The sequence below is a fragment of the Balnearium lithotrophicum genome (genome assembly GCF_900182585.1).
Taxonomy (GTDB): domain Bacteria; phylum Aquificota; class Aquificia; order Desulfurobacteriales; family Desulfurobacteriaceae; genus Balnearium; species Balnearium lithotrophicum.
Window position 1 is genome coordinate 1 of record NZ_FXTM01000013.1, and the last position, 51968, is coordinate 51968.

A 51968-nucleotide genomic window follows, 5' to 3' on the forward strand; every position below is an offset into this window, starting at 1 on the left:
ACAAAAGCTCTATACGTGCAAACAGGGACTGAGGTTATACTTCTCCAAAGAAACCATTTAGCACCAGAAGACTTAGGTTTTGTTTTAATGTGGAGGATGTTGAAGTCTGGGTAAGTCAAATAATTCCCATGGTTTCCAAAAGCCCAATCCAGAAATTCTTTTTCTACATCACTCCTGTCAGTATCGGGGTTTGATACGTGTTCTCTTACAGGAATTAATTCTGCTACATCTATTAAAGAAGCTTTGTAGCTGTAGCCATCTGGAATATATAGACCATTATCGTCTGCTCCAGATGAACAGATAAGTTGAGAGTTAAAATGAACATTAACAGACGGGAATTCTCCCCTTACACCAGCTACAAAGCCGTCAACTTTTGAGTGAGCATAGTTGACTGCATCGTTGACTTTCTGGTCCCACTTGTCAGCCTGTGTTGCGAACCGTTCTACAAGCTGAGAGGTGTCATTTTTTAGTTCAAGTATTGCCTGTGTTAAGTCCATCTTCTACCTCCTATACAAGTTTTGTTATTGTTAATTTCCCTGTAAGAGAAGTTGGGTTCCCTTTACTATCTTCTACTTTGAACGTGAGATTTGAAACAGTTGAACCATTTACTTTCCAGTGGTTCGAAAAGGACGCAAAGTTTGAGTTGTATTTTGCTGTATCTGATTCGTCATAACTGATTCCACCCTGAATGGAAATTCCCTCATCACAGCAGAACAACTTAAATGAGATTGCTGAATCGTCATCTAACTGGTCAACTGGAGAAAAGCTGTGTTGATTTCCGTTATTATCAGTTAGATAAATAACAGGTTTATCACTGTAGCTGTCATCTATGAATATTGCTACTTCGTAAATCCCTTTGGTAAGTGAAACATTTGCCTTTAGTTCCTTTTGACCTGATGCTTCAAATACTACGGTTTCTCCGATATCTAAGGATGAACCCTCTTTTGGACTGTAGGTTATCTTTTTTCTGCTTTTCAGGATGTAATTAGCCGTATCTAAACTCGTGTAGTTGTTATCTACGTAGTCCTTCGTTGCATAACCGTCCAAGTCGGAAGTTTTTGCGAACGTACTATCAACGTAACTCTTATCTGCTTTTGAGCTTTTGAGGTTCTCTATTTGGGTTTTGATGTCGTCTATTTCAGATTGAAAACCTGCTACAACGTCCGAATCTACTTTTTCCTTTACCTGAGCAAGGAGTTTCTCTATCTTGTCTATTTCCTCCTCTACCTCGTTTAGCTTGCTTGTGTTGACTACTCTTAGCTTTTCGGAGATGTCTGTTATTGCATTTCCTATCCTTGCTAAAACCGTTTGGTCTGTGAGCTCTTCAAGGAGAAGGTTTTGTTTTATTTCTTCTGCTCTTTCCTCTAAAATGGTGATTCTCGGAACCTGAACGTTTTGAAGCTCCTCTTTTACAGCATTGGCAGTTGCAATGGCTTCGTCTGCCTTATCCTTGATGGATATGATTGCTATTTCGTGGTTTGTCAGCATCTGAGCTATTTGCATAAACTCTTCTGTGTAAAGGAGTTTAAGGTCTGGATTGCTTTCAACTATCTCTATCTTGTCAAGTGGAACGTCTGTTACTCTGATTGAAATCCCTGCAAGGAGTTTCAGGTTTTTGTTCTTCCATGCAATCGGAACTTCAGGGTGAGACCAGACGAAGGCAAGTGTTCCGTCCTCAAGATACCAGCCTATCTCCCTTATCCAGAACTCAGGTGCGTTTTCTGGAATCAGGGCAGATAGGTCCATGTAACCGTCCGAGGGGAAAACTTTTCCGCTTGAAATCGGGATTCTGATTATTTCGTTCTTTAGACTTGTCTGGTCTTTGTCTGGAGTGTATCCTGCATCTCCAAAACCTATGTGGGTTAGTTTTAACTTTACCTCTGGAAGTCCTGAAGCCTGAAAGAACTTTTGAAGTCCTGCCGTTGTTGTTATCGGTATCAGCTTTATCTCTTCTGCCATTAGTTGATTCCTCCTGTGAGGTTAATCCTTAGAAAAGCAAGTGAGTTAAATGAGCCTGAAACTGCACAGGAAGAGGAAAAGCTCCACTGTGTTTCTGTTGATTCAAGGGAAGCCTTTGAAACTTCGGTAGCTTTAGCAGTTGAAAAGATTGAAACTCCGTTTTCAAGGGATAGTCTCTTTTCCGTTTCCTCTTCAAGGGTGGTTTTTGTAAACGAGACAGGTTCTATGCCAGTTCCGAATACTCTGTACTCTCCGTCCTGAGACATTAGGATTTTCTTTTCGGTGTCTTCCTCAAGGGATGCTTTTGTGAAGGTTGATAGCTTTGAGTTTGTAGCTATCTTCTGTTTGTTCTTAAAGAAGACGTGGAACTTTAGTTCGTCTAACCAGCTTCTTTCATTTTTGTATTCATTTATTAGACGTATGAGTTTTTCCTGTACTTCTGGAGAAAGAGTTATTCCTAATTTCAGGAGATTTTCAAAAAAGAGGTCTATTTTAAATTTGTAAGGTTCTCCACCATACTCAAACCATTCTTTGAAATTTCCTTTTATTCCTAAAGAATCTAAAGCTTTCTCAACGGCGAATCTTGTTCCTTTGAATTTATGCAAGTCTATTGCGTTTGCTAATTGCTTCCTATAAGATGCTGGAAGTATCTCAACAAAATCAAATCCAAGATTGCTTGCAAGGAGGGGCAATTTATCTTCAGAAATAGTGTCTATATCAATCAAATTCCAGAGGGCTTTTACTTCTTCTAAAGCTACATCAAACTCTGGAGATAGAATTTCCTTAATAAACTCATACCAAGGTTCATTATCCTTATAAAAATCAGGAAATATCTCATGAAACTTCAATAGTTACCTCTCCTAAAGTAAGGAGTTTGTAGGTTGTCTCTGGAATAACATCAGAAGATGGAGCGATTATGTGGCAGTAATCAACTCCGTCTATCTCGTCTATCAGTCTGTAAATGTCTGAAATTCTAAATGCCTGTCCTGGAGAAAGCGATTTGAAATAATTCCTAAGCAAATTAATTGCCTTCTGCCTAATGCTTTCAAGGTTATAACCAACAATACCTTTTATAGAAAGCTTAATGTCAATAGGAACAAACTGAACATCTTTTATATTAACTTTATCTGTTAAGGCTCTTCTTACTGCGAGAACTTCGTCAACCTTTCTCTTTAGTGCATCATCTGCTACGACTGGATTACCGTTTATGTCCTCAGTGGCTATATAAAGGTCAACAACTCCAGGTTCAGGGGAGAAAGCTACAGCGTATTTCACCCCTTCAACTAAGGTTTTAGCAAGATTTTCGTAATCCCAGCCTGTTACAGCTCTTTCGTTTGTTTTCAATCTCACTATTGCATTCCTTTTTATTTCCTCAATGCTTTCTTCGTCGGTTCCCCCTGTAAACGGAGTATCATTTCTAACCATTACAGGAACAACATTCCCGCTAATATCAGTGATAGTGTCTACTATATTCGTAAGTCTTCCTGAAAGAATATTTCCTTTTGAGCCCTCAGTTAATAATACTTCCATGAGAACTCTTGAATTCTTTGGAGGATTTACAATGGTAATCACATAACTTTCAGGAGTTTCCTCTATTTTAAAAGCGTTAGTTTCATTTAAAACAAGGTTATCTGTTTCAAAGTACTGCTTTCCATCAACGTAAACTTTAACATCATATAATCTTTTGTCTTTAATCTCAAAACTTTCATAGAATTCTCCACGGGCAGTAAAAATTAGGGTTTGAACTTCTCTCTGGATAGCTCTAACACTAACTTCTTTTTTACCTGCCTTAAGAGTGACTGTATCCTCTGTTTCGTAATAGATGCCGTTAACTTCAAGTCTTGTGCCTTTTGGAATAATAATATCTTTGTCCCAAGGAGAATCAAGGAAGAATGTAACTGTTCCTCCTGCTGGTTTCTTTCTCTTAGGAGAGTAACCAATAAGCCTTGCAAGGCTGACTACACTTCTTCTTTGCCTTGCTTTGTCAAAAAATAATTCATTCTCAAGTTGGTTTACATAAAAACCGAGCATATCTATCGCAAAGGCTACAGCTTCGATAAAAACTGTACCAATATTTGACTCTGTAAAGTCATTAACCTTGTTTGGATATTTCTCTTTTATTCTCTGAATTATTCTCTCTTTGACGGCATCAAAAGAAAGGTCATACTTGATACTCATAATCCTCCCTCAAAATAAAAAAGGCTAAGACAGCCGACTAACTGCCTTAGCCTTTCAAAGTATTTTAATGCAAATGAATTGCTAAGTCAATTATTGAAAAAGCAAATTTGATATACTTAAAAATCATTTCAAATTTTAGAAGAGCTAAGAAATGATGAAAGAACTAACGATAACTAAGTTGGCAAGATTTATCAGTGCCCATTTAACAAATAGTGAAATAGAAGAAATTCTTCTGGAAGCTGGTGATTCAGAATCTTGTAGGGATTGTAATGAACCTATTTCTGTTTACAGAAAAAACAATCCACAGTTTTCCTCTAAGGAGAAACGTCTTAAAAATGTTTTTTTGTATTATTCAAAACAAACCTGGTATGATGGAAGTTACTATTACTGTTTATTAGAAATTATAAATGCTTTTTATACTAAAATACATGATTTTAAAACTACTGATGAGGGAAAAGAAATTTTAAAAAGACTACATGATGACGGTATTGAAATAGAAAGACTTGGAATTAAAAAGGAACTTTATGATAGTTTTGATTTACCAGAAAAGATTAGTCTTATAAGAGAGAAACTCACAGACTATAATCTTGAAATTTCGCTTCATCACATTGATGAAGCTTTATCAAGTTATAAACTGGGAAACTATGCATCTGCCAATAGCCAAATTAGAACATTCTTTGGTGCTTTTTTTCAGGAAATAATGAAAAAGCTTCAAAGAGATTGTGAGGGCGAAGGAGATTGTAGAAAGAAGTTTTTAGAATTTTTTCTTAAACCGGTGTTGGATGAAAAAGAATTCAAAGCTATAGATAATATGCTAACTGGATTTTCCAAGTTTCTACATTCCAAAGGTTCTCATCCAGGTATTCCTGATAAAGCAACTACGGAATTCCGCCTTACAGTAGCTGTAGCATGGGTTTTATATACTCTGGAGTTACTTAAAAATAAGATTTAGTAAATTGGAAAGTTAATATCAACCTGTTTAGTTCCTGTAAGCCCTATTATCTCGTAATAAATCTTAAACTTTACATAGTTTTCCTTTCTCTCAATCAATTCTAAATCTCTAAAAACAACTCTTTTTTCCCATTTCTTTATAGCTTCCTCAACTACAACCCTCATTAACTCTACGAGGACATCATCATTAGGTTCAAAGATTACTTTCCTCCAATCGGAACCAAAATTCCTAAGCATTGCTCTTTCACCTTTAGCTGTGAGAACTATTTGTTTAATACTATCTGCAATAAGAGCCTCATCTTCTTTAATAGGTGGAGTGGAAATTGTTCCTTTATTAAAACCAAGTCCAAAGCCCTTATATACAGCCATCTTTCCCTCACAGAATTTTCTCATGTTCTTCTGAAGTTTCTGCATTTTGCTGAATCTCATCTACAACTGCATTGGCTATAGCAGTAGCAAATCGGTACATCCAGTTGATTTCGTCTCTTCCCAAATTTCCTATTCCAAATCCTTGGGATTCAAGCTCATTTATTATTCTATTTCGCAAACTCTCCTTTGATAGAGCCATCTCTACCCCTTGCTTGCCTTAACGTTTATTGAATAGTCTGAATGAGGTTTTCCTGTAAACGGACAAATGCAATCTTTTGTAACTACTCCAGATAAATCTCCAGTTCCACCATCTATTAAGACTTCTCTGTTTGCCTTGATTACTATTTTTCCATCCTCACGAAGAATTAAAATTTCATTGCCGTTGGGGTCTATGATTTTTATAAATCCTTCATCATCCGAGATATGAATCAGATTTCCAGATGGGGTTTTAATTAAAAACTGCTTGTTGTTTTTCATTTCAGTTGAAGGTTCACCTTTTCCAAACCAGGTCCCTATCCAGACGGGCTTTGTTGTATCAGGCTTAAGGTTGTAGTTCCCCTCAAACGTTACCCAAACTGTATCTCCTTTCTTAGGAATCATCCAAAAGCCATAATCAGAGCTCCCACCTATCGGTAAAACTGGATACGCCCAAGGTAAATCCTCTGTTCTATATCCGTCATAAAGCCCAATAACTCTCACTTTTAATCTTCCCATTCCAAGAGGGTCTTTGTCCTCTTCCACTATTCCTCTATAAAACATTTTTAGCTCCTATTGATAGTTCCTGAAACTGGTTGGTTTGCCGTAGAAATGGCGTTCCTTATAAGCCTTAGTTCTGTCCTAAAATCCCCTACGGAAATAGAGTGTTTTACTCCAACTACTTGGTAAATACCGCTTGTGTAATGGAGTTTTACCCTCTGCCCTTTCTTTATGTAGACGAGAACTTTAATGTTGGATAGTGGCTTTATATCTGGATTTCCGAAAATTTCAGCTGAAGCAGTTACTGGGATATCGGCACTTTTACCCCAAAGGTTCTTTAAAACAGTTAATTCCTTTCCCGTTTCACTGGAAAATGGTCTTAAACTCTCAGCTTTTACAGAAACCTTTTTAGTATCAAGTTTTACGTTCTTAACTGTTTTCTGATTTATTTCAAAAACCTGCTTTTGCTTTGTAATTGGGTCGTAGCGAACTGCTTTGACATTTTCTCCAGTTGAATTGATTCCTAAAAGCATGCTGCCTTTCACTTCTGGTTCAAAACTGATTAAGGGCTCATGCTGCAAATGAGTTGCATTGTAAGCAAAGGTTTTAATTGGTTTATTTTCCAGGGGAAGTCTTTTGAAGTGGAGCTTGTTGTCTTTCCAATTTACTGTAAATGGAGATTCATTTGCCCTTTGATTGGCAAAGGGTAGTAGTTTCTTTAGGATGAACTCGTAATCAGTTTCATTCTGCTGATAGAAAGTCCCCCTTTCTTTGACGTCGTCAACTTCACACTCTATTCCATTTTCCCTGCATATCTGTTTCACAATATTTGAAGGTGTATCGTGAAAACTTCTGTTTTTCTCCTTGCTCATTAAGGGAATTCCGCCCTGAGCAACTGTTTTTATTTCAACCTTTATTCCCACTGGCATAAAGTGAGGAGTGTAATCAAGAATTTCTCCCTTAAAGATATAAGACGATTGCCTCTTTCCGTAATCATCTATCCAGCCAAATTGAAATTCAATTTTTTCCCCTATGTGGGAAGCAAGAATTGATTCTACATAATCCCCAATCAAGTCGAAAAGTGAAATAGTAGCCGTAGCTATTTTATCCGCTGGAATATCTATTTCTGCAGAAACCTTTTGAACATCGGTTGGTAATTCTCTTCCGTTTAACTTTACTATTAAAAACGGTCTCTTGTTAACGGGAGCCATTTATCCAGTCCTCTATATCTTCAACGTAGGGAATTTTCAGTTTTTTACCAGGAATTACTTCCTCTAAGGGATTGAGAATGTCGTTAGCTACGGCAATAGCCCACCAGTAATCGTGGGTTCCATAATAGTTAAAGCTTATCAAGTCTAAAGCTCCTTCTTCTCCAGGTTGAACAATATGAATAGTCTGGAATCTCCTGAATTCAGGTCTTTCCCAAAGCCCGTAATGGTTTCCGTAAACAGGAGTTCTTGCAAAGCGTGTACTGGACATTATTTCCTCACATCGTATGCTGAAATCCTATCCTCGTGAACTGCGAATTCAATTGAAACTGTTGCATACCTTGGTAGCCCCCTCCTAATATCCCAAACATCACCGTATTGAACTTCAACATCTCTAACGTTGCCAGTGCAATTGAAGGTATTTCCCCATATTAGCTTTACATCTGGTGGAGTCGTTAAAACATTACCAGATTTAGCTGGATAGGTGAGGCTCTTTAAGAAATTTATTTTCTTTTCTACTTCATCCCCTCTTCCATAAAAAGTAAGAGAGAAGCTTATGGACCTTAGAGATGAGGCTGAAAAAACAGGAACCGGTGCTGAATTACCTATGACTTCAACGTCATTATAGTTTGCACTTTTTCTCTCTATTAGGTCAGAAGGCTGTAACATTCTACCTTCAATCTCAAAAGACAAGTATTCCTTAGTTGTAAGGTCTATAAGCATCCCTTTCATGTTCTTTAAATAGCAAAACCTCCACTAAATTTCATTTTTGCCTTCTCCTTTCCTTAAGTTCGCTAATAAACCTGTCGATAAACCACTTTCTTTCTGCAACTGTCATGCTCATGGCTTCTGAATAGCTTATAGAAAAGTGTCTTGTGAGGATGTAAACTTCCTCAAGCACAGCATTTAGAAACTTACTCTTCTCTGAATTCGGTAGGAAGAAAGAACTCTAACGTAATTGGAATATTTGCCGTAAAAGACTTGCCACACAAAGGACACTTTAAGTCCTGTCTAAAGTCAACTCCATGTTCAAGAAGTCTCTCTGCCTTTCTTAGTTTTGCGAGCTCTCTTCCTAAAAGCCCCTCAATGAAATCTATCCTTTCTGAAAGGGGAACTTCCTTGCCGTCCAGAGCTCTTATCATATATGCGTAACTCACAGAGTATAGGTCTTCTAAACTTCTGCCCTGAGCTGCCAGCTGGGATTTATAGTTGTTAACTTCTTCTACTTCCTGAGAAGTTAAAGGAGATAGAGCAACTTTTCTTCCGTTTATTTCAATTTCTAAGGGGAGCTTATCAACCTGAATTTCCTTAATAGGTAACTTCTTCAAATCTATGAACTTCTTGAAAACCTTTTTACAGGCAGGACAGTCTATTTCTACAGAGTAATCTGGAAAGTAAGAATTAACTCTTAACCATACCAGGAGGAAAGATTTATCCCCTTCTGATAGTTCTTCTGCCTTTGGACCTTCTTTTATACATCTATTAAGAACCCTATTAATAGCACTTTCAACCGTATCTCCATTAGCAGAGGCTATTATTTTTTCTTCCCTTCCTGTTATGGGTCTAATCAAAACTTTTCCACTATACCCTAAAAGACCCTTGCTTGGCAGTTTAACCTCTATAGCTTCGGGTTCAACAAAAGCCATACTATTCCTCCCCAGCTTAAATTTCTAATTCCATATAGCGGTAGATTCCTTGAACTTCATACTGCTGTTTTTCTGAGGCTGACCAGTCCCAGTTTTGATTGGCAGGTTTGAGCCACATGGAGCTAAATTTGTAGCTGAAGAGCTGATTACCTGTGGTATCAAGAACTATTAGCCTTCCATCAAAAGAGAGGTCCTTTACATCCTGTTGAACTCCTCCATTCTTGGGGTCGAAAAGCATTCTCGTACAGGCTTCAACAAACTTAACCCCTGTGAGATTCGTATCCTTTCTAATATCAATGTTGAACGTGATATCTCCAGCTCTTATTTGTCCTGGAAACCTGTCAACAAAATTGAGGTATGGAACCTCCACCTCTTGAACTTCGTTTCCCTGTATATCAACTACAGCTATCTCCATAGAAATTATTTTTGACTGACCATTTATCGCAGATAAAACAGCTGGAGGAGGGTATACCTCCATAACTGCCATATTCTTTCTTACAACATCTAAAAGGGGAGCCATAGGGCTTACTTTTCCTACAGATGGTGGAGTAAAGCTAAAACCCATTTTTACCTCCATGCAATTTAATTGCTCTACTGAACGTATTCGTTAAACTCTGCACCTGTTCTTAGAATTCCGAACTCACTAACAACAATCTCAGCTGCTTTCGTTGGTTTAATTAAAGCCTTTCCGTACATCAGATATTTATCTATTCTCTCAGGAGTGTTGGTTGTTTCATCACAAATAGTCTGAAAAGCGTATATGCCTCTTCTTCTCTTTATATCTTCCAAGAATGGGTCAACAAGTCCCTTCCACTGCCTCCATGTAAATGGGTCGTTAGGCTCAAAAACGAGGTATTTAGTAGAGGTAGCAATAACTTTTCTAATATAGAGAAGAAGCCTTCTGACATTTACTCTGTCGAGTGCTGATGGTTTTCTCTGTAAGGTTTTTTGCCCCCAAATTGCTATGCCGTCTTTCTTAAATCTGACAATTGGGTTTAAAGCATTTTGATTGCCGTACATTAACTCCATTTCACCTTCAGTGGGGTTATACTCGACATTAAGAGGAGTAACGAGTTTTCCTCTATTTAAACCTGCTGGTGCAAACCATGGGTCAGCTACCTTATCCGTGTATGCATAGACTCCTGCTACGAATCCTTCTGGAGGAACCCAAATTTCCCTATCTCTCCACCGGTCGTAAACCTTTAGCCATCCGTAGTACATAGCTCCGTAAGAACTGTTAAATGCCTGGAATGCTCCACCATTTCCGTTGTGCCACTCCACGGCTTCCTGTGGAGTCATTCCTTGTGGAGTGCAGTGAATGCTCATGCAATCGCCTCTGCTTTCACATACAGAAAGGCATTTATTGATTACTTCTGGTTCTGTCCATCCTGGAGCTGTTATGATGTTGATGTCTATTTCGTTAGGATTGGCAACTGTATCAATTGCTTTCATTACATTGCCAGCGGTTACTTTACCTCCGTCAGACCCGCCTGTGAGCTTAACTGTTGCAGGTGCTGGATTATTTGTGGATAGAACTTTGAATTTGACATACTTGCTGCGGGTGTTCTGGATAAATTCTTTGGCTTCTGGATATTTAGAGGTTTTCCAGTTAATTACCTCAACAACGTTATCAGATTTATCAAGAGAAATAAGGACTTTATAGTAATCCTCATTAATGGAGGATACAGTAACAACAATTCTGTTGTAGTAGGAACCTTCTCCAATAGCCTCTACTTTTAGAACGTCTGCTCCCCCTGAATCCTTAAGTACTGCCGATGCCTTGGTTGCATCGTCTGGAACAACTCTTATACAGTAGAGCATATTTCCCTTTTCAAGAAAGGCTAAAGCACTGAAAAAGTCCTGATTAATGGCAGATAAAATCGGCTGACCATTGTCCCCAAAGAAAGTATTAATCAGCATATCCGTAACTGATGTAAGTGTAGGTTTAAAACTTTCTCCTTTTGGAGAAACTATTGGCATAGCACAGATAGAACTTGATAAAGCTAATGCGTACAAAGAAAAATCTTCTTCCTCTGTATAAGAGCCTGGAACAACAAATACTCCCATAATTTAGCCTCCTTATTTGACTTCGGAAATTTCTATGAGACCTCTTTCTTCAAGCCTCTTGAGATTGGCTGGAATTTCAGAAAGCTCTACCTTTAGCTTTTCAAATGGATTAAGTCTGACTCCGCAGATTGTTAAATCTTGACCAGAAGAGTTCTTTATGAGAAAAGTTTTTCTTTGAGGTTGTTCCTTGTTGGATACCCCTACATCCTGAATTTTTTGATTTTCTTTATTTTTCTCCATTTCCTTGTTTTCAGTCTTTTCCATAATTCCTCCTCTCATAGAAATAAAAAAGGGACTAAGACCGACTGAAAGTCTTAGTCCCTCATTGATATGTTAATGCAAATAGATTGCTAAGTAAAGAGTTCGTTTGTAAAGAACAATTTAAAATAGAACTATCTAATTTAAAATAGTTAATTGATGGAGAAAAAAATGGATGGACTTGGCTTTGAGTATTTACTGTTGAGAATCTTCGAATGTGGGATGAAAGAATCTATCTTAAGATACTTAACAAAAGAAGAAATTGCCGAACTTAAAAAAGCATTAGTGGATAAATCAAGCCTTTATGGGATTTCCGTAAATAAGGAAGGAAAACTAACAGTTGTTTTGTACAAAGGAGATGATCCTGCTGGATTGGCAAGTGCAAACACTTTTAATAACTGTAAGCGGGATAAGATTTCTTTTTTGAAAACCAAGACAGTAGTAGCTTATGCTATAGCTACAGCCAATAGTCTTATAACGAACAGATGTAATGACCTTAGGGATCCTGAGGATTATAGACTTATGGATAAGTATCTTGAGGATGTCTTTAATGCAAAAGATTGTGATACTCTCTTTAAAACTTTAGTAGATTATAAAAGTAACTTTCTGGGGAGATTTAAGGATTGTTTCTGTCCAGAGTATTAAAGAGATTTTTAGAAAAGCCAATAAAGTTGAAATCTCGCAAAGAGAATAATGAGAAAAATAAATTTCGCCTTAATCTTCTCAAAAAAGAGACTCTTCCGTATTATCAAGAATTTATCGAATATTTTATTAAACATCTCTGCGAAATATCTTATCACTATCAACCTTGTAAAATGGAAAACGAAGAACAGAGAAGTTTTTACATTTTAAATTATCTTTTAACACATATTATTCCTTTTTATGATATTTGGGCGTTAACCTACAACGGAAAAATTGTAGGTTTTGCTGTTGTTCTTCCTGGTCCTGATACTTCTTGCTTGACTTACTTGTACATTGACAAGAAGTATAGAGGCAGGCGATTAGGATTATCCACTCTTAAAATATTAGAAAATCATTACGGAAAGCTTCACTTATATATAGAAGAGGAGAGGAGTAAAGAACGCATTCCATTCTACAAAAAGGCTGGATTCAAGGTAGTAGATTCAAAAGAAGAAAAAGGGGCTAAATATTTAAAGCTTGCTAATTGGAAATAATACCGATACAGAATAAACTTTCGAATGACAAGCCTTTTGTTTATCTCTTTCTTTAACATAGGAAGATTGAGCAAAAGGTAATTTGAAAACGGTATTGGTATAAGTACCCTTAATTGTCTGTTAATTCTATTAATTCATTTACTATTGTTTCAATTCTTTTCGTTTCTTTCTCCCCAGCAGAAAGCCAGCTCTCAATCCTCAAAGTTGCAACAAACCTCAAAATCCGGTCTTCAGAATCAGACTCTAACTCAGAAGCATCTGAGATGTCCTCAAGGAAAACAGGAAAAACAAGCCCACCACAATTTATCTTCCCACCATAAGCAAACCAGTGAACAAGCTGGGTCTGGAGATAAGAAACGTCTGAATAATACTTACACCAAACGTCAACCTGATACTGAACATCAACGGGAGTGAACTTTGTTATGTTCCAGTCTAAATCTTCCCTTTTGGCTGGAGCTCCATACCACGGTCTAATAAAAGCATTAAACCTTGAAGGATTAGGCATAACAGAAACTCTGAAAAAGGAAACTATAGGAAGAGACTGCCTTGAATCTTTGGCAAAGGCTTTTTCTGGAATTGCATAAATAACTTTTACTGGAACGCTATTACCGTTCTTATCAAGGTAAACAAGTCCTTCAAGAGCTTTCTTCAAACCTTCATCAATTTCTCTAAGGGTTACCATTTTCTCCCTTTCTCTTTCAGGAACCTATTCCAGAAGTAACGGATATTCTTTGAAACGTAATCGAAAGCTGGTCTCCAATGAGGTCTTGGAGGCATTCTTCTTGTTCCAAACTCCAGCCATTTAGCAAGGTCTCCCATCTTAACCGTTCTACCTTCAAAGTAGTGAATTCTCTCTTTATCTACTCCAGCAACGTAGAAATTTCCTGAACGATATACTTTAAAGGTATCTAAATACTGTCCTGTAGCTATTAAAGTTCTTGTATCAAGTCCTTTTTTCTTTTTCCATTCAAGGTATTTAGGAGAAAAAGGCTGCCACTTGTTAGCCCATCTTTGCTCTAAAATCGCAGTTTTAGCTGTTTCTACAATCTTCCTTGCTACATATTTATCAAAACCTCTTCCGAGTTTCTCACCTTCTCTCTTCAGCTTCTGCCTTATTCTTTTGGCAGGTTGATAATTTCTACCTCTAACTTGAATTTTAACTGGCATTTTCGGTAATCCTTTTAGCAGTTGCTACAAATTGGATGAAATTTCCTGTATTTCCAAAAAAATCTCCTCTATCGGGTCCAAAGGTGAGGATTTCGTATTCGTCTCCTTCCTTGAGCACTACTCTATCCCCAATTGACACCGTCAATTTTTTTTCTTCAAGTAAAGGCTTGGAGAAGGTAATCAGCAGGTCCCTCTGCTCGTCTATTCCGTACTTTGAGAGAAGTTTCAATGGTGGATTTCTGACAACAAAAGCATCTATTTCTACGGGTTCTTTATAAACTCTGCTTTTTGTTTCTCCGTATAAATCATCAACAGCGGTAGATTCTTTATCGAGGACTTTAACCTGTATGGTCTCAAAGTAGAGTTTAAAGAGTTCCTTATGAAAACCTTTGGTAAGAGAGAGTTCATACTGTCCAAATTTCACTTTCTTCCAGCTCCTTTACCAGCAATCTGTCTACTTCTCTTCTTAATTGCAATTATTTTGCACGTTTCATAGGCTTTCTTTTCTGAATAGCCAAGACATTTGTAGTACTCAACACAATTGGCAAATCTTTCTCCAGTTCCAGCTCTGCCTTTGAAGTGGATTATTTGAGAACCATCATGGACTGTATATTTATCAAGGCACTTTTGCTTTTTCTTATTGTCAAGTTTTTGTTTAGTTTCCTGAATAACTGCTTTAACGTAAGACCTGTACCATCCCATAGCTCACCCCGTTGTAAAGAAGCCGTAGAATTTCCTCTCCTCAACTCTTCTCTTGTACTCCTCTTCTGCTTCTTGAGCCTCCTGAAGGAGAACGTCAGCATCAAGCTGAACGGTTCCCCCTGGAGAAGGAACTCCTGAAAACTTCCCTCTAATAGTTCTAAGAATTCTCCTTGCTTTAGCACCTACAAGTAAGAGGAAGAGCTCCCCGATTTCTGTACCTTGTTCTATTTCCCCTAAACTGTAAGGAGTGACGTATTCAACCGCACAAACCGAAGAGGAAGTCGGAGGAGGATTGAGATATAGGACTCCATCTTCCCATTCCCAATCTGGGTCTGTTCCATAAGCCCTTTCAGCCATCTCAGTCCATGCCTTAAGGCGGGCATAGTAAGCTATGCTAAGAAAATTTCCTTCCGAGAAAAGGCTGAAAATATCTTCGGGAGGGTTGGGAATATAGGTGACACGAAAGGGTTCATAGGGAAAAGGATAGCTCTGCTGACCAGGAGTAAGAAGAAGGGCAACCTTGTTCTTTTTTACAAAATCACTGTTTATTCTTGATAGTGCAAAAGATATGCAGCGGTTTATTTGCTCGTCTGTTAATTCCACTTCAACTTTGGGATAACCCAATTCTGAAAGGACTATATCTTTAACTTCTTCAAAGGTCATTTTTTAATCCAATTTTTAAGAATTGGAAAGAACGGCGGGAGGCACACTATTTCACCTCCTGCCAGCTTCTTACTACTTCAACTTTCTTGGTGAAATCAAACTTTATAGAAGTGCCATCAATAGAGAAAGGAATCTTGTAGTATTTATCTCCCCCTGAAACTTCGGAGCCGTAGAAATGAGCAATTATGTAATCTTTATAAATTTCTACTATCCAACCGTCCTTAATTCCTTGAGCTTTTGTGGCTTTCGCAAACTCTCTTCTAATTAAATCAGTTAGTTGATTAAGGCTTATGTTTTTTGGAAGTTTTAAAACTTTCTGAAGAGCATTCATAGGATATTTTTTTTGAAGGCTTTGGAGTATGGTTTTATTCATTCTTCTGTGCCTCCAGAATAGCCTTTATCAACTCATCTTTCTTCAAACCTTCTGTCTCAATCCCCATCTTCTTTGCTATCTCCAGGAGTTCTTTTTTATGGAGCTTTTCAAGTTCTTCTTCAGTAAAAAGAGGAGCCTCAGAGGGCTCCTGCTCTACCGGGGAGGAGGGATTCGAGACTACCGGGACTTCCCTGATGGCAGAGGTCTTTACAGGTTTAAAGTCCTGCGGATAGACCTTGACCAGCTCGGCGTCTTCTATGACATCATTCTGCTCTATTCTGATTCTCTTTCCCTTGAAATATCCTGTAATTACTCCAGGAGTTACTTTTATCCACTTATCAGCCATCATTTACTCCTTAGCTTGTGATAGTTACAAGACCATAAAGTCTTGCATTGACGGCTTTGAATGCTTCTCTGCTTCTAAGAGCCTTTTTCTTTGTGAATGGGTCGATTCTGTTGTTAACAACCTCTGGCACTGCAGGGGAGATTTCGAACTTGTAAGGGAAGTATCCAAATCCCATTAGAAGTGGGTCTGCTGGTTTTATTCCAACAACTATTACATCATCTGGTAATTGAGGGTTGTAATAAACAGTGTACTTCTTATTAAGGGTTCCAACCCTTGCAGAGCCTACGTTCCCTTCAACGTTTGTATTCCCTTCAAATCCATCAAGATCTCCTACATGAGCAAGGGCATCTGTACCGCAGAGGAGAAACTTGTTTCCTACAGGGATATAGCCAAGTTGCTTAGCAATAGCTGCGTCAACCTGATTGATAGCCTTCTTAAGTAAGAACATGTGGTCCTTGTCGCTTACTCCAGAAGGTGGAGTTACACTCCATGTAGCCTTAGCACCTGATGCCTGAGCTAATGCATAGAGTTCAAGATGAATTTTTGCTTCTGTTTCAAAAATAGCCTGTTGGCTCATAGCAGAAACCATGTCTGGCTCAAGGGAGATGCCAAAGTACGCCTGAACATCCTCCTCAAATTCTGAAGTCCAGGAAGCTCCAATTTTTCTTGACATTACTTTAACTTGCTCACTTTCATATTTAAACTTGATTTCTGCATAACTGTTGGATTCCTGGTCGTACCTATAGGTTGCCTTTACAACCTCACCCTTGGCTGGAGCTGAGGAGAACTCAATAGAAACCTGTCCCGTTGAATAGTTTATAGTTCCAGAAACTCCATCTCCAGAGATATTTCCTGAACCATCATCCTTGCCTACTATTGTTCCAGCAATCACCGTTACTGTTCCTGGAATAACAGGTTTAAATTGGAGAGTTGCTGAAAATGTGGTTTTAGTACCGTCTCCTGTGCCAAGGGATGGGTCGTCAACAACTAAGTCTGCTGCAACATAGGGCTGGTATTTATTGTTTGTATTGGTAGCTGCAAGTTCCGTTCCTGGTTTAAGAGACCCTTTTACGCTGTCTAAAACAGGCTTTCTGTAGAAAATCTTTCCTTCTGGAGCTACTAAACCTCTTACATGGACAACTTCAAAAGCTGAAAGATTCTGATAAACATAGCTAACCATTCCAAGGTAGTTAAGGTCAAATGGAGGAATATCTGCCGTTGTGTTTGCTTCACAGATTATTGATTTTCCTTGGAGGAAAGATTCTAAAACTTTCTCTCTTTCAACTCTGGCACTTTTTGCAACCTGTTCAAAGGCGTTATTGATAGCTATTGCCATAGAGGCTTTATCGTCTGGAGATAAATGTTCGGGGATAAAATCCTTATAGTCCTTTGCCAGTTCAAGACCAAAATTCCTGTACTCTTCATGACTTTCAAAAGTGATGTGAGCCATCTTTTACCTCCTTACTGGTAATCCAAGTTTTTCGTAGATAGTTGTTACGGAAACGGTTTTCTCTTCGTTTACGCTGCTTTTCCCCTTTGGCTCTCCCTGATTGCTTTCGTCTATCGTTTTTCTTATGCTTTCTTCAAATTCCTGGATTAGCTTATCAACCTGCTCTTTAGACTTAGCTTCTTTAAGAATGCCTGCTTCTTTGATTTTGTTTCCGTATGGTGATTCAGAGAGTTTCTGCTCTATATATAAAGCAATTTCCTTGCGTTCTACGTCCTCTTTAAGAGTTTTAATTTCGTCATCCTTCTTCCTTAAAGACTCTTCTAACTGCTTTATTCTGTCTTTTAATTCCTCAACATGCTCACCTGCAATACCCTCACTTATGAAAGGCTTGAGAATATCGATTATTCCCTCGACAGCAACTTTTGCCCCTGCTATATCAGGGTCGGAGAGGAGCTCCTCTTTAATTTCTTCTCTCATTTTTGAGCTTTTCTGTTCTATAGCTTCTATTACTCTCTCTTCAAATTCCTGTCTTAGCTCCTCTTTCGCCTCCTTTTTAATAGCTTCAACAAGGTCTGGATAATCTCTCTTTAAAGTTTCCAGCGTAAGCTCCATCGGTTTATCCTCCTTCGATTCTTTTATCGGCTCAGGGAAAGCTCCTGGAGTTGATGGGTCATAGACAACGTCAAAAGCGAGGAATTCGTAGTCCTCTCCAACTACAACGGTTCCGTCTGCCCTCTTTATAAGAGTTCCAGAGCCTCTTGAAGAGATTCCAAACTTCACGCCGTTGTCTATGAGGTTTTTAAGGATATCTCCCTTTGGAGTTCCTACAAGAACTTCTGCTTCTCCAATTACTTCTCCCTTATCGTTCATAGAGAGAGAAGTTATCTTTATTGCAGCTTCATCAAGCCTTGTTTTTCCGTCGGCAGGGTGCTCTATCATCCCAAGAGCTCTGCCTTCCCTGATTAGTCCTTGATACTTTGCAACAGCCTTTTCAAGTACTTTCTTTGGGTAAATTCTTCCATTTCCATTTTTTACATCTGCTCTCTGGAAAATGCCCTTAAACTTGTATTTGCCATCTTTTGATTCAACAAGCTGAGGGGTTATTTCTGAGACAAAATCAATTATCAGCTGTTTACTCATCTTTATCTCCTTCGTCCTCTTCACCAAAGAAGATTTCTTCAACGTCTGTAAGGAGTGCATCTATGTTCTCAATGGCGGCTTCAATCTCCTTTTCATCGACATCATTATCCTTCAAGCTTTCAAGGAAGTCTGCTAAGTATTCAAGCTCTGCAATTGCAGATTTAATGCCTTTTGTATCTTCAAGTTCTCCAAGGATTTCGAGGAGAGCATTGATTCTTTCAAGAAGCTCATCTATTGTAGGCAATTGAGTTGCATTTTGAGATTCACCGAATCTTTGCCTAAATTTCTTTCTGTACTGCTTAAGTGCAGTTTTGTTTCTTTTAGCCCACTGCTTAACAGCTCGGAGAATCTTTGCTTTGTTTCTACGGTAATAAGCTTTTCTTTTTGCCCTGACAGATGCAGGGACAACTTTATGTTTCATCTTTCTTATACCAACCCTTATAGCTTCAACTATTTCTTTATCCTCTTTCTCATCCTTATAAAGTTTGGAAAGTTTCTCAATAAGGGGCTTCATAGTAGAAGAGGATGTTTTAACTTTTCCTTTTGCTACACTCTCTATAAGCTGGTCAAGTTTCTTTTTTATAGGTCTTCCAGATAGGAAATCTTCCACAATGTCAGCGGGAGTGACTGTGGACTCCTCTATTGGTTTTAACTCTATTTTATCCTCTTTGAGATAAGCTCTATAGTGTTTCCCTTCATGCAAAATAATTGCACCATCTTTGAATGTTCCCAAAATTTTGACATCGTCAAGGGATTCTTGAATTTTCTTTCTGATGTTCTCAGCTTTTGCTTCAAGACTTTCCTGTAAGAGCTTATCAATTATGCTCATTCCAGTCCCCCCAAAATAAAATAAGGGCTAAGACCGACTGAAAGTCTTAGCCCTTTGATAGTATGTTAATGTGTAAAATCTATAGGGTCAAGAGTTATTAAACTATCCCTTCGGTCAGTTTAGGAAATTACTAAGTTAGGTAGGAAAGTCTCTTCTTAAGAAGTTTTCTGTTGAGCTTCCTAATTTTCCTCTCTTTAAGTTTTCTTGGAATAGAGAGGAGAAGGTAAAGAATTCCCTCGGCTATCGAGAGGAAAGTTCCGATAGATACAACGGCTATGAATACGAAAAAGAGAAATCCGAATAATACTTCCATAGCATAGAGCCTTTCATTGGTGGAAAAGTTAGTGAGCCTTTTTTTCTGTAGGCAATGCAAAGTAAATAAATGCCAATCCTAAAATTAATATTAATAAAGCCATTAAAATCTCAAGTATCAGCATTACATAACTCCTTTATACGATTAACTCTGTCCTTCCACTCCTTAATGAATATAATCAAGGAAGCTGTGAAAATGTAGGAAAAAATTAAACCTGATAAGCTCCAAAAACAAAATCCATTAGTTCTTATAAGCGTAATAGTTGCACCTATTAAAAGCAAATCTGCCGTGAAAACTTTCCCCGTAAGCCCTTTATAGAAGTCTATTTCAGTTTCCAGAGCTTTCAGTTTTCTCTCAAAATTGCCCATTGTCTGCCTCAGAGGTTATTTCATCAAAATTAAGTTTATCAAAGTTACTATAGATTCCAAAATCAAGTGTTACAAAGGATTTCCTGTATTGATTTCTCTGCAAAATTCCTCAAATCCTTCACCTTGACAAAGGCTTCCAACTTCACAACCATATTTCTATCCTTCATTCCTATCACCACATTCCCCCTAAATCCCTGTTGCTTTAGAGCAACTATAAAAGCGGAAATTGCATTGATTTCCTCCATGTTAATGATTCCGCTTTTATCAGACATAACTACCTTCCCTCCTTTATCTTCCTTAATTCTCTCAATAACCAGTTCTTGTTAATTCTTTTAGCCTGTAACCACTCCTTTTGATTCTTAGGTGGTCTCACTCTTAAATAACATTTACAGTTACTGAGACACTTTGTAGTTCCGTCTCTTGGCACACAGGGAAGCGTCCATTTCGTATAAGGAGAATGTCTTTGAAGAAATAGACAACTTTCGCAGTGTTCTGCATCTGTCATTACCCAGTCTATTACATACTGAGATGGTAAAGCCTCTATCTTTCCAGCCTGATAAACAAAGTCAAGAGTATTAACATACATTTCCCATCTTCTTCTGTAGTCCATTTTTCCAGATTGCTTTTCTAAATCCCTTAAGAAGCTGTTAAGGTATTTGTACTCGTGCTTTCTTGCTCCATCGAGCCAGCTGACGTCAACTTTTTCTTTCTTGACAAACGGAACCCCTGAAGCCTCCATCCCCAAATCGTAAGCTTTATGGTAAGTTTCTTTGAAGAGCTTCTTTATTCTGAATCTCAGTTGTCCTATATTAATTTTGCCATTTAGAAAATCTTGAATTAACTGCCATCCTTCTTCTTTAAATTTCTCCTTCAGCCGTTTGTACTTCTTAAAAGCTCTATCTGTAGCTCTTTTTTTCTCCTTGTAGTACTCACTTCCAAGTGCAGAGAACCAGAGGGAGCTCTCTACATCCCTCTCAGGTCTCCTTGCTCTTCTTGCTCCTACTGTCTTACCCTCAACAATAACTACTGGGAGCGGATAATCCTCTTTCATCTCACCCCCGTACTTCCAAACCCTCTTTTTCCTCTCTTGGACGGAAAAAACTCATCAAACCTTTCAAAGATTTCTTTACTGGCTCCTATGTAGATTGGGTAATTTTCACTGAAAACAGCTTGGCAGATACGGTCTCCGTGATGGAGCTCAAATTCCACAGCGGAAAAGTTTATAAGAAGAGCTTTAACAGTATTTCTGTAATCGTTATCCACAAAGCCAGGGGAGTTTAGAATGGTAATGCCATTTTTCCAAGCCAATCCGCTTCTTGGTCTTATATCCATATAGCAATTCCTTGGCATATAAACCTTAAAGCCAAGGGAGACCAAAGCCCTCTCCATAGGGAATAAAAACTCCCTTTCCTTTTCTTCTGAGGAGTACTCTTTATTGCTTTTGCTTCTAAATAGGATGCTTTCACTTAAATCAGCCTTACAATCAATTCCGTTTGAATCGTACTTAACAACTGGTAAGAGTTCTTCACTCTTGGCAATAATTACAATTCCCAACTCCTTTATTGTTCCAACCCAATGCTTAAACTCGTCTAAACTCCCTGGAATAGCTCTAAATTCCATTACTCTTCCTCCTCTTTATTTTCCCTTTACAAGTAACTCGTAATACTGCAAATATCTTGCATCATTAATTTGCTTAAATTCACTCATGGGTAGGAAAATTCTTCTTTCTACTCTCTCCTTGAAAAAAAGGACAAAGCCCTTACTGAAAAACTTTTCAACGTCCGTTATAAAAACGGCTCCATTGAAGATAACTACAGCCTGTTTAACTCCTCTCAACTGTGCTTGTTTGAGGAGCTCATAAGGGAAGCCGAAGCTCATGGTTTTTCTATGAATTCCGTGACCGTTTTCCTTCTTGACTATTTCGTCCCCAAATATCCTCGCTATTCTCCTAATTCTTCTTTTTGTTTCACAGTTGAGTTCTATAAAACAGTAACCATCAACACTGATGTAGTATCTATTCTGGTCTATATCTCTAAATTCAACTGCCGATACTGCCATTTCTTTCCTCACTAAACCTGATTTTGTTTGTAGTTAGGGCAATCAACAACCCTAACTTCTGGTAAATTTTCCTTACAGTCCCTTTGACATGAACTGCATAGGTTAATCGGTTCAAAATCTTCACAACTTACTTCTTCTTCAGCCATTAGAGCTCTCCAATTACCATTACCTAAAGTACAGTGTCCTTTGTGATTCCACTGACAGTATTTGCATAGTTCTTTAAGTTTCATCCTCCTCCCCCTCCAAATAAGTTTTCTCAATGTTTTCGATATCAATTAGCGAAAGTAACGGTAAAAGTAAGAAAACAGTTACCAATGCAACTATTTTGCTTAGAAGATAAGGGATTTCTGCTAATGTAGAGAAAATCTCAGCTGCGAATATTCTTAAATACTCTTTTAATCTCTGAAAATACCCTCTCACTGGTTCCCTTCTCCTTCTTTTTTCATAGCTCCAATTTCCTTATCTGTAAGTCCAAGGATGTTTTTTAGGATGAAATCTTTATTAACAAGTGAGTTACCTTCTTTATCAGTGAGGCTAAGGAGCTCCTGGGCAATTTGAACCTTCTTGAGCAAAGACTCCATTCTAAGGTCTTCTTCTATGTAATTTGGAGAGTGCATTGTGAGGGTAAATTCGGCATCCTTGATTCCGTTCTTCTCCAGATGAATCCTGATTAACTTTTTGACGCCGTCAACAATTGCATTCTGAATGCTTTTAACGGAACGACTGAATTGAATTGAGATTGAAGAGAGAGTTGCCCTTGTAGAAAAGCCTTCTTCATTTGCAAGATAAGCTTTAGGAATCTTTAAAGCTGCAAAGAGCATTTTCTGGAAGTACTCTATATCGGCAATATCGGCTATGTTGGAAGCTCCTGCCAAACTCTCAACCCTTGAACCTCTACCTCCTTCAAAAACAGGGAAGTAAAAGTCCTCATCGGCTGCGAGGAAATCGGGCTTTGCTACAAACTTTCCAGTTTTTGGGTCTATAAGCCTCTTCTTCTTAAATTTTTTCTTGAGCCTATCGATAAAAGCTTCTGCCTTTTCGGGAGCCATGTTCCCGACATCTATGTAAAAGACCCATCTGTTTGGAGCTCTGGTGAGCCTGTAGATGACAACAGCATCTTCCATGAGTGCTAATTGTCTGTATATTCTCCTTGCATCCTCAAGAATTGGATATCCGTAAGGGTAGAACTTCGCATCTTCAAGAAGTCTAAAGTGAATCATTTCATCGGGTTCAAAATCTATCGTTTTTCCTTGAATATTCTGTTTAAAACCCTCTAATCTCCCTTTTTCATCCTCTTTTCTTTCTATAGTTCCAGCAGGTCTGTGGTAGATGCCAGTAACTCCTATTCCTTCTTCAGAAACAACTTCCCAAAAAGAGTCTCCAAGTTTAAAAAGTTCTTTGGATACAAAGGGACACTTTTCCTCAATTTTTATCCTATCGAATAGCTCCTTTATAAGTTTTTCTACTTTTGGGTTTTTGCTTGAAAATGCAAATATCTTGCCTGTATCTGGATTCCTCTGGCAGCATTCATCAACGTACACCTTGGCTGCTGCTGCAACGTATGGCATTTCCATCATCTTTTCATATTCGGCGTACCTCTCCATTCTGTCTGTAGAGAGATTTAGAAGAGAGGCTAAAGGGGAGGTGGCTTCATAACTGTAACCTTTAGGCTCTGGTTCAGATACGCTTTCTTCGTTCTTGGAGAAGAATTTAAACAAGTCCTTAAATATGGGCATTTTCTACCTCGTGCAATTCATTTGCATTAGATTTTAGCAAAATGTAGCCCTTACACATGTTGGGTTCTATAACTTGAACTTCTATTTCAGGGTCAATTTCTCTTATGAGCCTTGCAAGGCTTTTGAGTTTTTCTGGATGGATAGCGTAGTAGTCCAGAAAGTTGACTATTATCTTGGGTTCACAAATAATCATGTTCCCATCGTCTTGAACACTCATTTTTAACCTTACAGGTTCATCTATCGATTCAAGGTACTTATTAACTGCAACTATTACCTCACGACACTTTTCAGTAAAAGACTTTTGAACTTGGAATCCTCTGGTTTCGTATTCCTTGAGAAGGTCATGGAAAGCTTTTTTGACGCTGTCTTTAACAACTATACCAAGAAGGTTGTAGTCTATTTCTGGAGAGTTTTGCGACTGCTTCTGAATTTCTTCAAGTTCTTTTAATTGTTCTTTAAGTTTTTGATTTTCCTTTCGGAGTTCCAAAAATTTCTCCAGAGAAACGGACTTTTCCTTAATGAGAGATTCCAGTCTTTCTTTCTCTTTTTCCAACCGTTGAATCTTCTTTTTCAAAGCCTCTTTTTCAGATTCAACCCGTGCTTTTATCCAACCATTATTACCCTTAACAGCTTCAATGACAATTTTTTCAACGATTTCTTTAACAGTTCCTTGCTTTCTTATCAGAGCATTAAAAACATCCTCGGGCAAATCAATTGCAACTCTCATACCTCTTCCCGTTCAACAGTTATTGGGGAAATAATAATGCAAATTATTTGGATTGTCAACGAATTGAATAAGTAGAATAAAAGATAAACATATTTGCATAGAGGTTACTTCGATTGAGAGGTGATAATTCAAAGGTAGATATTTTGCTCAATTTGTACAAAGAAATATGTGAAGAAGAAAGATATTATGTGGAAAGGTTTTTCAACCATTTAAAATTTTTCTGGAGTATAGCTTCCTTCATGTTTACAGGATTTGCCGTAGGCATATATAAGGCTGGAAGTTCACCAGAGTATGTATTGTTATACATTATTCCAATTGCACTAATAAAACTGGCAAATTTTTTTAAGAGTTTGACAACTAAAGATTACCGCAGATTTATAGAAGCAATTATTTTGAAGTCTAAGATAGAAGCTATGCTATCTTTAGATAAGTGGAATCTTCCAGAAGATTCTGAATACTGGAAAGGGGAAAGGTTTCTACACTTTAGACACTTAGAAGATAGAAGGAAATTTGGAAATTCTAAAGAGTTCCAAGAATTTTTTATAGAGAATGCGGGTTCAGTTAAGATTTATCACAAAATTTTTAATTTTGTTAGATTCACTGCTTTATTATTAATGCTTTACTTAACACTTTTAATTTTATACGACTTTGTTACTTTTTCATAACCATTATTACCACCACCACTCCTCTTCCCCCTCCTCTTCATGCTCTCCTATACTTGGCTCTATCACTTTTGGAATCTGATTGTCTATAAAACAGCTATAAACTGCTCCGCATAAAGCATCTGCAACGTCTTTACTCCCATCTGGCGGATGGTCAACTTTTCTACCGTCAAATTCAAGGGCAAAAAGCTCCTGTAAAAGAGGCTCATAATGGTAGAGGATTATTCTCTGGTCAAAGAATGCTTCTTTCAGACTCATGTAAGGTTCAAGAGTAGCGTCAACCGAAATCCTTTCAGCGTTATAACCTTTCTGTTTAAACTGCTGAATCGATTCTCTACTCTGAAACTGGTCATAAGAAATCCTTCTAACATAGAGTCCGTGCTTTTCAACTATTGCATAGATAAACTCCCTAATCCTGGATATGGGAATTTCTGACTTAGGCACAACTCTAAGAACAAAATCAACTTCAGCAATAGGGAGCTCCTCATAATGTTCTGTCCCATCTGGGAGTAATCTCTTAACCTTCTTGAATCCTGCAAAGTGGACCATAGCTACACCTGTAGCGTCTCCTGTGACTCCAAGGTCAATGTGAATGTATCTTTTTAGACTTTTATCAAGGTTCATCTTTTCATAGTCTATTTGGATGTCTCCAAGCTCAACGGAAACTTCTTTACTAAAGGGGTGTTTCTTTTCAGGGTCTATGCAGTTAAGAATTGATTCTCTATCGTGGAAGAAGGGAGCTGTAGTTAAAACAGGTCTTCCTGCTATATCCCTGATAGCTTTTTCTATGTTCCTCTCAAATGAGAACCTAAACTCTTCCGGTACTAAAATCTGTTCAAAACCACAACTTTGATAAGTTTTTCCTTTGGCAATAAAGCACTCTGCACAGTCCTTTTCACTATCGATAATCCTTGGAGGTTGAGATAAGCTACCAAGACAGACTCTAAACCTCTTTGAATTTTCGTATCCGCTTTTTACATCGTAGATAGCATAACGTCTAATGTAAGCCATAGGATTCCCTTTGAATTCCCTAATCATTCTCTCTGTAAAGTCCTCTGGATACTTTGCAGAAGAGAGAACCATTAGCTTCCCTGGAACCCTTCCCTTCTGCTGAAACCTTGATTCTAACCTTCGGTAGAGAGAATCGAAGAGCTCCTCAGCAATATCAAAGACCTCATTACCCTTTCGCTTCTGACCTAAGAAGTTTGCTTCGTCGATTACTGCTGAAAAAACGTTTAAGCTGATAGCCTCATTACTTATGGGAAGAGGCTGGAGAATAATGTTGTTGTGAGTTCTTATTTCCTCTTTTTTTATGTCTATTTCTCCCTCAAGAATGAAATGCTTAAAGAATGGACTTGCCATAAGGTCGTTTTTGAGTCTATTAAAGAAGGAGGTCATAGCTGTTTTCAAGTTTACAGAGAAATTGACGAGGGCAATTTCAGTAGAAGGGTCTAAGCCGTAAAACTCCTGAGGGTTCCTTAGAATAAAGAGCTTATAGAAAATGTACTGCTTGGCAATTATTCCAAATGTTGTTTTTCCCCAACCGATAGAACCTGTTAGCAAAGCTATGATGTAATCACCGTTAAAGAAATTCTCCAATTCCTTTAAGAGCTTCGGTCTAATGTACTTGGCTTTGTTTAGGTAGTATGGAGATAGAACAAATTCTCTTATGGAGACTGGCTTAAATCTATAATCTGCATAACGTATCTGGTCTAACAGTGGAGAATAACCGTACTTTTGAATCTCCTTTAGAATTTCTATAAGCAAATCAATTGCATCTGGAGATAGATTAAACTCCTCTATGATTTTCTCAAGTTCCGAAATACCTTGTTTTTGTAATTCGTCAACTGCCTGAACTAAAGAGTCCTTCATGCTTTTATGTTTATTGAATCTGGTTTTTTGGGAGCATAGGGAGGGGCGTAATTACGGGAGGGATGTAACCTTGAACACTCTTTGAAACCTGTAAATCTTTCCTCTTGCTTACTATAGGCAAGGAAAAGGCTTAAGCAGATGGAGGCTGTTATAGCTATTAATGCTAATAAAATGCATAAAATATTCATAGCTTCAGCTCCTTCCCTTTTTAAAGAGAAGAATTCTTTTCTTAGGCAGATTCTCAACTCTACTACTGAGAATTCTCGTGCATATTTCTAAGAACCTAACAATGATTGAATCTAAACTCAGCCTCACTTCTTTTCCTCTAACTTCTTTTTCTTTAGGGACTGAAGGGTATCTATCACTTGAGCCAGTTTCTCTCTTTCTTCCTTTGGAAGTTCAGCCACCTTACTATCAACCTGAATCTGTTGAGTTGCAACCATATTAACTTCATCAGGAACCTTTGGAAGAAGTCCCATGCTTTGCATTATCTGGACTCCACGAGCGTTGGTTTCTCTGATTTCTGCCAAGACCATAACTTTCTCTCTTACATCCTTGGCTTTATCGTAGTTCTTCCAGAGCTCTTTCTCTATAGCTTGAAACTTGACTTTCACATCCCAAGGATGGAGTCCATCCTCATCCCCTTCCCTGATTTCCTTAACTATTTGATGAATTCTCTGAGGAGTCTTACCAAGGAGCTTTGCTATTTCAGTCTGAGAAAGTCCACGGGCAAGCAGTTTTATAACCTTACTTCTTAGCTCGTAACTCTTTTTTGACTTAGTGACCTTCTTCGCCATCTCTTTAAAATCCCTCTCTATAAAGGTGAAACTTTAAAGTCCATTTCAAATTTCCTGATTATCGTTCAAATCAGAAAATCCCTGTGGTTCTAAGCTTTCGCCGTTTTCCTCAAGGTCTCTTTGAATAGCATAGGCAATTCCAGCTACAACGTAACCGTTCTCTATTTCTGTAATAGGAGCTTTTATTAGCTTCATAAAGGCTTCTTCATCTGTCATTTGGAGGTCTCTTTTGTACTTTTCTATCAGGGTTTTAACTACGTTCATGTTTTCACGGGAGAGCATAACTGTAAAGGCTTCTCTTTTTACATTTTCTATTTGCCCTTCGATTTCAGCATGGTCAAAGAGCTCCTGAGTTTCTTCCTCATCCTCTTCCATAACTGCCTTTAGGGCTTCTATATCGTCATCAAAGAACCCTTCCAATAGTTCCGTTGGTACAGTTTCTTCAAGAAGCTTTAAGTATTCCCTATAGGCTTCCTCATCGCTGTCAAACTTTCCTCGGATGGTATCTATAAGACCAGTAGCTAAAACAGCCTTTTCCTCTGGAATGTCAGCTACAAGGAATGGAGCTTCCTCTATGCCTGCATGTTTTAAAAGGTAATAACGGTGTTCTCCATCTATGATTATGTATTTGTTTTTAGCTTCATCATAGCGGACAAGGATTGGTTCTATATAGCCAACCTTCTTTACCGATTCGGCAAGTTTCTTGAATGCAGTTTCTCCCATTACGTTAGGGTTGTACTTGTTTGGCTCTACATCCTTTAGTTTCAGAACTTCAAGTCTTATTGGACTCTTTATTTCATCTGCTTTTACTTTTGCGGCAATTTCTGAAAGGCGGTGTTTGAAAGACATATTTCCTCCCCGTTAGGTTAGAGGAGGGCAGAAGCCCTCCAGGGTTTTACTTTTTCGCTTTGGCAGTAGCTTTCGTGGTAGCTTTACCTTGAGCTTTAGCTGTGGCTTTTTTAGTGGTTCCTTTTGTTCCACCTGTTTTTGTAGCACCTGGGCTCATCGGCATGCCAGTTACCTCCTTACTTTAATTTTTTACCAGTTTTGTAGCCTGAACCTGCAAATCCTCCGTGCTTCATGGCTTTTACAACTGAACGGGCTCCTTTGTTGACCTTTCCAGCTTTTACTCTTGCAGAAGCCTTTCTTGTAGTTCCCTTTGTCCCTCCTGTTTTTGTAGCACCTGGGCTCATCGGCATAGTTCACCTCCTATTCAAATTCAATTCCAAACTCTTTAAGAAATTCAGTGGATAGAACTCCATCAGTTACTCCATCCTTTGGATTTGTTTTAGCCTGCAGGAGCTCTATTGACGGTAGGAATACAGCGAGAGGGTCTCCATTTTCGTCTACTAACAGGTTCCCTTCACTGTCCTTTACTTTCCATACAGTGTAGTCTTCAAAGAGGTTGTGTCCTGCCTCCTTTAACCAGCCGTATCTGAGCATTTCAAGAAAGCTCATCTGTTTCAAGGCTTTTGAGAAAGCTCTATCTATCTGGAAGCTGGAATGGATATCTCTAAACCTCTGGGAGTATGGAAATGCAATTAAATTGCAAACTTCCTTAGCAGTTTCTATAAATTCGGAAAGTGTAAAGACAAAGATTTCAGAGTCCTTTCTCTTGCGAAGTTCATTAAGAATCATCTGGATGGTTGGAACTATTTTTGGAGAAAAGGTATCTACAAGGTTTTGGTAGGTTACCGTGTAGCTTCCTTCATCATCTAAAGGATAATTAATCGACTTTATTAATGTATTGAGCTCCCATTGGTAGCTTGTTCTTACTTCTAAGTCTTTTGAAATATTTTCTATTTCCTGGAAAAGTTTTGATAGTTTAGGGAAATTGGCATATACTCCCTTTCTATTGATGTAGTAATACTTACTTGCTGGAGGGGATAGTTCAAGGAACTTGAAATTCTCTGGAATTATCTTTAGAGTTCCTCCTCTAAAGTTTAGAGCTCCAAAAGTTACCTCTCTCGCCCCTACTTCTTTTGCCTTCGTCAAAAGTTTCTCTATCTCCTTAAGTGTAGGAAATTGTGAATGGAGAAATGGGACAACGTTTATTCCAGTTGGAATTCCAGCTTCATTGAGCTTGGCAACAAGCTCGAATCTTTCTTCAGGAGATAGAGATTCAGGTTCATACTTTTTTCTGTATTTATCACTTAGAGAGGTTATTGTTATCAATCCAGCTCTTGGAGTGGACATCTGAATGAGAGTTTTAAACAGCTCTTTTGTATGGATTCCTTTGGTTGTGAAAAAGAATGGGAAACCATATTCATCAAAAATCTCTAATAGTTGTCTTGAGACGCCTTCGCAGCCAGGTACAAAAATATCTGAATTATTGGAGGCATAAATAGGATAGCGGTTCTTTAAATACCAGTCTAAGAAACTGTTAGGGTTTGGGTTCTTATCTGCCTTTTCTACTGTAGAAACGGTCGAGTGTATTAGCTTTGAAGGGCTGCCAAGTCCACCTACAGAAAGGTCAAATATTTTTTTCTTGTTTATGCAGGCAAAACAGTAAGCACACCCTCTAAAACACCAGCGGAAGGCTTCATAGTTAACACCTATAGGAAATGCTGGAATGGAACCAAAAACAGTAAAGTTGTTGGCTTCTTTAAAGAAATTGACCTTTTTACCCAAAATTTCCTCCAAAAAAACAAAAGGGACTAACGGGCTTTATATTACCCGCAGTCCCTTGAAATTATTTTAATGCAATTAGTTTGCTAAGTCAAGACGCCATCAAAATCAAATCTAAAATCTCTAACGTCTTTTAAAAATTCTATTTTTTCGCAATCCCATCTGGAGCGAACCGAAGGAGCTATGAAATTTATTATTTGATATATCTCAAATGTTGAGAAAAGTTTAACAGCCCAATCATCACTGTAATAGTAAAATAGAGTATGCACCTTATCAAAATGGAGATTAAGGCAAATTAGAAAATCTTCTATTCGTTGAACGCAGAGATAAGAGCTGACTATTTGATATATAGTCCAGTGAGCACTATCAGGATTAACTTTTGGAATGTTTTTTCTCTCCTCTTCTATTCTGGGGTTGCATCCGCAATTTTCCAGGTAATCAAAAACATCTTGGAGAGTTTGATATCTGTAAATATCATCTTTTTTTTGAAAGAATGGTCGGGGATAAAAGGTTATAACTTTATTCCCTAAACAGCCTCCCGTCATTTCCCCCATTCCGTCACCACGAATAAAGATTTCTATCATGGCTTCCTCCTTTATGCAATAAGTTTGCTTAAGATTGAGGTATTTCTTCTTCTACAATCTCTAAAGGTTTATAGGTTGCTGGGTCGTAATCCTCTACTTTTTCCTGTTTGAGGAACTTTGGAAGTCTTTTGTATAAGGCGACTCCAAAAGAGATTCCGATAGCAAAGGATACTTTTGCTTTTCTGTCCCATAGAACTCCTAACGGAGCAATTACAACATACTTGTGAGGTAGCTTTAATTTTTTGAGTTTTTCAACTACTTTAGGAGCTACATTTTCTAATAGTTGAGCTTCTAAGTCGGGAATGTTTCTCTCTACACTTGCACAACCGATGTTGCTTTCTATCAGTGATATCATTTCTTTTCTTTCATCGTACACAAAGACATGGACAGAGTCGATACACCTCCAGAGCCACATTTTCCACCTCCACAGTTTGGTTTCTAAGGTTTAATTCTTTCTCAAATTAAGGTCTACAGCTAAATCGTTTATTAGGAATGTCAAAGCGGTTAGAGCTTCTCGGTAGGTTGTTCCTTTAGGTAATCTGGTCTTATTCCATCCGCTTCCAAGCTCCGTTTCTACAAGGACAGTATCACGACCGTAGAGTACTTCATTGACAAGAAGCTGAGTAATAACTCTTTCAAATACTTTACTCATTCTTTTAGCTTCTCTTTTTATTTCTTGTTTTTTCTCCTCTGGAAGATTGCCAAAATCAACTTCTTTCAATTTTTCTAAAGTTACCATTCCACACCTCTATGCAATTAATTTGCTTCAAACATAAGGTTTCGAAGTTCAAAGTCGTCAATAAATTTTTGGAGCTCCTCTGCATCTTCCTTTTCCGCCCAATAATAGAACCAACTCTCAGCGTCTTTCCAGGAAGCCTTTTCTCCAGAAGGAGAGTAAACAAGTTCATGGACTCTTTCGTCTGGAACTTCTAAGTAGAGAGCTTTAGGGGTGATTTTTAAAGGTTTGTAGAGATAAAAAGCTTTTGTAACAATTCCGTCGTCAAAGTCCGATTTCCAGATACGCATTATCATTTTTCACCTCCACGGTTTGGTTTTTCCATCGTCAAAATTCAATTTATGCAATTGCTTTGCATTGTCAAGTTAGGGATATTTCATGTAAACTACCATCTTTAGCGATATCAAAAACATTTACTTGATAATCAGAAATAAGAAAAACAGCAATTATGCTTCTATGACACTTATCGAAGTTCCCGCAGGCACACATTAAACAAACTTTCTCTTTTTTTGCGATGTCAACAACCTTTTCCAAGCCAAGCCATACCTTTTTCTCTGTTTCCTTAAAAAGCCCACATTCTTCACCATCCTTCCAGAATAGGGAACCTCCTAAACTCCCGCCCATCCATTTGTACTTAATGCCATTTTTAAACAAAATATCTGGAAGCTTCTTTATAGAAGTCCAGGGTTGCCAGCGGCTGTAGGGTTTTTCTCTGATGTCAATTACCATAGTTATACTGTTCTTTTTGAGGTTTTCGATAAATTTGTCTTGTGGTAGGTTTGAGTATCCCGTCATAAAAATTTTCATGTTAAATCCCTCCTTTTACATTTATTTCCTTTTCGCATTCTCTGCATATTCCTTGCTTCTTGAAGTTGTGAGCAAACACAAGGCAGGCTCCTAAACTTGGGTCGCCACCATGTACTACATAAGGATTTAGCATCACTCCTCCTTTACGACTACAGGCAGTTTGCACTCTTGGGCAATTTCCTTAACAGATTCCTCTACTTGACCATCCTTGCTTATATAGGCAATGTTAGTAATAGGAGCATAAAGAAATATCCCTGTTTGGAAAACTGGTTGGAAGTTTAATTTTTCAAGAGGATTTGGAATGGAATAGGTCAAATCCCCCACTGTACGGTCAACCCACTTTCCATATTTTCCTCTGTCCCCTGTTTCTTTTCCTTTTAGGACATAGTAGAGTAATGCCATACAATTCTCCTTAAGTTCACTGTGTTTAGGATCCATCTTAGGACAGGGAATTTTAGTAATTCCTTGTTTCTTAATTTCTTTTACTAAGTCCTGCCAGTTTTGAATTATGGCGTCTGAATGGACAAAAAGCATTTTGGAACCTGGAGAAAGCTTCTGAATAGGAAAGTTTTTAGGGATTCTCCTGCTGATTCCTTTAATTTCTGCCTCTCTAATAAAATCCCAAGGAGATTCATAGAATTTCTTCCCAACCCAGATTAAAACATGATAGATTCCTGTTCTTTCGTCCCTGTACAGAATTGGAGCTCTGAATGGTTCTTGATTGATTGGAATCGGTAAGTCAAAGATAAAGTCTTCAATCGGAGCTCCATCTGGAGAAGGGGTACTTTCTAAGTAGAAAGCCTTGTCCTTTCTTTCTCCACATCCTCTCATCTTTCCACCTCCACGGTTTGGTTTAGGTATTTAGAAACTATCTTAAGCAATTTACTTGCATTCCTTATTAGAGCTTCATTACCGTTGGCAAGGATTTTTATAGCATTGGCGATGTTTTGGATTTCTTTCATATCCTTCATTAAGCTTTTGTTATCTTGAGTTTCAACGGTCGGGAAGGGTTCAGTATTGGAAAATGTATTTTCTGGAATTTCAGAGGAAATAGCTTGAGGATTTAACACGTTCTCCATAGGAAGTTTAACATCAGGCAACCTTACTCTTGCTTCTTCAAGGGCTACCTTAGCACTCTTTTCTATCTTCTTTTGTCTTACGAACTTCTCAACATCCTCAACTGTCCATTTGCTTTCAGGATTCTGGAGATACTCTTTTTGGTCGTCTGGAAAAAGTTTTGCAAGTTCGCGGGCAACTGTAATGTTAATTTCAAATCTCTTAAGTTTCTCAAATATTTCAGGAATAAGATTCAGCAGTTTCAATCTTTTAGTTATGTGTGAATTTGAGACGTTTAAAAGCCTTGCAACTTCGCTTTTCTTTAGGTTTCTTTCCTCTATAAGTTTAGCGATTAGCTCAGCTTCAAGGGCAGGGTTATCGGCTCTATGAAAGTTTTCAACAAGAGTAAGCACTGGATTATCCCCGTTCTCTTTAACGATACACTTAACTTTTTCAAAACCCAAAATCCTTGCAGCATTTAACCTTCTCCTACCAGCTATAACTTTGTACTTTCCATTTCCTGCAGGAGAAACTAACGGCGGTTCAAGAATTCCGTACTTCTCAACGCTTTCAAGAAAGTTTTTAGGGACATCAAATTCTGGGAACTCAATAAGAGAAAGGGGAATTTCTCTAAGCCCTTCTTTCTCTCCCTCAAGCTGGAAAATAACTTCCTCTACATCGGGAAGGGAGAGGCTATCCTTCCTCTCCCGTAGTATTTTAAGAGTTTTAGGTTTTATCAATCTGGTAATAGAGCTATTGTTATCAGAAATCCTAACTTTTATTTTGTCCTTTACTCTTCCCTTGTTTTCTATCTTCACCATAGCGACCTCCTAAAGTTTTACAGGCATTACAACTACTTTAAGTTCGGGCTCTTGGGAACATTCAAAGAGAACTGGGGAGATTGCAGAGGTATTAAATAGCATTTTTATGGTTTCCTTAGAGAAAGTTTTAAGAGTTGTAGATAGGTGGTTAAGATTAAATCCTATTGTTGCAGGTTCCCCTGACACGTTAGAGTCAATTTCTATCTTAGAAATTGCCTTTTGATATTTTCCATCAACAAGTTCTTTAGCAGACAAGGTTAATTCTTTTTTAAGTATTTCCAACTTTCCACAAGGAAATGAATCTTTTTCAAATAGAACAGAAACCTCATCGATTGATTCAAGAAGAGTTTTACGACAAAAAGTAACCTTATTTGGATTATCCTCTGGAACAACCGCTCTCCAATCTGGATATGTACCTTCTATGGTCTTCCAAGTTAAATAGTAGTTTCCAGCCCTTACACCGACTGCATCGTCTGAAAAGGTGCCTATTTCAACAGACTGTGAATTAGAAAGGAAATTTTTGAAAAGAGATATTACTTTACGCCTTATTAATATTTGAAACTCTTCATCTGGAGGTTCTTCCCAGTCTACTCTATACCATGCTAAATAATGTCCATTGGAGGCTATAAAATGAAGAGCATCCTTCTTGGCTTCAATATATAGAGAATTAAGAATCTCTCTTGCTTCATCATCGGAAGTAAAGGGCAAGAGCTTTTTGCTGATATTAAGAAATGTATCTGTATCCATTTCTAATAAAGGTTTAAATTCTCTGGAGATTTCAGGAAATTCCTCTACAGGGTGAGGTTCATTAAAGGAGAAAGAAGTTTTGCCTGTGTCCACAATTATTTCCCGTTCTTCTTCACCCTTTCTTACCTCAAATACAACTGAATTGCCTTTCGCTTTCGAAACTATTTTCTCTAACCTCTTGATAGGAAAAACAAAACTTCCCTTTTCACTTTGAAACTTGGCAGGTATTTCAGCCCATCCAGTAACTTCAAGATTAGTTGTAGTAAGTCTCAGTTTTCCGTTTTCAAGTTCTGCAAGTAAACAGGAAAGAATAGGAATGGTGCCTTTAAGGTCAGCAGTCTTGAGGAGTTTCTTAAGGGCATTTGATAAGTCTTTTCTTTTTACCTCCACTTTCATTCTACACCTCCATGCAATTAATTTGCTTTCGTTTTTCTGTAGGAAAAATCGAAAATACCTACAGAGCAACCAGTATTTTGAGAAATTTCGTTAGCAATTGGGTAAGTTTCAGAGCTGTCTTTCCCTACTGCGATTATTCTTACTTCCGCCATGTAGGGTTGATAAGGTAAGGCAAGTTTCAACTGATAGGTTTTAAGTTTTTTCCCAGCCATCGCAACCTCCACGGTTTGGTTTTTCCATCGTCAAAATTGAATTTAAGCAATTACTTTGCATTGTCAAGAGAACCTAATAACAGGAATAACTATTTCTGATACTGCAGATATCTTCTTATTCTTAGCGAGGTCAAATCTTACATAGTTAGTATTTTCAATACGGAAGAGAGCATTAACAGTAATTTTCTTAATTTTAGTAACATCAAAGAAATCTTTTTTTCCACATTTAGTAAAAATACCTACATTTCCAAATTGGTCAGCCTCTTTGTTTAATATTTCTTTTACTTGGTTTACAAGGTACTTGTAGAGTTTCCTGTATCTTTTATTCGTAAGATACTCTAAAATCTTTTTCTCCTCACCTAACGTAATTATTCCACCATAAAAGTTGTATTGTCCTTTTCCTTCTATATCAAATAGTATTCTAAACATTCGCTACCTCCATTAATTTTCATTAAAATTAGATTTAGATATGTTCTTTGCATTGTTAAAAAAGATAAAAACAAGAAATGCTGGAAACAGCACCAATCTTAAGAGGAAAGTCTTTAATTTTTCCTTACGAATGGTTCTTTCTCTTCTTTGTTTCAGTTTCCGTTTTACCATACATTCCCAGCCACCAGGTGCTCCAACCATTTCTACCTCCACGATTTGTTTTTCCACCGTCAAGTTTAAAGTATGCAAATTACTTGCATTGTCAAGTTAGAGGTACTTCATGCAAATTTCCCTTAAAAAGGCTGAATTTTCCTTAAGAATTTGGTTAACTCTTTGTTTAGTACATCCAAGTTCTAAGCCTATTTCTTTTAAAGTTTTTCCCTCCAACCTCCTTAAAACGACAAGAGCAAGCTTTTCATTCTTCTTAGAAAGTTCTCTAAAGATTTTTTCCTTCATCTGTTCGTAAGCTATTTCATCAACTAAGTTTCCAAGTTCATCTTTTGCAGGTATTACCTCCAGTAAGGAAAAACTGTCATCATAGATAGGTGAATCTATACTTAACGTTTTTTTGTCTAAAGCTTCATCATGGTTCTTTTCAGTGTTAAAAAGGCTTCGATTTCGACGGATATACTCCTGTTTGCCCCAGATTAGAGCTTGATAAACATATGTTGAAAATTTGGTTCCTTTATCTTTTGAATATGAAAGTAGAGTTTTGAGGTAAATTTCTATAAGAAATTGAACGGCATCCTCAAGGTGTTCAAAGTTCTCAATATACTGGCAGATTTCACAAGCGAACTTGTAGATAAGTTTTATATCAGATAGCAACAATTTCTCTTTAGATTTTTTATCTCCTTCTTTGGCTTTTAAAACTAAATTGGCTTTTTGATTTTCAGGCAATTCAATTGCATTGTTAAGTAACTCTTTTATCCAGTTCACCTATCCCATCCAGAAATCTAAGAACTCCTATTTTCATATCATATTCTACTTCAAATTCCTCTAAATCTTTTGGAACTAAAGAACCTTTCGTCTGCAGTAGAAAGTCAAAAGGAATAAAATAGAAGTTGTCCCATTCGCCCACCCAGTCAAAATGAAGAAGAATAAAAGAAAGACCTCCTAAATCCTGAAAACTTTTCAGGTATTTTCTCTGATGCTTTTTAACTAACTTCTTCCAGCTAAACTTTTTCGCAGTTGTTGACTTAGCATCAAAAGCTATTCCTCTCCCTCCTCTGAGGATTCCAACGTAATCCACCGTACTTTTCTTTAGGAAAAAAGCTTCATACAAGGAACCCCTTATATGACGGGAAACCTTTATCGGTGTAGGTATCTTATCTATAACACAAACTCCCTGCTCCTTATAGTATTCAATCGATACATCAACTATTCTTTCAAGGTACATTCCGAGATTTTTTCTATAGAAATAGCCCATTTATGGCTCCAATTTTTCTCCTGACTCTTTTTTAATGTAGATAACTTCTATATCAGGGAATTGAGCTTCTGTTATTTCCTTCCTTTTTCTCAGGATTCCTATTTCTGGATTCTTTTGAAATACAACATCTGCATAGTAGCCCTTCCAGTCCTCAACTATCCTTGAAAGGAGAATTCCCTTCTTTCCAGCATCAAGCTCTTCCTTTGGTATACCTTCAAGACTTGCGGCTAATTCTATAGCTTCATCTATAGCAGCTTTCTCTTCGGGAGGAACTCTGTACGATGAGAGAGGTTTCCAACTTTGAGTTTCAGGAACTTCTTTTCCTAATTCTTCATTTACAGCTTCTTTAAATTCTGCAGTAGTCATCCCTTTTGCTCTATCTATCCAGGGTAGTGCCTCCTCTTCTGACTTAATAACTTCCTCCTTAACCAATACTGCCAAGAAATAAGCCTTTGTATAGCGAATTTCAGACAGCAAGTCCTGTCTAATTGGCACTTTTCCTTGTTCTCCTATGTATCTATCTAAAAAGAGAAGCATATCTATAGTTCTCTTCTCTCTCTGAGTTAATGACTTAGCATAATCATAAAAGTCCTCAAAACCTTCTTGAAAGTAAACCTGCTGCTCTTTTGCAAGAGCTAATAATCTCGCTAATCGGAGGTACGCAATTTCTATTTCTTTAACAGCTTCTTTTATCTCCTGAGTTAAGGGGGCAACCTTTATTTGAACATCCTTTAACTTTTCCATCTTTCCTCCTTCTACTCTTCCCCAAATTCCTTACCAAATCTCCTTTTGTAGAATTCTCTCCAGCTCTTTCCATATTCCTTACGGCAAAACTCGTCAAATTCTTTAGAGCTGAGAAGTTCTCTAAAGAAAACAGATTGTTTAGTTTTGAGCTCCTTTTTAAAAAACTCCTGTAAAGCTATAACATCGGGAGCCTTCATTGTAATTGTCATTCCTGCAGTTCTATTAAGAACTCTTTTTTCTATTTCGGTAGGCATTACTCCTCCTGATAAATGGCTTTATTAAGTAATTTAAGCAATTTATTTGCATTGTCAATAAAGCTTAGGTTCTGAAGGTAAGAAATCTGGAAAACCTAATTTGCGGTAATCTCTGTCTGTAAACTGGCGAAAAATAGTTATAGAAGAAATCCTGGACCATACCCTCCTACTAATGTAAGGAAGATTTTCTATCTCTTCACGAGAGAGGTTGGTCGTTAAAATAAGTCGGGGGACTTTTAATCCTTCTACAGGTTTCATTATCCTTCTTTTATCAAAAAGCCCCTCATAGAATATTCTCATTTCTTCTATTTTTCTCTCATCATTTGGAATTACCTGTCCAAAGTCATCAACTACCAAGAGTTGAGCACTTTTGAGATATTCTATAACCGCTTCTTTTAAATCCCCTTTAAAACCAAGAGGACCAAATAACTCCTGTTCCTTAACAAAGAATATACTCCAGTTCTCAAATCCGTGTTTAAAAGCCGTTTTCCATGCACAGTAAAGGTAAAATGCAGATGCAAACGTCTTTCCTGTTCCAGGAGGAGAGGAAAGTATCAAAATTCTTTTATTAGTTTTACTCCATTCCCTTATTATTCTCATGGCTTTAGGTTCAGGAACGTTTTTAGCTTCTCTCTTTTGGATGTATTTGCTAAAATTAAATTTTGTAAGCCTTGCTTGCTCTAACATAGGACGGAAGGTTTTTATAAATTTTTGTTGAGTTTCCCACTTTTCTATTTCTTCCTCTGTTCTACTCTTAATTTTTCCTTTAAACTTTCTAAATAACCAGTCTTTCATAAAAAATTTTCCATCTCCAGCATCAATTGTCTCTCTATAACTCATAACATTCTCCTCCTATATCAGGGTCAGTGTCTACTTGTTTCCATTTGATTCCTATTTCTTTTTTCTTACTGGAGCTGGAATGTATTAGCTTAGGTAGTTGTGAAACAAATCCTGAGAATGAGTAGTTAACTTTGTGCTTTATAAAGTAATCATCGCTATTTAAGTAATCGGGAATTACTTCTAATGCCTTTTCAACAAAAGCTGCTTTTTCAGTTTCACTTAGAAACGAAAGTTGTCTCTCTAAGTTTTCTATTGCTTTTGGATAAATAGCTGGAGGACAGGCAAATTTATCCATATAGTGGTGTTTAAAAACCTCTACTATTCTCTTGGCGTAAGGTGAAATATACTTTGAGTGCGATTTAATTGCTTTTCTCGTTGCAGGTTGATTTTTGACGGCGTCAAAAATTTCGCCGCCGCCAGCTTGCTCTAATTTTTCTTTCCCTTCTTTTTTAGGAGAAGGTTCTTTTTCTTCAAGCGAAGGAGTGCTTATTTCTCTCTCTGTTTTTTCTTCTATATGAGTTTTCTTATTTGTTTTTTCTTTATGTCCGTCTGACGAACAACCCTTGTCTGTCTCACGGACTACCCTTTGTTCGTCTGACGACCTACCCTTGTCTGCTTGGCGGACAACCCCTTGTCCGTTAGACGGACTATCTTTCTTCCAAACTGATTTATCAAGTAGTACGTAAACCGTACTTTGGTAGTTCCCTTTTTCTCCTATTCTATGTTCTCGACGAATTATGTTCTTCCCTTCAAGCTCCTTTAGGCTTTTAAGAAGCCTATCTTTGCTGATTGAAAGTGCTTTTTGTAGATTGCTTAAAGAAGGGAAAGCATAAGATTTATCACCTGCACAACGGCATAAATAGAAATAAACGGCTAAAGAATAGACACTAAGGTTCAAGTCAAATATTTCATTATCCACTGTAAAAAAATGTTTTCTCCTGCTATCTCTCAGTTCAATAATTTCTCCACCCATCGTTTCCCTCCTAAAACGGAAATTCTTTTATCAATTCAATTCCAAATCTTTTAGCAGCATCCTTAGTAAAAAAGGCAATTCTTTTCTTCTTGCAGAACTCCTTTATGGGTTTTATCCAGGAATTAGAGAACTGATAGAAAGGATGGTATTTCCTTCCGGTTAGAGGTCCTACTATTACCCATTTGTAGTATTGCAGGTAGTCTAAATCTCTTATCGACTTTAGAAGTGGTTCTAACGAAATAAACAGTTTAACTTCGGGAAATTTGGAGATAGCTTTTAAGAGTACTTTTGTTCGCTCTGTGAGCTCCAGATTATTAGTTGCAGATACTCCAATCCAAACATTTTCAGGAATAATTTCAGGAAATTTCTTATAACTTTTGGGATTTTTAGAGAGAAATAAAAATATTTTATCTTGCTCCTGCTCTATTCTTTCAAAGACTTTTTCAATCCAATCTCGCTTCCAAAATACTATGTCGCTCATAGAATTTACAAAGATTATCCCTTCTCCTTTTGAGAATTTGCGAGCAAAATTCTTTGGCAAGAACACGGGCTGAAAGTTCTTTAACCTTTTTGTATCCTTCGGAGAAAGATTGTTACTCTTTGCTATGTTTCTGTAAAATCTCCTTGCAAATTTCCTTGCATAGCAGAAAGGGCAACCATGAAGACAACCCCATACTGGATTCCATACTTCATCACACCAGTCTATTTTAGTTGACATTTTAAACCTCCATTCCCCAAAATCGCTTCCAGAGGGTTACCCACTTTTCGTAACAAGGATCTCCACAAAGTAAACGGATTTCTAAAACTTTAACCCTTTTAAGATTCCCTCTCTCATTGAGAGAATAATCTTCGGTTCTTCTAATTTGGAATACTGAAAGCTTTGAAAGAGAATAAGTAATTTCTTCTTCATTCAAAATACCTATAATAGGAGCATTACCATAAACTCTAATCTTGGGCTTTCCCTTGATTTTCAAAAGTCTTTTGATAAAGTTAAAGAAATCTTTCCTTGCACTCTCTAATTCTTTAGTATCCATTTTCCCTCCTTGACAACACGATTTAATTGCCTAAATTAACAAATAAGCCGCTAAGGTGCTCCACACCTCCAGAGAGTACCTCCACGGTTTGGTCCATCGTCAGTAGGGGGCGGAAGCCCCCGCTTAAATCAGAACTGAATATCATCTTCCTCATTTTTGTTCCCTTCTTGAGTCTTTCCATTCTTCTCTTGCTTAAGCTTTTTCAAGTACTCCAAGAACTTTTGAGCTTCTTTTTCAGTGAAAAGCTTAGATGTGCTTTTTCCAATTACTGTCTGATACAGCTTTTTCTTCTCGCCATTCTTTATGCCCAAACCCTTAAGTGTATTCTGAATCTCAATAAGAATTTGCTTAGGAGCTAACTTGTTAAGTTCTGTAATCACCTTTGAAGCTTCCTCCTTATCTAATTCCTCAAGCTTTTCTTTGTTAACGAGGAGTTTGAGAAATTCCCTCAACTGTTCTTCTGATAGCTTCCTCTTATCTGCTATTGTTTTAATAGCGTTTACTTGTCTGTCGCTTGCATCTCCGTTTCTGTTGTTGTTTTGTCTTTTCTCTTCAATTACCTCTCCCGTTTCAGGGTCGTAAAGTATATCTTGCTCTGCAAGTTCCTCGTAAGAACATAAACCAATAGGGAACGCTACTCTCAGTGCACGGTTCACCGCACGGGTCTCAGCCATCCTGATTAAGTGAGGGGAGATTGTACGATTTGTATTGTTTTTATCTGCGTCACCGTAAGCCTCATACTTCCCGCCATCTTTAGTTCTCACCGTCGCTTTCATTAAGCAAAAATTTTGCGTTCTTTCCACGATTTCCACTTCTATTCCTGCAAGCTGTCCTGATTTCTGAGCATAATAGATTAGCCCTTCTTTAGTAATATAAGGACGGTCACCCATCACAATGATATGTCCCAAATCTGGACGAAGACCAAACTCAGCAAAAAGGGCTCTTATTTGCTGTGCGAGATGTTCCTGGGCTTTTTCGGGAATACCTTTATGTCCCTTTAGCCACCCTTTGATTCTCGTTAAATCAAGCCACTGTTCTTGGAGTTCCTCAGCAACTTTGATTCTTACCTGGTCAGCTGTTGTTTTGACTTCTGACATTTTCTCCTCCATCCATTAAGGTTAATACCAATAATTTGCTTTGTCAATTTAGGCAATCTCATTGCCTAACTATTCTTCCTTACTGGAAAGCTTCATTGGGTCAAAGGTTGATGCTTTCTTAAGAGCCTCTTCTACAGTGTCAGCTGTGTAAACTGCACAAATTCCCTGGTCTTCTACAACTACTTTTACTCCCTGTCCATTAACCGTAATGGTTAATGTTCCGTCTAACATGTTTTTGAGAACTCTTTCAACTCCCATTTTATACCTCCCATTTAGATTTTTTTCCATCGTCAAGGTTAAATATAAGTTATTATTGACGAATGTCAATACATCAGTCTTTAATACCATTTTTTTCTTGAATGTACTTCAACATTAAATAATTAAGGCAATCAGAAACAGTTAACCCTTCCTTTTGGCAGGTTTCTTCAAATAATTTTTTTAACTTGGGGTTAACGCGAAAATTGAGGTTTTTTGTTCTATTGGAGAGAAGCTTAATGAACTTTTCCATTTCTATTTTTTCTTTTTCCATCCCCATCCTCCATGTTTTCCATAGTCAAATTTAAATCATTTGATTGAAGCTGTCAACGGTTTTTCCTATAAAAGCCTATTACCTTAAATATCATTATGTCGTCAGACTCTTCTAAAGGTAACTCTATTGGCTCGTAATCGTCATTTACAGGAACAAGTCTGATTTTATCTTCTTCTGCATAATATTTCTTTAAAGTGGCATCTCCGCCCTTAATAACTACAACATCATCCCCATTCTCTGGAGGATAAAAAGAAGGGTCTGCAAGGTGAACTAAATCTCCAGGTTTAAATTCTGGATACATGCTATTACCTTCAACTCTCATAAAAAAGGTACGAATTTCAGCATCTGGAATAGAGACTATAAAAGATGGTAGAGGTAAATATTCCTCTACATTACTATCGATATATCCTCCAAAGTTTCCAGCCTGTGTTTCTCCAATTATTGGAATGTAAATTACTTCCCCTTTTAGCCACTGGAGGGGTACTCCAAAATAGTCTGCTATTGGCTTTAAGGTTTCATCTTTAGGGTTTCTTTTACCTTTTTCTATCATATATAAATATTGATTAAGGGATTCCACGGAATCATAATTTACAAACCCCTTTTCTATCAGTTCCTTAGCAAGCTGCAAACGTGAAAGACCTCTTTCTTCTCTCAATTTTTTTATTCTTTTTCCTAATTCGCTCAAGTCTTCCTCCATCCCCTATTTCTGTTTATTTTAAATCTTTTGATTGAAGAAATCAATTGTTTTTTGACAGATAGCACACTACTTTGGAATGGCACAAATTGGGCACAAAAAAACTTTTTCATGAATTACTGAGAGGGAGATAAGACTTGGTAGATTTGGAGGCGGCGGGCGGATTCGAACCGCCGAATAAGGGATTTGCAGTCCCCTGCCTTAGCCACTTGGCTACGCCGCCTTAATGGAGCGGGCGACGGGACTTGAACCCGCGACCCCAACCTTGGCAAGGTTGTGCTCTACCAACTGAGCTACGCCCGCATGGTGCGGGAGGTGGGAGTCGAACCCACACGCCACGAAGGCACTGGATCCTAAGTCCAGCGCGTCTGCCAGTTCCGCCACTCCCGCTGTGGGGTGGGAGACGGGACTTGAACCCGCGACCGCCGGGGCCACAACCCGGCGCTCCACCAACTGAGCTACTCCCACCATAATAATAAATGGCTGGGGCGGCAGGATTCGAACCTGCGAATGGCGGATCCAAAGTCCGCTGCCTTACCGCTTGGCTACGCCCCAGCTATACTGCGGAGAGAAATTTATACCACCAGCCACTATTTTTCAAGGGGGTCAAGTCAGAAATACTACCAGTCAAAATGGCAAAAACTGAAGAACCACTTCCACTCATTAGGGGTTTAAGGCCTATGTTTTCTAAAACTTTTTTAACTTTCTTAACACCTTCTATACAGGGAGCTCTGCTCAGTTCAAGGTCATTTACCATATTGTTTATAGCCTCTTCTATTTTTCCGGATACTAAAGGAGATATAACAAATTTTTCGGCATCCTCTGGTGATATATCTCTCTTGATTGGAGGGAGATTCTGATACACCTCAGCTGTTGAACATTGAAAGTTAGGGTAAACCAGCAAGAGCTTAAAATTTACCGGGTTGTAGTTTCGAATCTTCTCTCCCCTTCCATAGGCCAGTGCTAGTCCACCCTTTATGAAGAAAGGAACATCACTACCGATTTGAGCAGCTAACTGATAGAGTTCCTTTTCAGATAGTGGATTTCCGTAAATTTCATTAAGCCCCTTCAGTGTTGAAGCGGCGTTTGAACTTCCTCCTCCAAGCCCTGCTCCAACAGGTATTCTCTTTTTAAGCCTTATTCCTACCTTGGGTTTAATCCCTGTTGCTTCTTTGAAAATATTGGCAGCTTTTACTATTAGATTTCCTTTATTTAAGGGAAGAGTGTCGTTTCCGACAATTTCAAGCTCAAACCTGTCTGATGGATGGAAACTAAGAACATCAAATAGATTTATCGTGTGCATAACAGTAACAATTTCGTGGTATCCGTCTGGTCTCTTTCCTTTAATCCATAAGGACAAATTGATTTTTGCAGGTGACGGCACTATTAATCTCATAGTGAATAAATTATATCTATTTAGAAACAATTAGGAGAAAATTTTGAATGTAGTATTCTTCCTTCACAGAGTTTATCCTGAAAGGGGTAAGGACGACCTAAATCTCAAAAATTTCATCAGAGCTCTAAAGCTGATAAAGAGTAGATTCAGAATAGTTCCTTTGGATGCTTTAGTTGAGGAAGGGTCAAACGAAAGGAGGGCGGCAATAACGTTTGATGATGGCTATACAGACAATTTTGTTTACGCCTATCCTATTTTGAAAAAGCTTGGTATTCCGGCTCACATTTTTATAACCTCTGGAAGAATTTTGGAAGGGGGAGTTAGAAGAAACTTGGAGGATTACTGGAACGGAAAAGTCTCATTCAAGGAGCTCTTTAAGCCAAAATCAATGTTTGATGGCCATTTGGAGTTCGTTAAGTACTCTAAATCTCAGGAATTCCTCTCCTGGGAAGAACTTGACAGGATGAGGGACGTTTTCTCCTTTGGAGCTCACGGAGAGTTTCACTTCTCAATTCCTCAATCAGGTGAAATTATCGACTTTTACGACGGAAGGAACTTTCACTGGAACGTGCTCCTCTATTCAAAGGAACCCTTTATAGGCCTTCCAAAGTTTAGAACGAGGAGCTCCCTCTACGGGAGGAAGTTTGAACCGAGCAAGGAGCTCCTTGAATTCTGCAGGGAGTTCAAAAAGGAGGGCAACTGGAAGGAGGAATTAAAGAAGAGAATAGAGAGGGAAGTGAAGAATCTGGGAAGACTCGAGAGTGAGAACGAGGCAAGAGAGAGAATAAGGAGAGAGTTGACTTACAGCAAGGAGGAAATTGAGAGAAACTTGTCTACAAGGGTGTCTACCTTCTCATGGCCCTTTGGACACTATTCAAAATTAAGTAAGGAAGTAGCTTCCGACGTATACAAGTTCATATTTACTACGAAGAGGGGCTTTTTTTCAAAGGAAACTGACATCAAGGAAATTCCGAGAGTTCCTTTAGGAAAGGATATATTCACAATTCTCGGTAGGATTTTAACGTTTTCTACAGGTGTAGGTTTCAAAATTTATAAGACATTTAGGAGGAATAAGGCAGTTTGAATCTCTCTGTAGGTATTTTAACCTTCAATTCGGAAAAGAGAATAGAAAGGGTTTTGGAAAGTGTTAAAAATTTTGCGGACGAAATTGTTGTGGTTGATTCCGGTTCAAGGGATTCCACGTTAGATGTTTTAAAAAGGTACAATGTAAAGCTCTTTGAGAGAAAATTTGATAACTTTGTAAATCAAAAGAACTTTCTCCTTTCAAAGTGTAGTTGTGATTGGGTTCTATTCCTTGATGACGATGAGGTTGTGAGCGAGGAACTTTCAAAGAATATACAGAAGTTAAAATCTGAAGGAACGGAATTTTCCGGATTCTTTGTTAACAGGTTGACAAACTACCTCGGAAGGTGGATAAGACACGCCTGGTATCCAGATTGGCAGTTGAGACTTGCTAAAAGGGAAAAATGTAAGTGGATGGGTAATGGAGTTCACGAAACCCTCAAGGTCAAAGGAAAGGTTGGTTATCTAAAGGGTGACCTACTCCACTACTCCTACGATTCCCTCTCTCAACACTTGAGGAAGATAGACCTGTACACTACCCTCTATGCAGAAGGAGCCTACAAAAGGGGAAAGAGATTTTCAACGTTTAAATTGATAACATCTCCGGTCGGTTCCTTCTTAAGGAGGTACTTCCTTAAAAGGGGATTCTTAGACGGATTTGAAGGGTTTATCGTAAGCGTTATGGCATCTTACTACTCATTTTTGAAATACTTGAAACTCTGGGAGATTGAAAAACTTGAGAGCTCTCGTCGTTCTTGACGAAAGGTGGAACAGTGCACTCACGGACCTTGGATTTAAGGTAGCGCTTTCCCTGTCGAGGGAGTGTAACGTTTCAATAGCAGCCATAAGGGACTTTCCTGCCTGGAGGAGGGCAAAGAAGGAGGGAATTCCTCTACTTGAAATAGCGGACCCAAGGAAGGGGCTTTCACTAAAGCCCTTTTTGACCTTTAAAAGGAGCTTAGAGAAGTTTAAGCCCAACCTCGTTGTTACCATTAGAGGAGATGAGATGCTCTTTGGAGCTCTCCTTAAAAAAAGTTTTGGATATAGGCTCTTCAGAATTCACGGAAATGCAAGGGGAGTTAGAAATTCCCTATTAAACAGATTCATACACAGGAAATTTGTGGATGGGGTCATTGTCTCAACTAAAAAGTTTATAAATTCTGTTATCTCAAGTGTTCCAAAACTGACAATTCACGGAATTGTTGATACAAATATGTTTTCATTTTCTGAGTCGGGAAAGAGGGCTTTTAGGAAAAGGTTGAAGGTAGGAGAGAGAAAGCTGATTGGGGTCGTAGGAAGGTTGGATCCTGTAAAGGGGCACAGACTTCTCCTTAGGGCCATTTCTAAATTGAGGAGGGACGACTTTGTTTTAGCCGTTGTTGGAGAGGAAAAGAACACAAAACTTTCAGAGTTAAAGGAGCTCTCCAAAAAGTTAAATATCTCAGATAGGGTCATCTTCATAGGGAATAGGATAGAAAGGATATCCGACTTTATGTCTGCATGTGACCTGGCAGTTGTTCCCTCTGTTGGTTCAGAGGTTGTAGTGAGAGCTCCATTGGAGTTTATGGCCTGTAAAACTGCGGTTGTTTCAACGAATGTAGGGGCTCTACCGGAGGTAATCCGCCCTCCCTTTGGAGTGGCTGTTGAACCAGACGAGAAAAAATTGTCAAGTGCTATAAACAGATTTTTGGACGTGGATTTAGAAAAATTGGGAGAGTTGGCCAGGGAGGTAGCCGTTGAAAAGTACTCCTTTTCTTCTCTCAGTCCTGTTATTAATTCTTTCATCCTTGACAGGGTGTAGAACGGTAAGCAAGGACTATACAATAACGTACCCCGCCGGCCTCTTGTCCGAACATCCAAAGGGTTACTGGGGGTGTTACGTCAGGGTAGTGGGAAGGTTAACCTATAAAAGGCCTCAGGACCTATTTCCTCCCTATCCTAAGGACCCTTTGGTCTGTGATAAATCGGGTTGTATATATATCCACTACGACTATGGAGATTTAAGTAAACTGATAGGAAGAAGGGTAAAGGTTGTGGGTTACGTCGAGGTGACAGAATTTAATTTCCCTTACATTGATGCAGTAAAAGTGGAGGAATTAAAATAGGAGGTAACGTGTTTACTACTCTTGTTGTTTTCCTGGTAGCAGTGGCTTCCCTCCTTCTTCTATTGATGGCAATAGGTTCGACATTTAGGAAGGGATAGGTTGTTTGTAAGAGTTGCCTTAGACCTTCCTGTAGATTCGACATTTACCTACAGATTAACAGGATACGAATCCTATCCTCCTGAGATAGGAAAGAGGGTTATCGTTCCATTTGGTAAGGGAAACAGGTTAAAAACGGGAATTATTGTTGACGTATTTAATGAATTAGAAGAAACAGAATTTACAGTTAAGGAAGTTTTTGACGTACCAGACCCTTTCCCTCTGTTTACAGAAAGAACCTTGGAGCTCTGCTCCTGGATTTCTGAGTTTTACTGCTCATCCTTTGGAGAGGCCCTCTTCAGGTTCCTCCCTGAGGGATTCCTCGTGGAGGAAAAACTGAGGATTAAACTAAAGAACGTTAACTTCCCTCTCTCTCCAAACGAGGAAAAGCTGATAACCCTTTTGCAGAACTCTTCCTCAGGGGAACTTTCCCTTTCAAGTCTTAGGAGGAAGTTGAAAATTTCAAATCTCCTTGAAGTTGTCAAGAGGCTCTCAAAAAAGGGAGCTCTTGAAATTGTTGAGGAGACGAAGAGAGATGCTGTTAACAGGGTAACCTATCTGAAGTTGACCGGGAAGAAGTACGGTGGAAGGAGCAAGAAGGTCTTAGAGCTCCTGAATTTTATTGCTCAAAGGGAAGAGGTTTCCATTGACACAGTTAGAAGTTTGGGATTTTCAAGAAAAACGGTGAAAAAACTTGTAGATGAAGGAATTTTGGAGGAGTTTCTAAGGATAGAAACCGTCCCATTTAGACCTCAAAATTTGAAAGAAAAGAAAAAGGTTGTTTTAACACCGAGTCAAAATAGGGCTTTAAGTGAAATTCTCTCCCAAAGAGGTATCCATCTACTCTTTGGTATTACCGGCTCTGGGAAAATGGAGGTTTACCTCCAGGCTGCAAAGGAGGTTGTTGAAAGGGGAAGGAGGGTTTTAATTTTGGTTCCGGAGCTCCTTCTGACTCCGGAGCTCCGAAGTAGAGTTGAGGACTACTTTGGAAGTGTGGGAATATTTCATGGAAAGCTCTCAAGGAAAGAAAAGGTCTCTGCCTGGATTTCTGCCTTAACCGGTGAGTATTCCGTTTTCATAGGTACCCGCCAGGCCGTTCTCCTCCCCGTAAAGGATTTGGGACTAATCATCGTTGATGAGGAGCAGGATTCCTCCTACAAGGAGCAGAAGAAACCCTACTACAATGCAAGAGATGTTGCAGTAAAGAGGGGAGAGGTTGAGAACATTACTACTCTCCTTGTATCTGCAACACCTTCCGTCGATTCGTTCAAAAGGGCCAAGGAGGGAAAACTCTTTCTTCATCACCTAAAGGAGAGGGTTTCTGCTCTACCACTTCCAAGAGTGGAGCTCTTAGACCTTAAAACTGAGGAGAAAAGAGGCATTTTCACGGAAAAGCTCTTAAGGACATTAGAAAGGGTCGTAAAGGGGGGAGAGCAGGGACTCCTTTACATAAACAGGAGGGGGTACTATTCAAAAATTTTCTGTTTAAACTGTGGCTTCTTAGTTGAGTGTAAAAACTGTAAAGTTCCCCTTACATACCACAAGTCAAAGGAGCTCTTTATCTGTCACGTCTGCGGTAAAAAGTACAGGCCCGTTTACAGGTGTCCAAAGTGCGGAAAACTCTTTGAGTTTAAAGGTTACGGAACTGAAAGGGTAGAAGAGGGGTTAAAGCTTCTCTATCCGGATTGGAAAATTGTTAGATTGGACCTTGATACAGTTAAGGACCCTATAAGGGGAGCGGAAATCATAAGGAGAATAAAGGAGGGATACTACAACGTTATAGTCGGAACAAACATTGCAATTAAGGGGCACAACTTTCCAAGACTTTCCTTCGTAGGAGTTCTGATTGCAGACCTCCTTGGGGGACCTCCTGACTTCTTCTCCTCCGAAAGAATTTTTCAATCCATCGTCCATGCTACCGGTAGAGCTGGAAGGTTCATTCCAGGTTCTGCCATCGTTCAGGCATTCAACATTGATCTCCCATCAATAAGGTATGCAGTTAACTACGATTACAGTTCCTTCTACGAAGAGGAGCTCCTAACGAGGAAAATTTTTGGATACCCTCCGTTCAAGTTGGGAGTTCTCCTTGAATTTCAAATTGAGAACAGGAGAGAGGAAGGTGAGCTTAAAAGGTTTTATGATAATTTGAAGTTAAAACTACGGAGTGATTTTGAGTTTCCTAAGCTCAATCCTGCTCCTATTCCAAAGGTTTCGGGGAACTACAGGTACATTGCCCTTCTTAGAACTGATTGGGAAAGTGTTATTGAGAAATTGAAAAAGCTTAAAAACTCTGTTTCTACCGTTCCCAAGAAGTTTAGGGTTAAAATAGACGTTAATCCTGTTAGAATTTCGTGAGGAGGGAAATTATGAGGAGAGGAGTTTTCCTTCTATTGCTATTTTTAGCCGGAGCATGTGCTCCCGTTTCTCAGCAGAGCGTTAAAACCTCCCCCGTTCAGGAGGAGCAGGTCAAGGAGGAGCTCCTTGGTGAAAACGTACCTGTCTATCCTGGATTTAAGCTGATTCCTGAAAAGAGCTTCATTTACGAATCTGGGAGTGTAAAGGTTGGCCGTTTGGTATTTAAGGGTAGAGCTCCAATTAAGGAAATTGTCTCTTACTACAAGGAGACCCTTCCTGAAAAGGGATGGGAACCTCTAACCATTACCGTTTATGGAAACAGTGCAGAACTAACGTTTACAACTCCCGAAAAAGTTCTTCAGATTCAAGTTTTAAAGGGGTTCAGTGAAACAGAAATTGTCCTAAGCTTAGGTCCTAAGGGAGAGTTGACAAATAGGGAATAGTTTCTAATTTTTATTAGTGTTCAAGCGGGCGTAGCTCAGTTGGTAGAGCACAACCTTGCCAAGGTTGGGGTCGCGGGTTCAAGTCCCGTCGCCCGCTCCATTAACTGTTGAAGTTCAGAAAGAAGGTGGACACCCTAAAATAAGATTTGAACTCCAACAAAAGGAGGTGTCCACCAATGAAACAATTAAAGAAATTCAAAGGAACATCCCTGCACATATCAAATACACCCTTCAAAAAAACAATCAAAAGAGGAACGAAAATCAAAACCAAACTCGACCTAACAAAAGACCCAAACGTGAGAAAAAGACTTAAATGGATTCAACATTACGAAAAACACCAAAATGCAAGACTAACCTGCAGATACTTCGGAATAAGTCCAACTACCTTCTACAAGTGGAAAAATAGATACAAAAAGTACGGTTTAGAAGGCCTCAAAGACAGAAACAAAAGACCTCACAGAGTAAGACAACCTCAGATAGAACCAGAACTTGAACTTCTCATAATCACAGTTAGGGAAAAATTCCCTACCTGGAGCAAAGAAAAAATATCAGTCTTTATAGAAAAATACCTCAACATAAAAGTCTCTCCTTCAACCATCTACAGAGTTTTAAAGAGAAACAATCTGATAGAAAGAACCAGAAAACTCACATGGAACTTTAAGAAAAGAAAACAAATATGGAAAAAAAACCGCACCAGAAGAGGGTTGAGAGCCGATAAACCCGGAACAGTCCTCATAGACGTCAAATACCTCTACTGGTGCGGAAAAACCTTC

Annotated in this window: 75 protein-coding genes and 6 tRNA genes; 12 read left to right on the forward strand and 69 right to left on the reverse strand. The window is 38.3% G+C overall.

Translation table 11 applies throughout. The annotated features are described in order from the left end of the window. From FN732_RS05495 to FN732_RS05510, 4 genes are all read right to left on the reverse strand, one after another. A partial coding sequence (locus tag FN732_RS05495; protein ID WP_142935564.1) for a hypothetical protein occupies positions 1–497 on the reverse strand: 497 nt, incomplete at its 3' end. Positions 498–507: 10 nt separating this feature from the next. Continuing rightward, positions 508–1959, reverse strand: a complete 1452-nt coding sequence (locus tag FN732_RS05500) for a phage tail-collar fiber domain-containing protein (protein WP_142935565.1) — start codon at positions 1957–1959, stop codon at positions 508–510. Then, positions 1959–2807, reverse strand: coding sequence for a phage tail protein (locus FN732_RS05505; protein ID WP_142935566.1), 849 nt, complete (start codon positions 2805–2807; stop codon positions 1959–1961). The genes FN732_RS05500 and FN732_RS05505 overlap by 1 nt, the downstream gene beginning before the upstream one ends. Then, the gene (locus tag FN732_RS05510; RefSeq protein ID WP_142935567.1) at positions 2794–4137 is read right to left on the reverse strand and encodes a baseplate J/gp47 family protein; all 1344 of its coding nucleotides are present in this window, start codon (positions 4135–4137) and stop codon (positions 2794–2796) included. Before FN732_RS05510 ends, FN732_RS05505 begins: the two co-directional genes overlap by 14 nt. 154 nt (positions 4138–4291) lie before the next feature. Here FN732_RS05510 and FN732_RS05515 point away from each other — a divergent pair, with 154 nt between their 5' ends. Next, a complete protein-coding gene (locus tag FN732_RS05515; RefSeq protein WP_142935568.1) occupies positions 4292–5089 on the forward strand; it encodes a hypothetical protein in 798 nt (265 codons plus the stop codon). Here the strand turns inward: FN732_RS05515 and FN732_RS05520 are convergent. Genes FN732_RS05520 through FN732_RS05565 form a run of 11 tightly spaced genes read right to left on the reverse strand, consistent with a single transcriptional unit; the run spans position 5086 to position 11338 of the window. Continuing rightward, positions 5086–5457: a GPW/gp25 family protein gene (locus FN732_RS05520; RefSeq protein WP_185954257.1), complete on the reverse strand. Its 372-nt coding sequence runs from the start codon at positions 5455–5457 to the stop codon at positions 5086–5088. The genes FN732_RS05515 and FN732_RS05520 overlap by 4 nt on opposite strands. 7 nt (positions 5458–5464) lie before the next feature. After that, positions 5465–5656, reverse strand: a complete 192-nt coding sequence (locus tag FN732_RS05525) for a hypothetical protein (RefSeq protein WP_142935570.1) — start codon at positions 5654–5656, stop codon at positions 5465–5467. Between the two features lie 2 nt (positions 5657–5658). Beyond that, on the reverse strand, positions 5659–6198 hold the full coding sequence (locus FN732_RS05530; protein ID WP_185954258.1) for a phage baseplate assembly protein V: 540 nt from the start codon (positions 6196–6198) through the stop codon (positions 5659–5661). 20 nt (positions 6199–6218) lie between these two features. Beyond that, positions 6219–7364: a phage late control D family protein gene (locus FN732_RS05535; protein ID WP_142935572.1), complete on the reverse strand. Its 1146-nt coding sequence runs from the start codon at positions 7362–7364 to the stop codon at positions 6219–6221. After that, positions 7351–7632: a hypothetical protein gene (locus FN732_RS05540; RefSeq protein ID WP_142935573.1), complete on the reverse strand. Its 282-nt coding sequence runs from the start codon at positions 7630–7632 to the stop codon at positions 7351–7353. Before FN732_RS05540 ends, FN732_RS05535 begins: the two co-directional genes overlap by 14 nt. After that, the gene (locus FN732_RS05545) at positions 7632–8093 is read right to left on the reverse strand and encodes a CIS tube protein (RefSeq protein WP_221928603.1); all 462 of its coding nucleotides are present in this window, start codon (positions 8091–8093) and stop codon (positions 7632–7634) included. The genes FN732_RS05540 and FN732_RS05545 overlap by 1 nt, the downstream gene beginning before the upstream one ends. Positions 8094–8124: 31 nt before the next feature. Next, entirely contained in the window at positions 8125–8262 is a 138-nt protein-coding gene (locus FN732_RS09570) for a hypothetical protein (RefSeq protein ID WP_185954259.1), read from the reverse strand. A 13-nt stretch (positions 8263–8275) separates the two neighbouring features. Next, positions 8276–9007, reverse strand: a complete 732-nt coding sequence (locus tag FN732_RS05550; protein ID WP_142935575.1) for a T4 family baseplate hub assembly chaperone — start codon at positions 9005–9007, stop codon at positions 8276–8278. Between the two features lie 16 nt (positions 9008–9023). After that, on the reverse strand, positions 9024–9572 hold the full coding sequence (locus FN732_RS05555; RefSeq protein WP_142935576.1) for a hypothetical protein: 549 nt from the start codon (positions 9570–9572) through the stop codon (positions 9024–9026). Between the two features lie 26 nt (positions 9573–9598). Further along, on the reverse strand, positions 9599–11074 hold the full coding sequence (locus FN732_RS05560) for a phage tail sheath C-terminal domain-containing protein (RefSeq protein ID WP_142935577.1): 1476 nt from the start codon (positions 11072–11074) through the stop codon (positions 9599–9601). Between the two features lie 12 nt (positions 11075–11086). Then, positions 11087–11338, reverse strand: coding sequence for a hypothetical protein (locus tag FN732_RS05565; RefSeq protein WP_142935578.1), 252 nt, complete (start codon positions 11336–11338; stop codon positions 11087–11089). A 153-nt stretch (positions 11339–11491) separates the two neighbouring features. On the opposite strand from FN732_RS05565, the gene FN732_RS05570 reads away from it, so the two are divergent. Together FN732_RS05570 and FN732_RS05575 are read left to right on the forward strand one after the other, a co-directional pair. Beyond that, on the forward strand, positions 11492–11977 hold the full coding sequence (locus tag FN732_RS05570) for a hypothetical protein (protein WP_185954260.1): 486 nt from the start codon (positions 11492–11494) through the stop codon (positions 11975–11977). Positions 11978–12003: 26 nt separating this feature from the next. Next, positions 12004–12507 (forward strand): GNAT family N-acetyltransferase, encoded by a 504-nt coding sequence (locus FN732_RS05575; RefSeq protein ID WP_342778607.1) that lies wholly within the window; start codon positions 12004–12006, stop codon positions 12505–12507. A 109-nt stretch (positions 12508–12616) separates the two neighbouring features. Here the strand turns inward: FN732_RS05575 and FN732_RS05580 are convergent, their stop codons facing one another. From FN732_RS05580 to FN732_RS05670, 19 genes are all read right to left on the reverse strand, one after another. Further along, positions 12617–13189, reverse strand: coding sequence for a hypothetical protein (locus FN732_RS05580; RefSeq protein WP_142935581.1), 573 nt, complete (start codon positions 13187–13189; stop codon positions 12617–12619). Then, positions 13183–13674, reverse strand: a complete 492-nt coding sequence (locus tag FN732_RS05585; RefSeq protein WP_142935582.1) for a hypothetical protein — start codon at positions 13672–13674, stop codon at positions 13183–13185. Before FN732_RS05585 ends, FN732_RS05580 begins: the two co-directional genes overlap by 7 nt. Beyond that, positions 13664–14098, reverse strand: coding sequence for a hypothetical protein (locus tag FN732_RS05590; RefSeq protein ID WP_142935583.1), 435 nt, complete (start codon positions 14096–14098; stop codon positions 13664–13666). Before FN732_RS05590 ends, FN732_RS05585 begins: the two co-directional genes overlap by 11 nt. Continuing rightward, a complete protein-coding gene (locus tag FN732_RS05595; protein ID WP_142935584.1) occupies positions 14095–14376 on the reverse strand; it encodes a hypothetical protein in 282 nt (93 codons plus the stop codon). The genes FN732_RS05590 and FN732_RS05595 overlap by 4 nt, the downstream gene beginning before the upstream one ends. Before the next feature lie 3 nt (positions 14377–14379). Further along, positions 14380–15039 carry a hypothetical protein gene (locus tag FN732_RS05600; RefSeq protein ID WP_142935585.1) on the reverse strand — a complete coding sequence of 220 codons (660 nt, stop codon included), beginning with the start codon at positions 15037–15039 and terminating at the stop codon, positions 14380–14382. Positions 15040–15085: 46 nt separating this feature from the next. Beyond that, the gene (locus tag FN732_RS05605) at positions 15086–15412 is read right to left on the reverse strand and encodes a hypothetical protein (RefSeq protein ID WP_142935586.1); all 327 of its coding nucleotides are present in this window, start codon (positions 15410–15412) and stop codon (positions 15086–15088) included. Next, the gene (locus FN732_RS05610; protein WP_185954262.1) at positions 15405–15758 is read right to left on the reverse strand and encodes a Rho termination factor N-terminal domain-containing protein; all 354 of its coding nucleotides are present in this window, start codon (positions 15756–15758) and stop codon (positions 15405–15407) included. Before FN732_RS05610 ends, FN732_RS05605 begins: the two co-directional genes overlap by 8 nt. Before the next feature lie 10 nt (positions 15759–15768). Continuing rightward, positions 15769–17208: a hypothetical protein gene (locus tag FN732_RS05615; RefSeq protein ID WP_142935588.1), complete on the reverse strand. Its 1440-nt coding sequence runs from the start codon at positions 17206–17208 to the stop codon at positions 15769–15771. Between the two features lie 3 nt (positions 17209–17211). Then, positions 17212–18348, reverse strand: coding sequence for a hypothetical protein (locus FN732_RS05620; RefSeq protein ID WP_221928604.1), 1137 nt, complete (start codon positions 18346–18348; stop codon positions 17212–17214). Continuing rightward, positions 18341–19177, reverse strand: coding sequence for a hypothetical protein (locus tag FN732_RS05625; protein ID WP_142935590.1), 837 nt, complete (start codon positions 19175–19177; stop codon positions 18341–18343). The genes FN732_RS05620 and FN732_RS05625 overlap by 8 nt, the downstream gene beginning before the upstream one ends. Positions 19178–19307: 130 nt before the next feature. Then, positions 19308–19490: a hypothetical protein gene (locus FN732_RS05630; protein ID WP_142935591.1), complete on the reverse strand. Its 183-nt coding sequence runs from the start codon at positions 19488–19490 to the stop codon at positions 19308–19310. A gap of 430 nt (positions 19491–19920) precedes the next feature. After that, a complete protein-coding gene (locus FN732_RS05635; protein ID WP_142935592.1) occupies positions 19921–20130 on the reverse strand; it encodes a hypothetical protein in 210 nt (69 codons plus the stop codon). A 2-nt stretch (positions 20131–20132) separates the two neighbouring features. After that, positions 20133–20909 carry a hypothetical protein gene (locus tag FN732_RS05640; protein ID WP_142935593.1) on the reverse strand — a complete coding sequence of 259 codons (777 nt, stop codon included), beginning with the start codon at positions 20907–20909 and terminating at the stop codon, positions 20133–20135. Continuing rightward, entirely contained in the window at positions 20906–21478 is a 573-nt protein-coding gene (dut, locus tag FN732_RS05645) for a dUTP diphosphatase (RefSeq protein ID WP_142935594.1), read from the reverse strand. Before dut ends, FN732_RS05640 begins: the two co-directional genes overlap by 4 nt. A 15-nt stretch (positions 21479–21493) precedes the next feature. Further along, complete coding sequence (locus tag FN732_RS05650) at positions 21494–21916, reverse strand: hypothetical protein (protein WP_142935595.1); 423 nt, start codon at positions 21914–21916, stop codon at positions 21494–21496. Positions 21917–21927: 11 nt separating this feature from the next. Continuing rightward, positions 21928–22146, reverse strand: a complete 219-nt coding sequence (locus FN732_RS05655) for a hypothetical protein (protein WP_142935596.1) — start codon at positions 22144–22146, stop codon at positions 21928–21930. Continuing rightward, a complete protein-coding gene (locus tag FN732_RS05660) occupies positions 22136–22336 on the reverse strand; it encodes a hypothetical protein (RefSeq protein WP_142935597.1) in 201 nt (66 codons plus the stop codon). Before FN732_RS05660 ends, FN732_RS05655 begins: the two co-directional genes overlap by 11 nt. Then, a complete protein-coding gene (locus tag FN732_RS05665; protein WP_142935598.1) occupies positions 22333–23652 on the reverse strand; it encodes a portal protein in 1320 nt (439 codons plus the stop codon). Before FN732_RS05665 ends, FN732_RS05660 begins: the two co-directional genes overlap by 4 nt. Then, on the reverse strand, positions 23639–24379 hold the full coding sequence (locus FN732_RS05670) for a hypothetical protein (RefSeq protein WP_142935599.1): 741 nt from the start codon (positions 24377–24379) through the stop codon (positions 23639–23641). Before FN732_RS05670 ends, FN732_RS05665 begins: the two co-directional genes overlap by 14 nt. Before the next feature lie 113 nt (positions 24380–24492). Here FN732_RS05670 and FN732_RS05675 point away from each other — a divergent pair, with 113 nt between their 5' ends. Continuing rightward, a complete protein-coding gene (locus FN732_RS05675) occupies positions 24493–25044 on the forward strand; it encodes a hypothetical protein (protein WP_142935600.1) in 552 nt (183 codons plus the stop codon). A 6-nt stretch (positions 25045–25050) separates the two neighbouring features. Here the strand turns inward: FN732_RS05675 and FN732_RS05680 are convergent, their stop codons facing one another. The 35 genes from FN732_RS05680 to ispE form a co-directional block, all read right to left on the reverse strand. Then, positions 25051–26913 (reverse strand): hypothetical protein, encoded by a 1863-nt coding sequence (locus tag FN732_RS05680; RefSeq protein ID WP_142935601.1) that lies wholly within the window; start codon positions 26911–26913, stop codon positions 25051–25053. A 192-nt stretch (positions 26914–27105) separates the two neighbouring features. Next, complete coding sequence (locus tag FN732_RS09810; RefSeq protein WP_281279908.1) at positions 27106–27228, reverse strand: hypothetical protein; 123 nt, start codon at positions 27226–27228, stop codon at positions 27106–27108. Then, positions 27225–27710 carry a helix-turn-helix domain-containing protein gene (locus FN732_RS05685; RefSeq protein WP_142935602.1) on the reverse strand — a complete coding sequence of 162 codons (486 nt, stop codon included), beginning with the start codon at positions 27708–27710 and terminating at the stop codon, positions 27225–27227. Before FN732_RS05685 ends, FN732_RS09810 begins: the two co-directional genes overlap by 4 nt. Before the next feature lie 45 nt (positions 27711–27755). Beyond that, positions 27756–28559 (reverse strand): ParB/RepB/Spo0J family partition protein, encoded by an 804-nt coding sequence (locus FN732_RS05690; RefSeq protein WP_142935603.1) that lies wholly within the window; start codon positions 28557–28559, stop codon positions 27756–27758. 176 nt (positions 28560–28735) lie between these two features. Next, complete coding sequence (locus FN732_RS09575) at positions 28736–28909, reverse strand: hypothetical protein (protein WP_185954264.1); 174 nt, start codon at positions 28907–28909, stop codon at positions 28736–28738. 10 nt (positions 28910–28919) lie between these two features. Continuing rightward, positions 28920–30341, reverse strand: a complete 1422-nt coding sequence (locus FN732_RS05695; RefSeq protein ID WP_142935604.1) for a radical SAM family protein — start codon at positions 30339–30341, stop codon at positions 28920–28922. 83 nt (positions 30342–30424) lie between these two features. Beyond that, on the reverse strand, positions 30425–30922 hold the full coding sequence (locus FN732_RS05700; protein WP_142935605.1) for a hypothetical protein: 498 nt from the start codon (positions 30920–30922) through the stop codon (positions 30425–30427). Between the two features lie 28 nt (positions 30923–30950). Next, positions 30951–31337: a hypothetical protein gene (locus FN732_RS05705; protein WP_142935606.1), complete on the reverse strand. Its 387-nt coding sequence runs from the start codon at positions 31335–31337 to the stop codon at positions 30951–30953. A gap of 30 nt (positions 31338–31367) precedes the next feature. Further along, the gene (locus FN732_RS05710; RefSeq protein WP_142935607.1) at positions 31368–31661 is read right to left on the reverse strand and encodes a hypothetical protein; all 294 of its coding nucleotides are present in this window, start codon (positions 31659–31661) and stop codon (positions 31368–31370) included. Between the two features lie 17 nt (positions 31662–31678). Beyond that, positions 31679–31948, reverse strand: a complete 270-nt coding sequence (locus FN732_RS05715; protein WP_142935608.1) for a hypothetical protein — start codon at positions 31946–31948, stop codon at positions 31679–31681. 70 nt (positions 31949–32018) lie between these two features. Next, positions 32019–32465 (reverse strand): DUF488 domain-containing protein, encoded by a 447-nt coding sequence (locus FN732_RS05720; protein ID WP_142935609.1) that lies wholly within the window; start codon positions 32463–32465, stop codon positions 32019–32021. A gap of 132 nt (positions 32466–32597) precedes the next feature. Continuing rightward, positions 32598–33296, reverse strand: a complete 699-nt coding sequence (locus FN732_RS05725; RefSeq protein ID WP_142935610.1) for a hypothetical protein — start codon at positions 33294–33296, stop codon at positions 32598–32600. Then, positions 33293–34342, reverse strand: a complete 1050-nt coding sequence (locus FN732_RS05730; RefSeq protein WP_142935611.1) for a ParB/RepB/Spo0J family partition protein — start codon at positions 34340–34342, stop codon at positions 33293–33295. The genes FN732_RS05725 and FN732_RS05730 overlap by 4 nt, the downstream gene beginning before the upstream one ends. 9 nt (positions 34343–34351) lie before the next feature. Next, a complete protein-coding gene (gene dnaN / locus FN732_RS05735) occupies positions 34352–35485 on the reverse strand; it encodes a DNA polymerase III subunit beta (RefSeq protein WP_142935612.1) in 1134 nt (377 codons plus the stop codon). 17 nt (positions 35486–35502) lie between these two features. Next, positions 35503–35697 (reverse strand): hypothetical protein, encoded by a 195-nt coding sequence (locus FN732_RS05740; protein ID WP_142935613.1) that lies wholly within the window; start codon positions 35695–35697, stop codon positions 35503–35505. Positions 35698–35760: 63 nt separating this feature from the next. Continuing rightward, positions 35761–36126, reverse strand: coding sequence for a hypothetical protein (locus FN732_RS05745; protein ID WP_142935614.1), 366 nt, complete (start codon positions 36124–36126; stop codon positions 35761–35763). Between the two features lie 12 nt (positions 36127–36138). Further along, a complete protein-coding gene (locus FN732_RS05750; RefSeq protein WP_142935615.1) occupies positions 36139–36327 on the reverse strand; it encodes a hypothetical protein in 189 nt (62 codons plus the stop codon). Positions 36328–36393: 66 nt separating this feature from the next. After that, positions 36394–37062, reverse strand: a complete 669-nt coding sequence (locus FN732_RS05755) for a sigma-70 family RNA polymerase sigma factor (protein ID WP_142935616.1) — start codon at positions 37060–37062, stop codon at positions 36394–36396. Further along, entirely contained in the window at positions 37037–37522 is a 486-nt protein-coding gene (locus FN732_RS05760; protein ID WP_185954265.1) for a Holliday junction resolvase RecU, read from the reverse strand. Before FN732_RS05760 ends, FN732_RS05755 begins: the two co-directional genes overlap by 26 nt. Positions 37523–37552: 30 nt before the next feature. Further along, entirely contained in the window at positions 37553–38296 is a 744-nt protein-coding gene (locus FN732_RS05765; protein ID WP_142935618.1) for a hypothetical protein, read from the reverse strand. 11 nt (positions 38297–38307) lie between these two features. Further along, a complete protein-coding gene (locus FN732_RS05770; protein WP_142935619.1) occupies positions 38308–38550 on the reverse strand; it encodes a hypothetical protein in 243 nt (80 codons plus the stop codon). 54 nt (positions 38551–38604) lie between these two features. Continuing rightward, on the reverse strand, positions 38605–39390 hold the full coding sequence (locus FN732_RS05775) for a P-loop NTPase family protein (protein ID WP_142935620.1): 786 nt from the start codon (positions 39388–39390) through the stop codon (positions 38605–38607). Continuing rightward, the gene (locus FN732_RS05780; RefSeq protein WP_142935621.1) at positions 39380–40363 is read right to left on the reverse strand and encodes a helix-turn-helix domain-containing protein; all 984 of its coding nucleotides are present in this window, start codon (positions 40361–40363) and stop codon (positions 39380–39382) included. Before FN732_RS05780 ends, FN732_RS05775 begins: the two co-directional genes overlap by 11 nt. A gap of 10 nt (positions 40364–40373) precedes the next feature. Next, a complete protein-coding gene (locus FN732_RS05785) occupies positions 40374–41081 on the reverse strand; it encodes a DUF5131 family protein (RefSeq protein ID WP_142935622.1) in 708 nt (235 codons plus the stop codon). 1 nt (position 41082) lies between these two features. Then, positions 41083–41397, reverse strand: coding sequence for a hypothetical protein (locus FN732_RS05790; protein ID WP_142935623.1), 315 nt, complete (start codon positions 41395–41397; stop codon positions 41083–41085). 128 nt (positions 41398–41525) lie between these two features. Continuing rightward, a complete protein-coding gene (locus FN732_RS05795; protein WP_142935624.1) occupies positions 41526–42494 on the reverse strand; it encodes a hypothetical protein in 969 nt (322 codons plus the stop codon). Positions 42495–42563: 69 nt separating this feature from the next. Next, complete coding sequence (locus FN732_RS05800) at positions 42564–42752, reverse strand: hypothetical protein (protein WP_142935625.1); 189 nt, start codon at positions 42750–42752, stop codon at positions 42564–42566. Between the two features lie 73 nt (positions 42753–42825). Further along, positions 42826–43023, reverse strand: a complete 198-nt coding sequence (locus FN732_RS05805; protein ID WP_185954266.1) for a type II toxin-antitoxin system RelB/DinJ family antitoxin — start codon at positions 43021–43023, stop codon at positions 42826–42828. Positions 43024–43075: 52 nt separating this feature from the next. Further along, entirely contained in the window at positions 43076–43708 is a 633-nt protein-coding gene (locus tag FN732_RS05810) for a LexA family protein (protein ID WP_185954267.1), read from the reverse strand. A 156-nt stretch (positions 43709–43864) separates the two neighbouring features. Continuing rightward, positions 43865–43940 (reverse strand) — tRNA-Cys (locus tag FN732_RS05815). 4 nt (positions 43941–43944) lie between these two features. Continuing rightward, a tRNA-Gly gene (locus tag FN732_RS05820) sits at positions 43945–44020 on the reverse strand. Position 44021: 1 nt separating this feature from the next. Beyond that, a tRNA-Leu gene (locus FN732_RS05825) sits at positions 44022–44107 on the reverse strand. Between the two features lie 2 nt (positions 44108–44109). Next, a tRNA-His gene (locus FN732_RS05830) sits at positions 44110–44185 on the reverse strand. 12 nt (positions 44186–44197) lie between these two features. Continuing rightward, a tRNA-Gln gene (locus tag FN732_RS05835) sits at positions 44198–44272 on the reverse strand. Between the two features lies 1 nt (position 44273). After that, the gene (ispE, locus tag FN732_RS05840) at positions 44274–45113 is read right to left on the reverse strand and encodes a 4-(cytidine 5'-diphospho)-2-C-methyl-D-erythritol kinase (RefSeq protein ID WP_142935628.1); all 840 of its coding nucleotides are present in this window, start codon (positions 45111–45113) and stop codon (positions 44274–44276) included. Positions 45114–45156: 43 nt separating this feature from the next. Between ispE and FN732_RS05845 the strand changes: the two genes are divergently transcribed. The 8 genes from FN732_RS05845 to FN732_RS05880 form a co-directional block, all read left to right on the forward strand. Then, positions 45157–46197, forward strand: a complete 1041-nt coding sequence (locus FN732_RS05845; protein WP_246051343.1) for a polysaccharide deacetylase family protein — start codon at positions 45157–45159, stop codon at positions 46195–46197. After that, positions 46194–46955: a glycosyltransferase family 2 protein gene (locus FN732_RS05850; RefSeq protein WP_142935630.1), complete on the forward strand. Its 762-nt coding sequence runs from the start codon at positions 46194–46196 to the stop codon at positions 46953–46955. The genes FN732_RS05845 and FN732_RS05850 overlap by 4 nt, the downstream gene beginning before the upstream one ends. After that, positions 46924–47997, forward strand: coding sequence for a glycosyltransferase family 4 protein (locus FN732_RS05855; protein WP_185954268.1), 1074 nt, complete (start codon positions 46924–46926; stop codon positions 47995–47997). The genes FN732_RS05850 and FN732_RS05855 overlap by 32 nt, the downstream gene beginning before the upstream one ends. Continuing rightward, positions 47933–48301 carry a hypothetical protein gene (locus FN732_RS05860; protein WP_142935632.1) on the forward strand — a complete coding sequence of 123 codons (369 nt, stop codon included), beginning with the start codon at positions 47933–47935 and terminating at the stop codon, positions 48299–48301. Before FN732_RS05855 ends, FN732_RS05860 begins: the two co-directional genes overlap by 65 nt. Before the next feature lie 99 nt (positions 48302–48400). Beyond that, positions 48401–50752, forward strand: coding sequence for a replication restart helicase PriA (priA, locus tag FN732_RS05865; protein ID WP_142935633.1), 2352 nt, complete (start codon positions 48401–48403; stop codon positions 50750–50752). Between the two features lie 11 nt (positions 50753–50763). Next, positions 50764–51195 (forward strand): hypothetical protein, encoded by a 432-nt coding sequence (locus FN732_RS05870; protein WP_142935634.1) that lies wholly within the window; start codon positions 50764–50766, stop codon positions 51193–51195. Positions 51196–51219: 24 nt separating this feature from the next. Next, positions 51220–51295 (forward strand) — tRNA-Gly (locus FN732_RS05875). Positions 51296–51371: 76 nt separating this feature from the next. Next, the coding region (locus tag FN732_RS05880; protein WP_142935635.1) for a helix-turn-helix domain-containing protein at positions 51372–51968 on the forward strand (597 nt) is incomplete at its 3' end.

Bases quoted from the DNA above. Each gene is read 5' to 3' on its own strand.
- FN732_RS05545 (WP_221928603.1), bottom strand. From the start codon at position 8,093: ATGAAAGGGATGCTTATAGACCTTACAACTAAGGAATACTTGTCTTTT.
- FN732_RS05730 (WP_142935611.1), bottom strand. From the start codon at position 34,342: ATGGTGAAGATAGAAAACAAGGGAAGAGTAAAGGACAAAATAAAAGTT.
- FN732_RS05635 (WP_142935592.1), bottom strand. From the start codon at position 20,130: ATGTCTGATAAAAGCGGAATCATTAACATGGAGGAAATCAATGCAATT.
- FN732_RS05775 (WP_142935620.1), bottom strand. From the start codon at position 39,390: ATGAGTTATAGAGAGACAATTGATGCTGGAGATGGAAAATTTTTTATG.
- FN732_RS09575 (WP_185954264.1), bottom strand. From the start codon at position 28,909: ATGCCGATGAGCCCAGGTGCTACAAAAACAGGAGGGACAAAGGGAACT.
- FN732_RS05640 (WP_142935593.1), bottom strand. From the start codon at position 20,909: ATGAAAGAGGATTATCCGCTCCCAGTAGTTATTGTTGAGGGTAAGACA.
- FN732_RS05585 (WP_142935582.1), bottom strand. From the start codon at position 13,674: ATGCCAGTTAAAATTCAAGTTAGAGGTAGAAATTATCAACCTGCCAAA.
- ispE (WP_142935628.1), bottom strand. From the start codon at position 45,113: ATGAGATTAATAGTGCCGTCACCTGCAAAAATCAATTTGTCCTTATGG.
- FN732_RS05790 (WP_142935623.1), bottom strand. From the start codon at position 41,397: ATGGATACTAAAGAATTAGAGAGTGCAAGGAAAGATTTCTTTAACTTT.
- FN732_RS05520 (WP_185954257.1), bottom strand. From the start codon at position 5,457: ATGGCTGTATATAAGGGCTTTGGACTTGGTTTTAATAAAGGAACAATT.
- FN732_RS05580 (WP_142935581.1), bottom strand. From the start codon at position 13,189: ATGGTAACCCTTAGAGAAATTGATGAAGGTTTGAAGAAAGCTCTTGAA.
- FN732_RS05600 (WP_142935585.1), bottom strand. From the start codon at position 15,039: ATGACCTTTGAAGAAGTTAAAGATATAGTCCTTTCAGAATTGGGTTAT.
- FN732_RS05740 (WP_142935613.1), bottom strand. From the start codon at position 35,697: ATGGCTGGGAAAAAACTTAAAACCTATCAGTTGAAACTTGCCTTACCT.
- FN732_RS05540 (WP_142935573.1), bottom strand. From the start codon at position 7,632: ATGTCCAGTACACGCTTTGCAAGAACTCCTGTTTACGGAAACCATTAC.
- FN732_RS05500 (WP_142935565.1), bottom strand. From the start codon at position 1,959: ATGGCAGAAGAGATAAAGCTGATACCGATAACAACAACGGCAGGACTT.
- FN732_RS05715 (WP_142935608.1), bottom strand. From the start codon at position 31,948: ATGCGTATCTGGAAATCGGACTTTGACGACGGAATTGTTACAAAAGCT.
- FN732_RS05555 (WP_142935576.1), bottom strand. From the start codon at position 9,572: ATGGGTTTTAGCTTTACTCCACCATCTGTAGGAAAAGTAAGCCCTATG.
- FN732_RS05525 (WP_142935570.1), bottom strand. From the start codon at position 5,656: ATGGCTCTATCAAAGGAGAGTTTGCGAAATAGAATAATAAATGAGCTT.
- FN732_RS05725 (WP_142935610.1), bottom strand. From the start codon at position 33,296: ATGAGAGGATGTGGAGAAAGAAAGGACAAGGCTTTCTACTTAGAAAGT.
- FN732_RS05720 (WP_142935609.1), bottom strand. From the start codon at position 32,465: ATGAAAATTTTTATGACGGGATACTCAAACCTACCACAAGACAAATTT.
- FN732_RS05670 (WP_142935599.1), bottom strand. From the start codon at position 24,379: ATGAGAGTTGCAATTGATTTGCCCGAGGATGTTTTTAATGCTCTGATA.
- FN732_RS05870 (WP_142935634.1), top strand. From the start codon at position 50,764: ATGAGGAGAGGAGTTTTCCTTCTATTGCTATTTTTAGCCGGAGCATGT.
- FN732_RS05805 (WP_185954266.1), bottom strand. From the start codon at position 43,023: ATGGAAAAAGAAAAAATAGAAATGGAAAAGTTCATTAAGCTTCTCTCC.
- FN732_RS05570 (WP_185954260.1), top strand. From the start codon at position 11,492: ATGGAGAAAAAAATGGATGGACTTGGCTTTGAGTATTTACTGTTGAGA.
- FN732_RS05800 (WP_142935625.1), bottom strand. From the start codon at position 42,752: ATGGGAGTTGAAAGAGTTCTCAAAAACATGTTAGACGGAACATTAACC.
- FN732_RS05630 (WP_142935591.1), bottom strand. From the start codon at position 19,490: ATGGAAGTATTATTCGGATTTCTCTTTTTCGTATTCATAGCCGTTGTA.
- FN732_RS05665 (WP_142935598.1), bottom strand. From the start codon at position 23,652: ATGCCCATATTTAAGGACTTGTTTAAATTCTTCTCCAAGAACGAAGAA.
- FN732_RS05610 (WP_185954262.1), bottom strand. From the start codon at position 15,758: ATGGCTGATAAGTGGATAAAAGTAACTCCTGGAGTAATTACAGGATAT.
- FN732_RS05595 (WP_142935584.1), bottom strand. From the start codon at position 14,376: ATGGGATGGTACAGGTCTTACGTTAAAGCAGTTATTCAGGAAACTAAA.
- FN732_RS05750 (WP_142935615.1), bottom strand. From the start codon at position 36,327: ATGGTTGGAGCACCTGGTGGCTGGGAATGTATGGTAAAACGGAAACTG.
- FN732_RS05795 (WP_142935624.1), bottom strand. From the start codon at position 42,494: ATGTCAGAAGTCAAAACAACAGCTGACCAGGTAAGAATCAAAGTTGCT.
- FN732_RS05615 (WP_142935588.1), bottom strand. From the start codon at position 17,208: ATGGCTCACATCACTTTTGAAAGTCATGAAGAGTACAGGAATTTTGGT.
- FN732_RS05785 (WP_142935622.1), bottom strand. From the start codon at position 41,081: ATGTCAACTAAAATAGACTGGTGTGATGAAGTATGGAATCCAGTATGG.
- FN732_RS05680 (WP_142935601.1), bottom strand. From the start codon at position 26,913: ATGAAGGACTCTTTAGTTCAGGCAGTTGACGAATTACAAAAACAAGGT.
- FN732_RS05760 (WP_185954265.1), bottom strand. From the start codon at position 37,522: ATGTACCTTGAAAGAATAGTTGATGTATCGATTGAATACTATAAGGAG.
- FN732_RS05550 (WP_142935575.1), bottom strand. From the start codon at position 9,007: ATGGCTTTTGTTGAACCCGAAGCTATAGAGGTTAAACTGCCAAGCAAG.
- FN732_RS05745 (WP_142935614.1), bottom strand. From the start codon at position 36,126: ATGTTTAGAATACTATTTGATATAGAAGGAAAAGGACAATACAACTTT.
- FN732_RS05510 (WP_142935567.1), bottom strand. From the start codon at position 4,137: ATGAGTATCAAGTATGACCTTTCTTTTGATGCCGTCAAAGAGAGAATA.
- FN732_RS05710 (WP_142935607.1), bottom strand. From the start codon at position 31,661: ATGGTAACTTTAGAAAAATTGAAAGAAGTTGATTTTGGCAATCTTCCA.
- FN732_RS05780 (WP_142935621.1), bottom strand. From the start codon at position 40,363: ATGGGTGGAGAAATTATTGAACTGAGAGATAGCAGGAGAAAACATTTT.
- dnaN (WP_142935612.1), bottom strand. From the start codon at position 35,485: ATGAAAGTGGAGGTAAAAAGAAAAGACTTATCAAATGCCCTTAAGAAA.
- FN732_RS05655 (WP_142935596.1), bottom strand. From the start codon at position 22,146: ATGAAACTTAAAGAACTATGCAAATACTGTCAGTGGAATCACAAAGGA.
- FN732_RS05565 (WP_142935578.1), bottom strand. From the start codon at position 11,338: ATGGAAAAGACTGAAAACAAGGAAATGGAGAAAAATAAAGAAAATCAA.
- FN732_RS05515 (WP_142935568.1), top strand. From the start codon at position 4,292: ATGAAAGAACTAACGATAACTAAGTTGGCAAGATTTATCAGTGCCCAT.
- dut (WP_142935594.1), bottom strand. From the start codon at position 21,478: ATGGAATTTAGAGCTATTCCAGGGAGTTTAGACGAGTTTAAGCATTGG.
- FN732_RS05705 (WP_142935606.1), bottom strand. From the start codon at position 31,337: ATGTGGCTCTGGAGGTGTATCGACTCTGTCCATGTCTTTGTGTACGAT.
- FN732_RS05620 (WP_221928604.1), bottom strand. From the start codon at position 18,348: ATGAGTAAACAGCTGATAATTGATTTTGTCTCAGAAATAACCCCTCAG.
- FN732_RS05560 (WP_142935577.1), bottom strand. From the start codon at position 11,074: ATGGGAGTATTTGTTGTTCCAGGCTCTTATACAGAGGAAGAAGATTTT.
- FN732_RS05605 (WP_142935586.1), bottom strand. From the start codon at position 15,412: ATGAATAAAACCATACTCCAAAGCCTTCAAAAAAAATATCCTATGAAT.
- FN732_RS05770 (WP_142935619.1), bottom strand. From the start codon at position 38,550: ATGCCTACCGAAATAGAAAAAAGAGTTCTTAATAGAACTGCAGGAATG.
- FN732_RS05690 (WP_142935603.1), bottom strand. From the start codon at position 28,559: ATGTCTTTCAAACACCGCCTTTCAGAAATTGCCGCAAAAGTAAAAGCA.
- FN732_RS05685 (WP_142935602.1), bottom strand. From the start codon at position 27,710: ATGGCGAAGAAGGTCACTAAGTCAAAAAAGAGTTACGAGCTAAGAAGT.
- FN732_RS05625 (WP_142935590.1), bottom strand. From the start codon at position 19,177: ATGAGCATAATTGATAAGCTCTTACAGGAAAGTCTTGAAGCAAAAGCT.
- FN732_RS05700 (WP_142935605.1), bottom strand. From the start codon at position 30,922: ATGATAGAAATCTTTATTCGTGGTGACGGAATGGGGGAAATGACGGGA.
- FN732_RS05765 (WP_142935618.1), bottom strand. From the start codon at position 38,296: ATGGAAAAGTTAAAGGATGTTCAAATAAAGGTTGCCCCCTTAACTCAG.
- FN732_RS05535 (WP_142935572.1), bottom strand. From the start codon at position 7,364: ATGGCTCCCGTTAACAAGAGACCGTTTTTAATAGTAAAGTTAAACGGA.
- FN732_RS05650 (WP_142935595.1), bottom strand. From the start codon at position 21,916: ATGGCAGTATCGGCAGTTGAATTTAGAGATATAGACCAGAATAGATAC.